The sequence below is a fragment of the Alphaproteobacteria bacterium genome, assembly GCA_030739735.1.
GTDB lineage: Bacteria > Pseudomonadota > Alphaproteobacteria > UBA7887 > UBA7887 > UBA7887.
In genome coordinates, this window is sequence record JASLYQ010000012.1 from 1 (window position 1) to 56,463 (window position 56,463).

The following is a 56,463-nucleotide window of genomic DNA, read 5'->3' on the forward strand; positions in this document are numbered from 1 at the left end:
TCTGGACTGGCGGCGGACGGTCGGTGAGGGTGAGAGCGACGACAATTTGATTCTCTCGTCGCCGGTCGTCGCCGACGGGCGCGTTTTTTTGCTTGATGCGGAATCGACGGTGGTTGCGGTGTCGCTGGCTGAGGGTTCGCCCGCCTGGCGGCGCGAGCTGATTCCCGAAGATGAGGAAGACGAAGCGAGCCTCGGTGGCGGTGTTGCCTATGCCAACGGCGTGGTCTATGCCACCACGGCGTACGGACAAGTGGTCGCGCTCAGTGCCAGCGAGGGCAGAGACGTCTGGTCATTCGAGATCGGCGTGCCGCTGCGTGCCGCGCCCGCGGTTGCCGATGGCCGCGTCTTCGTGACGACCTTCGACAATCGTCTCTTCGCGCTCGATGCTGGCAATGGCAGCTTGTTATGGACCCATGAAGGCATTAGCGAATCTGCTGGCTTGCTGGGCAGTGCTGTGCCTGCGGTAAGCGGCGATCTGGTAGTTGCCTCCTATTCCTCCGGCGAAGTTGTAGCGCTACGCGTTGAGAACGGCCGGCTGGCTTGGTCCGATTCGCTCGTCTTCCGGGGACGCTTAGGATCGCGTACCGATCTCAGCGATATCGATGCCGATCCGGTGATCGACCGTGGCCTAGTCATCGTAATCAGCCAAAGTGGCCGGCTGGTGGCGATCAACTTGCGGTCGGGTCTGCGCGATTGGGAGCGCGAGGTGCCGAGTGCGCAAACCCCCTGGGTGGCCGGTGACTTCATCTTTGTTGTCACCACGGATGCGCAGATCGCCTGTCTGCGGCGGAGAGACGGGGGAATTCGCTGGGTTACCGGGCTGCCACGCTACACTAATCCGGAGGAGCGCGAGGGCTCGATTGTCTGGAGCGGTCCGGTGCTGGCCGGCGACCGACTGGTCGTGGTCGGTAGTGAGGGTGATGCCGTGGCAATCTCGCCCTATACCGGCGAAGTGCTCGGGCGCCAGCTCCTGCCGGAGGGGGTGCGCGTGTCGCCTGTGGTGGCGGATCGCACGCTCTATCTGCTCACCACGGGGGCCGATCTGCTGGCGCTACGTTAGCGCGCATTATGACGGTTACCGTTGCCATTGTCGGTCGGCCAAATGTGGGCAAGTCCACCCTTTTCAATCGCCTCGTCGGACGCCATGCGGCCTTGGTTAATGACCGGTCGGGGGTGACACGTGACTGGCGCGAGGGTGAGGCGAGTCTGGGTCCGGCACGGTTTCGCGTCATTGATACGGCGGGCCTCGAAAACGCCGACGCAGAGAGCCTAGAGGGGCGCATGCTGGTCAGCACCGAGACCGTGCTGGGCGAGGTCGACCTGGTGCTGATGGTGACCGATGCCCGTGCCGGACTGACCTCGCATGATCGCCACTTCGCCGATTGGCTGCGCCGCCACGACAAGCCGGTACGGCTGCTGGTCAACAAGGTTGAAGGCAAGGCGGCCGAGGCGAGTGTCGCTGAGGCGTGGGCACTCGGGCTTGGCGAGCCGGTAGCGATCTCGGCCGAACACGGCGAGGGCCTAGGCGAGCTTTACGAGGCTCTAGTTGGGGCCTTGCCTGTGCTTGAGGTGGACGCGGCCGAGGCGGAAGACGATGGCGGGGAAGGACCCCTGCGCATCGCTGTGGTCGGCCGGCCGAATGTCGGTAAATCAACGCTGATCAATCGCTTGCTCGGTGGCGAGCGGCTGCTGGTCGGGCCGGAAGCTGGCATCACCCGTGATGCGATCGAGATACCCTGGCGTTGGCAGGACCGCGATGTGGTGCTGGTCGATACTGCGGGTATGCGTCGGCGTGCCCGTGTCGTCGAGGCCTTGGAGCGGCTCTCGGTCGCCGATTCCCTGCGCGCCGTTCGGGTCTGCCATGTCGCCATGCTTGTGGTCGATGTGATGCGCCAGCTTGAGCGGCAAGACCTATCGATTGCCTCGACCATCGCTAATGAAGGGCGGGCGCTACTTATTGCCGCCAACAAGTGGGATCTCGTTGAGCACCCCGATATTGTCCGCCGCCAGCTCGCTGAACAGGTCGAGGCCGCCCTGCCGCAATTGCGTGGTCTGCGCGCGGTGCCGATATCGGCTCGTACCGGTGATGGACTCGATAGCCTCGTCAAGACCGCGTTCGCGGCGCGCGAGGTTTGGGCCAGGCGGCTGCCTACCGCCAAGCTCAATCAATGGCTGGAGGAAGTGCTAGCCCATCACCCGCCGCCCATGGATAAGGGCAAGCGGGTAAAGATGCGATACCTGACCCAGGTTTCAGCCCGTCCGCCGACCTTCGCACTGTTCGTCAACCGCCCCAAAGGCGTGTCCGAGTCCTATCGCCGCTATCTCGTGAACGAGCTACGTGCCGCCTTCTATCTCACCGGGACGCCGATCCGCCTACATTTTCGCGCCGGCAAAAACCCTTACGTCACTGCGCCTTGACCACGTCACCGTTGTGCTCACAGTCGGGGCCGGCGAGGGCGAGGAAGGCATCGGTGACGGCGTCGGGTGTCAGTAACGTCTCCGGGTCCTCTCCAGGCATGGCTTTGGCACGCATGGCGGTGCGCACCTTGCCAGGATCCAGAGCGTTGACGCGGACCTTGCTCTTGGCGACTTCGGCGGCATAGATGCGCACCAGCGCTTCTAGTCCTGCCTTGGCAACAGCATAGGCCCCCCAATAGGCACGTGGCCGCGAAGCTACGCCCGAGGTTACGAAGATAGCGCGGCCGGCGTTGGCAGCACGCAATAGCGCGTCGGTGGCACGGATCAGGCGCCAGTTGGCGCTGAGATCGACCTCGAGCACCCGATCCCAGGCGCGTGGCTCGATATGGGAGAGGGGACTGAGATCGCCGAGCAAGGCGGCATTGCCCACCAGCACATCAAGGTGGCCATAGCGCTCGGCGATGGTGCCACCCAGTCGGTCGACGGCCTCGCCATTGGTGATGTCAAGAGGCACCAGGGTGGGGGCACAACCGCTGACTGCGCGGATGCGCTCGTCGAGGGTCGTCAGTCCTTTGTCGTCCCGCGCTACGGCGATAACATGGGCGCCTTCTACAGCGAAGCGCTCTGCCACCGCCGCGCCGATGCCGCGTGAGGCGCCGGTAATCAAGACGATGCGTCCGTCAAAGCCTGGCAATCAGGTGCCCTCGGCAAGTAGAGACAGTTGAGAGGACCCCTCGCCGCCGTCGCGATCGACCAGCGGAATCGGATATTCACCGGTGAAACAGGCATCGCAGAATTGTGGCTGCTGGTCATCGCGCGAGGCCTTGCCCATGGCGCGATAGAGCCCGTCGATGGTGATGTAGCGCACTGAATCGGCGCCGATGTGCGTCGCCATTGCGTCTATTCCCATTTGTGAGGCCAGCAAGTCCTCGCGCTTCGGCGTATCGACACCGTAGAAACAGGAAAACGTCGTTGGCGGGCTAGCAATGCGCATATGCACTTCTGCGGCGCCGGCCTCGCGCACCATCTGCACAATCTTGGTCGAGGTGGTGCCTCGCACAATCGAATCATCGACCAAGACCACCCGCTTGCCCGCCAACGTGGCGCGATTGGCATTGTGCTTGAGCTTAACCCCGAGATGGCGGATCGAATCCGTCGGCTCGATGAACGTGCGTCCGACATAGTGGTTGCGGATGATGCCGAGCTCGAAGGGCACACCCGCCTCCTCGGCGTAGCCGATGGCCGCAGGCACCCCGGAATCCGGCACCGGCACGACGAGATCGCAGGGCACGCCGCTCTCGCGTGCCAACTCTGCGCCGATGCGCTTACGTGCGCTATAGACGCTGCGGCCCTCGACGACGCTGTCGGGGCGCGAGAAATAGATGTATTCGAAGATACAGAACTGCGAGCGCGCAGAGCCGAACGGCTTGGTGCTGCGAATGCCGGCTTTGTCGATCACCACCACCTCGCCCGGCTCGACATCGCGCACGACCGTGGCGCCGATGATATCGAGGGCGCAGCTCTCGGAGGCGAGGACGGTGCCACCGTCGAGCGCGCCGATCGTGAGCGGCCGTACGCCGCAGTGATCGCGCACCCCGATCATCGCCTGGTCGGTGAGTATGATCAGGGAGTATGCGCCCTGGAGCTGGCGTAGCGCATCGACTAGGCGGGTCATAAAACCGCTGGCTAGGCTGGTGGCGATCAAGTGGACGATGACCTCGGAGTCCATGGTCGACTGGAAGATGCAGCCGCGTTGAACCAGTTGGCGCCGCACTTCGAGCGCGTTGGTCAGATTGCCGTTGTGGGCGATGGCGAGACCGCCACCGGCCAGGTCTGCGAAGATCGGCTGCACGTTGCGCAACACGGTATCGCCCTGTGTGGAATAGCGGTTGTGCCCGATAGCGCTGTCGCCTTGGAGCTGGGTTATCACGGCCGGATCGGAAAAAATGTCGCCGACATGCCCCATGCCGCGGTGGGCGTGGAAGACGCGGCCATCGTAGCTAACGATGCCGGAGGCTTCCTGGCCGCGGTGCTGCAGGGCATGTAGGCCCAATGCCGTGTGGGCACCGGCCTCAGGATGGCCGTAAACGCCGAATATTCCACACTTTTCTCTGAGCTTGTTGTCATCCCAGGGATGATGCGGGGCCACGGGTCGCCCTCTACTAGTTGGAGTCCGCGCCCGTCTCGGGCACGGTACCCGCGGGCGCTGGTGTTTCGGGCGTGGTCTCGTCGCTGGTGCCCTCGATGGCGCGCTCCATCTGTGTGCGCACCTCGTTGCTATAGCCCGGATCCTCGGCCGGGGTGTCTGCCGTTGCTATAGGCGGCCGTGCCAGCTCCTCTGGCGTAGCCGGCAAAATATCGTGGACTGGGAATTCCCACTCTTCAGGGATGAATGCGACGATCTGCCGCGCCGTATATTCGATCAAGGGTAGACTGCGGGCGCTTTCTAGCCAATCGGGGCGTGTATCCTCTTCTTCGTTCCAGATCAGCTTCTCGCCGCCGATGAAGGCCACGGCCACGACGATGACGCCGCGGGCGATGCCGAATAGGAAGCCGAGTGAGCGGTCGAGCGTGCTCAAGGCACTCGCCTTGACGTGGGCGACGACTAGGTGGATGGCGAGCCAAAAGATAACGAGGGAGCCAACGAACAGCCCAGCGCCGGTGGCAATATTGATGAGTAGCTCGTCTGGCAGATATTCGGCCACATGGGGGCGAGCGGCATCGAAAAAGTACACGGCAAACACTACCGAGCCCACCCAGCTGGCTATCGCCAGCACCTCGCGGACAAAACCGCGATGGAAGGCAAAGATCGCCGATACCAGAACGATGCCGGCAGCGAGCAAATCGATCCAGCCCAGCATTTCCATGATCCCCTGCCCGCTACGTTAAGTCTGACACGTCGGCAAGTTGCTGAACCATATCTGGCAGTCGCGCGATCTCGATGCAATCCATGCCGGCGGCAACGTTGCCGCGTGGCGGCCGCATGAGGGCCCGCGTGAAGCCCAGTTTCAACGCTTCTCTCAGCCTTGCTTCGGTATGCGTCACCGGTCTCACCTCTCCCGACAGGCCGACCTCGCCGAAGGCCACGGTCCGTTCCGGCAGCGGGCGGTCTCCCAGCGAGGAAATCAGCGCCGCCACTACGGCCAGGTCCGCGGCCGGTTCCGACACCCGTAGCCCACCGGCGACGTTGAGATACACATCGTTTGCGCCCACGGCAAGTCCGCAGCGTGTTTCGAGGACCGCGAGGATCATCGCCAGGCGGGCCGAATCCCAGCCGACGACCGTCCGGCGTGGCGTTCCCAGCGGCGACGGCGAGACCAGGGCCTCGATCTCGACCAGCAGGGGCCGGGTGCCTTCCATGCCCGCGAAGACGGCGGCGCCGCTGACCGGCGTCTCGCGCTCGGCCAGGAACAAGGCGGATGGATTGCTGACCTCGCCGAGGCCCGCATCGGTCATCTCGAAAACACCAATCTCGTCTGTGGCGCCGAAGCGATTCTTCACAGCGCGCAGAATGCGGAATTGGTGGCTGCGCTCGCCCTCGAAATAAAGTACCGTGTCGACAATATGTTCGAGCACCCGCGGCCCCGCGATCTGGCCTTCCTTGGTAACGTGGCCGACCAGTAGCAGCACGGTGCCGCGGCGCTTGGCGAGACGGATTAGCTCCTGGGCGCTGGCCCGCACCTGGGCCACCGTGCCGGGTGCGGATTCAAGCGAGTCCACATACATGGTCTGGATCGAATCAATGATCAGCACATCCGGCGCATCGGCATCCAGGGTGGCGAGTAAGTCGCGCACGCTGGTTGCCGCCACCATGGACACGGGCGATTTGCTCAAGCCTAGCCGGCTCGCCCGCAACCGCACCTGGTCAGCTGATTCCTCGCCCGAGACATAGACGGCACTGGTGCCGCCGTCGGCCAAAGCGCCAGCCGCTTGCAACAGCAGCGTCGACTTGCCGATACCCGGATCGCCGCCGACCAGGATGGCGGAGCCGGCGACCAAGCCGCCACCGAACACGCGGTCGAGTTCGCCAATGCCGATAGCGCGGCGGGGTGTTCCCCGACTCGGTGCCGATAACGCCTCGAGTGCGAGCCGGGTGCCGCCACCGCTGCGGAGGCCCTTGGGCAGGTTTTCCACTGGGGCCTCCTCGACAAGCGTGTTCCAGGCCCCACAAGAATCGCACTGCCCAGCCCATTTCGCATGCACAGCGCCACAGGCTTGGCAGGTAGGGATGGAAGCGGCGCGTGCCATGGACTTAGGGCGCCCACACTTCCATCTGAATGGGGCGGTCGGCGCTGCCATGTGCGAATTGATCAACGAGGAGATTACCACTGTCCTTGATATCGGCGATGGCACCGGTCCAGATGATCTCGTCCTTGTAGAGCATGGCGACGCGGTCGGCGATGCGGCGTGCGCTGATCATACCGGGTGTGATCGAGAGCGCCATAGCGCCCAGGTCGCGCACGTATTTGGCGATCAGCGCATCGATGACGTCGGCCATGATTGGGTTGCGCTCGGTGGTAGCTACAAAGGCCAGGAAGACGCGATCGATTAGTGCCAGCTGGTTCATGCGGCAACCTCGTTTAGATAGGCTCGCGGCACGCGCTGACCGAGCCCGATCAACAATTCGTAGCCGATGGTTCCGGCCTCCGTGGCAAGCGTATCCAGTGTGCGCGCCCCCCCGATCAGGATGATCGCTGTGCCGATCCTAACTTGCTCCGGCGGCAGAGCGCTGACGTCCAGCGTGACAAGGTCCATAGACACCTGCCCCACCACCGGCAAAGGCGGCGACGCCGCGTCGCCGTCGGCGAGCATCGCGCTCGCTTGGTTGCCAAGAGCCCGCGGGAAGCCGTCTGCGTAGCCGATCGGAACTGTTGCGATCCGAGTCTTACCTGAGGCACGATATGCGGCACCGTAGCCAACGCTCTGCGGAGCGTCAATCTCGCGCAGCGCCACGATTCTTGCTTCGAGGCGCAGTACTTGCGCCATGGGATTGAGCTGCCCGGGTATCGGGTTGATACCGTAGAGCGCGGCCCCGGGACGCACCAGATCGAAAGTATATTCCGCACCGAGAAAGACACCCGAGGACGCGGCCAGACTGGCCGGCATGGCCGGCAGTCTGCGGCGCAACACGTGGAAACGGGCGAGTTGATCGCCGTTCATGGGATGGCCCGCCTCGTTGGCGCAGGCCAGGTGGCTCATCAGCAGCGTAGGTGTTAGCCGGGCAAGGCGCTCGGGCTGCTCGGCGAGTTGTGCGGCCTCGTCTGGTGATAACCCGAGCCGGGCCATGCCCGTATCGAGATGAATGACGGCGGGCAAGGCAGTGTCCATGCGGCGTGCTTGTTCATGCCAACGCTCGATGGCACCGAGATCGTTGAGTGCGGGCTGCAGCTTGGCAATGGCGAGCTCTGCCTCTGCTCCTTCGGGTGCGCCGTTGAGTACGCTGATGCGGACGTCCGGCAACAGGCCGCGCAGTGCCAAGCCTTCGTCGACGGTAGCGACGAAGAAATCCTCACAGCCGGTTGACGCTAACAGCGGGGCGATCTGTGCCACTCCTAGCCCATATGCATCGGCTTTGACTACGGCTCCGGCGCGCGAGCTGCTAGGAATCTTACGGTCGATCTTAAGCCAGTTTCGGCGGATTACCGCCAGATCAATGATTAGTTTGGCATCGGCAGGCGCATTGCCGCCTGTTGTCACAAGCTCTGCTCCGGCAGCCGGGTGGACTGGGCGTAGTTGGTGAAGCTTGTAGTCTCGGCCTCGAAACGAAGCTTGACGTTACCGATGGGCCCGTGGCGCTGCTTGGTAACGATAACATCAGCTAGCCCTCTGGCTGATTCGAAGCGCTGTTGCCAGGAATCGTAACGCTGGTCGAAACGCTCGCTCGATTCTTCCTGGCGCTGCTGCGGCTCGGCGCGCTCCAGATAGTATTCGTCACGATAGATGAACATGACCACGTCCGCGTCCTGCTCGATGGTGCCAGATTCGCGCAGGTCTGAGAGCTGCGGCCGCTTGTCCTCGCGCTGTTCGACCGCGCGGCTGAGCTGCGACAGCGCGACCACCGGCAGGTCGAGCTCCTTGGCCAGGGCTTTCAGGCCCTGAGTGATCTCGGAGATTTCCTGTACGCGGTTATCGTGGCGCCGGTTGGGGCGCATGAGCTGCAGATAGTCGATGACCAGCAGCGATAACCCGTGGGTGCGCTTGAGGCGGCGCGCACGGGTGCGCAACGCGGCGACACTGAGCGCCGGCGTGTCGTCGATGAACATCGGCGCTGAGGAGAGCTCGCGGCTCGCCTTAACCAGCTGCATGAACTCGTCGTTAGACATCTTGCCGCGGCGGATATGGTCCGAGCGGATGCCTGAAGCTTCGGCGAGAATGCGCCCCGCCAACTGCTCGGCCGACATCTCTAGCGAGAAGAAGCCGACTACGGCGCCATGGACCACTTCCAGCTTGCTGCTGGTGCCGGGCTCGGCGCGGTAGCTCCTGGCGGCGTGAAAGGCGATATTGGTAGCGAGCGCCGTCTTGCCCATCGACGGCCGCCCGGCCAGGATCAGCAGGTCCGACGGGTGCAGGCCGCCAAGCAGATTGTCGAGGTCGATCAGGCCCGTGGCCACGCCCGAGAGCTGGCCGTCGCGCTTGTAGGCGGCCTCTGCGCTGGCCACCGCCTCGGTCAGGGCGCTGGAGAAGGGCTTGAAGCCGCCTTCGTCGTGGCCGGTCTCAGCGAGCTCGTAGAGACGCGATTCGGCGGTCTCAATCAGCGACCCGGCACTGTCCTCGACGCGCGGGTCGTAGGCCACGTTAACCACGTCCTCCCCGATATGGATGAGGCTGCGGCGGACGCTCAAGTCGCGTATTACCTGGCCGTAATCGCGTGCGTTGATAATGCTTGCCGCCGCCCCGGCCAGTCGCGCGAGGTACTGTGTACCGCCAATATCGGCGAGTGCCTCGTCCGCATCGAAATAGGACTTCAGCGTAACCGGGTTGGCGATTTGGCCGCGGACGATGAGGTCGCGCGCGGCCTCGTAGATGCGCGCATGCACCGGTACGTAGAAATGCTCAGGCTCGAGAAAAACCGAGACCGGATCGTAAGCAGCATTATCGATCAGCAGCGCTCCGAGCAGCGCCTGCTCAGCCTCTATGTTCTGCGGGAGGCTACGCGTGCCGAGCATGCCTGCAGCGCCTGCGGACTCGGTCTCGTCGGGTGCCAAGGGATGCGGATCCATGCCTAAAGTCTTACTCCAGTCTCCCGCCGTAACAAATGAAGAATCCTGTGGGTAAAAGAGAAACGCGGGGAAAACTCAAACCGGTCGAGTGCGAACGCCGCAACAGCGGGGTCTCCTTCCACCGATCAGGTTGGCGATCATGCGCGTGGTGAGGGCACTCCGGATAAGGCTGAGGTGGCCGCAGTCATAGAAAACCGTGTTGTGATGCGGCGAGCGGCTTACGGCGGGCCTAGAATCGCAGAGTACCGGCCGGTCTCAATCCATTCGTGCTCCAGCGTTTCACCGAGGCCGGGGAGAGATCGGTTGATATTGGCGGTCAGACGCCGGATGCGCCGGTAGTTGGGTGGCGCCCCTAGGCCGGCGAACGTGACCTCTGTGCTCAGGCGCAGGCCGTCGCCCATCGGCGCCAGCTGTATAGCGTGGTCTGCCGACAACGACCGGCCGACTCAGCGCTATGCCTTCACCAGGGCGCCATTTCAGTCGCCACCGTGTGCCCTCCGCTGATTGCGCCCTCCGCAAGATATTGCAACAGTCAGGGTGCTCGGCGCAGCCTTCCACAAGCTAGGCGTGGCGTAAGGCATAATCGAACCAGCCGAGATGATATTGGCATTGTCGAAGGAGATTGCCGTGCGAGGCTCACGCCAGCCGATCAGCCTCACCTCGTGGTTGTCGAGCTGAAGCTGGAGTGCGCGGTAGGTGCCGACGATATCGGCACCGAGTACCGTGACATATGGTCAAGCCCTACCTAGCTGCGATACCGTGGTCGTTGCTGCGACGCTGGCCGTTATGCAGATACGCGCGTGTCAACGGCACCGTATCCTGGCGCCGAGTCAGCTGGATCTGGTAGACCACCATTCCCAGGTGACGAAAGGAGGTCTCAGAGCCTCCTAAGTAGAACTCCCACATACGGCAAAACTTGTCATCATAAAGTTCCATAGCACGTTCACGGTTAGCCAGAAAATTTTTTCGCCACGCGCGCAGCGTATCCGCATAGTGGAGTCGCAGCACCTCTATGTCCGTGATGATCAAACCTGAACGCTCTATCGCTGTTACCACCTCTGACAGGGCTGGAATGTAACCACCGGGGAATATGTACTTGCGGATGAAGCTATCAGTGATGCTGGGACCGTCGGTACGGCCAATGGTGTGCAACAACGCCACGCCATCGGCTGAAAGGAGGTCTTTAAGTTTGGCAAAATATTCGTCGTAATAGTTGATTCCGACGTGCTCGAACATGCCAACGGAGACGATACGGTCGTAGAGGCCTTTGTCGTGGCGGTAATCCTCGAGCGCGAAGCTTAGCCGATCGTCAAGGCCCGCTTTGCGGGCCGCCACCTGGGCATAGCGATGCTGTTCGTTGGATAGAGTGAGGCCGCGCACCCGGACGTTTCCTTGGCGCGCGAGGTAAGCCGCTAGGCCGCCCCAGCCACAGCCTATATCAAGAACTTTCTGTCCAGGTGCCAGTAGTAACTTGTCGACAATCAATTGCATCTTGGCACGTTGCGCTTCCTCTAGGTCCAGGCCAGGTTCGGCGAAATAGGCACAGGAATATTGCCGCTGAGGATCAAGAAAGAGTTCATATAGCGCGTCCGACAAATCGTAGTGGTGGGCCACATTGCGGCGTGCGCGGAGCGGCGAATTATGCTGCATGAAGCGCCGCGTCCATAACCCGAGGTGCTTAAAACACGTGTACAGGCGGGGCAGATGGCCAAGCCCGATATTCAGGGCGGCGATATCAAGGAAATCGTAAAGCTCGCCGTTTTCGACGCTGAGTAGGCCGTCCATGTAGGATTCGGCGGCGCCGAGGCTGGGATTGCACGCGATACGCCGGCCTACCGCCGTGTTATGCAGGCGTATCGTTACGTTTGGTCCAGGCTCGCCGCCGTAAACTTCGCTGCGCCCATCCGCATAGTGCACCGTTAGCCGGCCGCACCGGATAAGCCTGGTGAAAAACGCTTCCACCAACATGGTTTCCCTCCGCCAAGGGTGCACCGGGCATCGAAACCGTTCGATCAACGCCCTCTGCAGCGCCTCGCATCAGTTCGATCGACATTATAATGAAGGCTGCGGCGTGCGCAAAATAGCCTTAGGTGCCAAGGTCTTCCTCGTCTTTGCCTTCGGCCGGTGAGTGGTCTTCCTCACCTTCGCCTTCGGTTTCGGCCGGCGAGCGGCCTGCCTCGTCGAAGACCTCCACCAGATCTCCGTCGCCCTCAGTCTCCGGCTCGTCGTCGTCCATAGCGGTGACGTCGATGCCTTTGGCTTGAAGCTTGGCTTCCTCTTCGGAGCGTGCGGCATTAACCATAACGCTGACGCTAACCTCGGGGTGCAGGGAGACCCGCGCCTCGTGCAGACCGAGTGTCTTGATCACCTTATCGAGGTGCACCTGGCGGCGCCCCACTGTGAACCCGGCCTCAGTAACCATGGCGGCGATGTCGCGGGCGTTGACCGAGCCATAGAGTTGGCCGGCCTCGCCGGCTTGGCGAACCATAACAACCGACAGGCCATCCATGCGCTTGGCAATGGATTCGGCCTCCTTGCGCGCCTCAAGATTATTGGCTTCCAGCTGGACACGTTGTATCTCGAAGCGTTCTCGGTTCTCGGTTGAAGCTCTCAAGGCCTTATTCTGTGGCAACAGATAGTTGCGCGCATAACCGTTCTTGACGGATACCAGATCGCCCATCTGGCCCAGCTTCTCGATATGTTCGAGCAGAATGAGTTCCATAGCGGTCGCCTCGCGCCTTGGATTACTTCACTAGATACGGTAGCAGTGCCAGGAAGCGCGCGCGCTTGATAGCCTGGGCTAGGCGGCGCTGCTTGGGTGCCGAGACCGCTGTGATGCGGCTGGGCATGATCTTGCCCCGCTCGGAGATGAAGCGCTGTAAGGTTTTGATATCGAGGTAGTCGATTTTCGGCGCATTGGGCCCCGAGAAGGGGCAGGTCTTACGGCGGCGGAAGAAGGGTCTGCGGGGCAGCGGTACGTGACGTGAGTCTGAGCGTTGCTGGGCCATCGCCTACGCCTTACTTTCGCTGGTTTTCGAAGAGTCGGCGTCGCTTGCCAACTTGTCCTTCTCCGACTTGGCCGGCTCATCGCTCGTGCTGCGTGAGCGGCGTTCCTCGCGCCGGCGCTCGTCGCGGGCTGAGCGCGTCTGCATCATCACCGATGGCTCCTCGTCCAAGGCGTCGACGCGCACGGTCAAATAGCGCAGGATGTCTTCACTAATGCGCATGATGCGCTCCATTTCTTGGACCGCTGCTGGTGGCGCATCCATTCGGAGCATGGTGTAGTGGCCCTTGCGGTTCTTCTTGATACGATAGGCCAGACCCTTGAGGCCCCAATATTCATGCTGGGCGATCTCGCCGCCGAACTCTGATATAATGCCCTGAAAGCGCTCGGTCAGCGCTTCGACTTCTTGCGCCGGAACATCTTGGCGCGCGATAAACACACTCTCGTAGAGCGGCATGAACGGCTCCTCAAAGTCGCACGGAGTGCGGGGTGGATCGCCTAGGGGATCCAGTAATTTTTGGCGCGCGCCAGGGTTCAGCGATTGCGCGCTAGAAAACGAGGCGCGCACTATAGCGATTTTGCTACCGGCTGCAAGCGTCTCAGGCTGGGTGCTTGACAGGGGCGTCAGCCCGGTTAGTTCTGGGCGCCGCAATTCACAGAGGGGACGGTCATGGCGCGAGCGTTCGTGTTTCCGGGTCAAGGCTCGCAGGCGGTGGGTATGGGGCGCGAGCTGCATGAGGCTTTCGCGGCGGCGCGCGAGGTCTATCAGGAAGTTGACGACGCCCTCGATCAGAACCTAACGCGGCTGATCTTTGAAGGGCCCGAGGACGAGCTGACGTTGACCGAGAACGCCCAACCGGCATTAATGGCAACCTCGCTCGCCGTGGTCCGTGTGATCGAGCGCGAAGGTGGCATTCCCCTATCTGACAAGGGCACCTTCGTGGCCGGGCATTCGCTGGGTGAATATTCTGCCCTCGCTGCTGCAGGGGCGATGGGCCTCGCCGATACGGCGCGGCTATTGCGCCGGCGCGGCCAGGCTATGCAGAGCGCGGTGCCGGTCGGCGAAGGCGCCATGGTGGCGGTGCTCGGCCTCGACCTCCAGGATGTGCGCGCCGTGGCCGAGAGTGCAGCTGCGGCGAGCGGCGGTGTCTGCGAGGTGGCCAATGACAATGCGCCGGGTCAAGTCGTCCTCAGCGGTGCTGCGGCTGCCGTAGCGCAGGCTGTGGCGCTGGCCTTCGAGCGCGGCGCGCGGCGTGCTATGGCGCTGCCGGTTGGCGCACCGTTTCACTGCTCCCTGCTGGCGCCTGCCGCTGAGGCTATGGCTGAGGCTCTCGCCGACGTCACCATTGCCGCCCCGGCGCCGACGCTGATCGCCAATGTCACAGCCGCCCCTGTGGCCGACCCCGAGGCCATACGTAAACTTCTGGTAGAGCAGGTGACCGGCCTGGTGCGCTGGCGTGAATGCGTGCTGAGGATGATGAAAAGCGATGTGGACACCTTGGTCGAGCTTGGCGCCGGCAAGGTGCTGGCCAATCTTACCCGGCGCATCGACAAGGCACTCAGCGGCATAGCCGTGCTGGCCCCGGCCGACGTCGAATCACTTATCGCTGCATAAGGAAGGGCCTATGTTTGACCTGACGGGAAAAGGCGCGTTGGTCACCGGCGCTTCGGGCGGAATTGGCGGTGCCATCGCTATGGCCTTACATGCCGCGGGGGCGCACGTGGCACTGTCTGGCACGCGGCGCCAGGCACTTGAGGTGCTGTCCGGCGCGCTCGGCGAGCGTGCGGAGGTGTTGCCCTGTGATCTCTCGGATGCCGAGGCAGTGGCGGTGTTGCCGGCTGCGGCCGACAGTGCGCTCGACGGCCTCGACATCGTGGTCAACAATGCTGGGCTGACCAGTGACATGCTGGTACTGCGCATGAAGGACGAGGACTGGAATCGCGTGCTCAGAATCAACCTCACCGCTAGCTTCCAGCTCTGCCGTGGCGCGCTCAGGGGCATGATGAAGCGGCGTTGGGGGCGCATCATCAACATCACTTCGATCGTCGGCGTCACCGGCAATCCGGGCCAGACCAACTATGCCGCCTCAAAGGCCGGTATGATCGGCTTCACGAAATCTCTTGCGGGAGAAGTCGCGGGACGTGGCATCACCGCGAACTGTGTTGCGCCTGGTTTCATCGATACCGCCATGACTCAGGTGCTCGACAAGGCCCAGCATGAACGGCTGCTGGCAGCGATCCCGGCAGCTCGCCTTGGCGCGCCCGACGATATCGCCGCTGCCGCGGTTTACCTAGCTTCACCCGAAGCCGCCTATGTCACGGGCCAGACCTTGCACGTGAACGGTGGCATGGCCATGATATAGAGCCAAAATCTGAAGCCACGCTCGTCTGGCAATGGCGAGTCAAGTATGCTACCACCCGGCGGCCGCGCGAGGCGCGGGGTTAGAGGAATTTTAGGAACGCTGAGGAGAGGTGTGCCATGAGTGACGGCAGCGACGTTGCCGATCGGGTCAAGAAGATTGTCGTTGAGCACCTCGGTATCGACGAGGCCAAGGTTACTGGGAGCGCCAGCCTGATGGACGACCTCGGGGCCGACAGCCTCGATGCGGTCGAACTCGTGATGGCTTTTGAGGAGGAGTTTGGCTGCGAGATTCCGGACGACGCCGCCGATAAGATTGTCACCATCCAGGACGCGATCGACTACATCAACCAGCAGGCCTGAGCCTGAGTGAGTGGCGGCCCGGGCAATGTTGAAACGGGCGGAAGGCGAGAACCCATGAGACGGGTTGTCGTTACCGGCATGGGCATGATCTCGCCGCTTGCGTGTGGCGTTGAGGCCACTTGGCGGCGCCTAGTCGCCGGCGAATCGGGTGTCTCAGCAATTCGCGGTTTCAAGACTGAGGACCTGAGCGCGCGCATTGCTGCTCAAGTGCCGCGCGAGGACGAGGCAGACGCCTTCAATCCGGACGATTTCATCGCGCCCAGAGAGCAGCGTAAGATGGACCCGTTCATCCACTACGCGATCGCCGCCGCTGCCCAAGCTGTGGAGCAGGCGCAGTGGACGCCAGAGAGCGAGGAAGAGCGCGAGCGCACAGGCGTGCTCATCGGCTCAGGCATCGGCGGCCTGCCGAGCATCGAGGCGGGGTCAGTGGTGCTACACGAGCGCGGCCCGCGGCGCCTCAGCCCCTTCTTCATCCCGAGTTGCCTGATCAATTTGGCGTCGGGCCACGTCTCCATCCGTTACGGCTTCAAGGGCCCAAACCATTCAGTGGTTACGGCCTGTTCGACAGGCGCCCATGCCATTGGCGACGCGGCACGCATGATCATGCTCGGCGACGCCGACGTCATGGTGGCGGGCGGTTCCGAGGCGGCAATCTCGCGTCTCGGCATCGCCGGCTTTGCAGCCGCGCGGGCACTATCAACCAATTTCAACGACGAGCCAGAGCGCGCCTCGCGCCCCTGGGATAAGGACCGCGATGGCTTTGTCATGGGCGAGGGAGCCGGCATCGTCGTGCTGGAAGAGTTCGAGCACGCCAAGGCGCGCGCCGCCACTATCTACGCTGAGTTCGCCGGCTACGGCATGTCGGGCGATGCCTACCATATCACGGCGCCGGCGCCCGATGGCAACGGCGGCTTCCGCTCCATGCGCGCGGCGCTGGCGAGTGCCGGTATGACTGTGGCCGATATCGACTACGTAAACGCCCACGGCACCTCGACCCCACTTGGTGACGAGATCGAACTCGGCGCCGTGAAGCGTCTGTTCGGCGAGGACGCCTATCGCATCTCCATGTCGTCGACCAAGTCGGCCGTCGGTCACTTACTAGGTGCCGCCGGCGCGGTGGAGGCAATCTACTCCATCCTTGCCATTGTCAACGATACCGTGCCGCCGACACTCAATCTCGACAATCCCTCCGAAGGCTGCGACATCGATCTGGTGCCGAAGGCGGCTAAGCAGCGCCCGGTGCGTGCGGCGCTGTCGAACTCCTTCGGCTTCGGGGGTACCAACGCCAGCCTGATCTTCCGCAAGGCGTCCTGAGCCCGGCGAGGCAGGCCAAGGCCATGCGCTTCTTCGGCGATCTTGTCTTCCTGATCCTGCTTCTCGCGGTGGTCGCGGTGGTGGGCGTTATTTGGCTGTCCGGCCACACCGAGCGCCCCGGGCCGCATGATGACGAGGCCCTGGTTGAGATTGCCCCGGGCAGCAGCATTGCCACCATCACCGACAGCTTGGAAACCGCCGGTGTTATCGACAATCCCAGTCTCTTTGCTATCGCCGCCCGTATTCTGGCCAGGGATGGCAGTCTCAAGGCTGGCGAATATGCCGTGCCGGCAGGCGAGAGCATGCGCGATGTCATCGCCCGTCTCTCGGAAGGCCGTGTGCTGACCCGCCGCGTTACTATTCCTGAGGGCTTGACCTCGGCCGAGATCGTGGCCCTGATGGCCGCAACGCCCACACTCCGGGGCGAGGTCACGGTAAGGCCACCTGAAGGCAGTCTGCTCCCCGAGACTTATCACTACAACAAGGGCGACACGCGCGATGCGGTGCTGGCGCGCATGACCGACGCCATGGCTATGATCCTCGCCGAGCTCTGGGAGACCCGCGCCGAAAACCTGCCCTTCACGACGCCAGAGGAGGCGGTGACTCTCGCCTCTATCGTGGAGAAGGAGGTGGGTGTGGCGGGTGAACATCGCCGCGTTGCCGGCGTTTTCGCCAATCGCCTGCGTCTCGGCATGCGCCTGCAGTCGGACCCGACCGTGATCTACGGCCTGACCAATGGTGCCGGCCCGCTCGGCCGTTCACTCACCCGCGCCGATCTTATCGCACCGCATCCCTACAACACCTACCTCATCGATGCCCTGCCGCCGTACCCCATCACCAACCCCGGCGCCACGGCAATTGCTGCTGTGCTCGACCCGCTGGAGACCGAAGATCTTTACTTCGTGGCCGACGGCAGCGGCAGTCACGCCTTTGCCCGTACCCTCGAAGAGCATAACCGCAATGCCGCCGCCTGGCGCCGTATCCGCGACGCCCAATAGGCGCCGGCTGATGGTCTCAAGCCCAGCAATATTTCTTCCACGCCATTCCGCTCCCCGGTGCCGGATATGCTCGATTGCACCCATCGACTCAATGTGCTCTCCGCCAGGTTTGCTTTTGCCCCAAGCGCCCGTAGTCTTCCGCTCCGCTTGACATTTCGTCCAGCAAGGGCCATCTCTCCGCCATTGATTGTCTCGCGATTGCGCGAAGCGCCGCTAGCGGCGCCACTTCCCGGGAACAATTTCACACAGTGATAACGTCGATTGGGCGCGCCCAGCTCGGCGCGTAAGGACACCCTCTTGACTGATAAGTACTTCTCAGCGCTCGGCTTGGCCGAGCCGCTGCAACGGGCGCTGAGCGCCAGAGATCACCACACTCCCACCCCTATTCAGGCCAAGGCTATTCCGGCTCTTCTCGACGGTAGGGACATATTGGGTATTGCCCAAACCGGTACCGGCAAGACCGCGGCCTTCGCCTTGCCCATTCTTGATACGCTGTCACGTAAGCGCTCAAGCGGCAGGCGACGGAATCCCCGCGCCCTGGTCCTTGCGCCGACGCGCGAGCTTGCCATCCAGATCGGCGAGGAGTTTCGTGCCTATGGGCAGCACCTGAAATTGCATCATGCCGTCGTCTTCGGCGGCGTCAGTCAGAAGCCGCAGGTCACGGCGCTTAAGCGCGGCGTCGATATCCTGGTCGCGACGCCGGGCCGCCTACTCGACCTTATGGGCCAGGGCCTGGTTTGTCTTGATCAGGTCGACCATTTTGTTCTCGACGAAGCTGACCGCATGCTCGACATGGGCTTCGTCCGCGACGTACGCCGCATTGTCGCGGTGCTGCCCGAGGCACGCCAGTCGCTGCTTTTCTCGGCCACCATGCCGCATGAAATTTCTCGATTGTCTGGCGACCTGCTCAACGAGCCGATGCGCATCGAAGTGGCGCCGCAGGCGACGCCCATCGAGCGCATCGCGCAACGCGTGTATCACGTCGATGCTGGGGCGAAGAAAGGTCTGCTTATAAAGATTCTCGGCGATCCTACCTTGACTCGCGTACTCGTTTTTGCGCGCACCAAGCACCGCGCTAACCGGGTTACCGAGCAGTTGACAAAAAGCGGCATCACGGCCGATGCTATTCATGGTAACAAGTCGCAAGGTGCCCGCCAGCGCGCCCTCAAGCGGTTCCGCGATGGTGAGGTGCGGGTGCTGGTGGCAACCGATATCGCGGCCCGCGGTATCGATGTCGACGAGGTCAGCCATGTCATCAACTACGAGCTGCCCAACGAGCCGGAAAGCTACGTGCATCGTATAGGACGGACGGCACGGGCTGGCGCCGACGGTATCGCCTTGTCGCTCTGTGACCGTGGCGAGCGGGCCTATCTCAAGGATATCGAGCGTTTGATTAACTGCCGGCTAGCGGTGGTCGGCGACAGCCCCGTCGAGAAAGTCGCGGAGGATCGGACCAAGGCGCGCTCGGCGCGGCAAAACCGGCGCCACGGCCCGGCCTCGGCACGCCACCGCAGGCGTAGCGGCAGTCGCCGGCGGGCGCCGGCAGCGGCGTAAGCCCAGCTCTGGTATTATCGCCGTCCACGATGCGAGAAGCATCTCTTAGACAGGCCTTTGTAGCGGCGGTAGCGTTTGCCACTGTGCCGTTCCTGGCCTTCGCGGCCGAGCCGGGCGAACGCTTCCGCCATTGCGCGGACTGCCCCGAGATGGTGGTGGTGCCGGCGGGCGAGTTCGTCATGGGCTCTCCCTCTGACGAGCCGGGGCACAGCGAGATCGAAGAGCCCAGGCACCGTGCCGCTATCCGCCGGCCGCTCGCCATCGGCCGCACCGAAGTCACCTATGCTGAATGGGATGCCTGCGCCGCCGACGGTGGTTGCAACGGTCTGTGCCTGGATGCTGCTGTCGGCGGTGCGCGTCCGGTGGTCCAGGTGAGCTGGAACGATGCCATCGCCTATACGGTCTGGCTCAGCAGCAAGGTGCGCGCGCGCTATCGTTTGATGAGCGAGACCGAGTGGGAATATGCGGCGAGAGCCGGCTCGACGGGCTCGTACCATTGGCAGGGGCGGCCTGTGCGCACGCCAATGTTGCGGCATGCCGCAACAATAGCACCCTCCCGGTTGTCTCTTATGCCGCCAATTCGTTCGGGCTGCACGACATGATTGGCAACGTGTCAGAATGGGTGCAGGACTGTTGGTTTACAGGCTATGAGGGTCTATCCGCCGACGGTTTACCACGTTCGCAATCACGCGGCGGCAATCCCATCGAGCCCACAGCGCACCTCTCGCGAGGCGGTTGCGGTAAGCGCGCCTATCGTGGCGGTGCCTGGGACAGTTCGCCAGCTGAGGCCCGCGCAGCGAGTCGCGCCGGCGCAGTGCGCGACTATCGCAGCGATGCGATCGGCTTTCGTGTAGCGACGACTGCGCTGGATTGATCAAAGAACTCGAAACCGGCGCAGCCCGCACCGTGCATGCTGTCACTCAAAATCAAGTCACGGCGCCTCGTGTATGGTCTCGCACTATCAAGTGAAATCACTGAGCGCTGGTATCAGTCGAGTGTTGCTAGGAACTCGAGCAAGGCGGCGTTAATCGCCTCGGGCGCTTCCTGCTGCACCCAGTGGCCGGCACCATCGATGATGCGGATGAGACGCATATCGTCGCATAGCTCGTCAACATTGGCATAGCCGTCGTGATTGTGCACGAAGCGGCGCACCACGTCTTCCGAGCCGGCGATAAAGGCACTTGGTTGGCGGATGCGCGCTGTACCTATCTCCGGCAAAGCGACGAAGTCCTTGTCCTGGTTGCGGTATCGGTTGATCGGACCGCGGAAGCCACCCGCCTCGAAATTTTCTACGAAATAGTCGAGGTCGTGCTCTGTCAGCCAGGCCGGGAGCGGATCCGGGTCGACCAGCGGACCGAGCATGGTGCTGTCCGGCTTGCGCTCGGTCCACGTGTGCGTTGGCGCTGCCTCGCCTGAGAGGGAGTAATAGATTTTGCGCAACGCCGTGCGCACATCGGCCTCGAATTCCGCCTCGGCTACGCCCTCTTCCTGAAAGTAGAGCTGGTAAAAGAATTTGTCCTTGTAAAGGCGCCGCCACAGCTCGATCAACGAAACCTCGCGGCGTCTGCGATACGGCACGCTCAGACAGGTCACGGCGGCAACCCTATCGGGGTGTAGGGCTGCAGTATTCCAGCAGATCGGTGCACCCCAATCGTGGCCCACCAGAATCGCCGTTTCTTCGCTTAAACGATCGATGAGGCCGACGATATCGGCCATCATATGCGCCATGTCGTACGACTCGACGCGGAGCGGCTTGGTGCTGCCGCCATAACCACGCATGTCGGGCACGGCGACGCGGTAGCCCGCTTCGGCGATAGGCCTGATCTGATGCCGCCAGGAGTACCAGAGCTCGGGCCAGCCATGCACCAGGATGACTAGCGGCCCTTCGCCGTCCTCAAGCGCCACGCGCAGGTGGATGCCGTTCGTGGCAAGGGTCTGGAAGAAGAATTCGTCCTGCATCAGTTGGCTCTATTCCATAAATCCCGGGCGATGACGACGTTCTGGATCTCGGTTGTGCCGTCAATGTATTGCGCCATCTTGGCACCGGCCAGGTGGCGCGGTAAGGGCGTGTCGTGGCAGAGACCGTTGGCACCAAGCGCTTGCATGCATTGGGCCAGACCGTCGAGCGCAACACGGGTGGCGAATTTCTTGGCGTGGGCGGCGGCGACAGTGACGTTCTCGCCGCGGTCGAGGGCGGCGGCGGCGTCATAGGCCATCAGGCGCGCGGCATGGGCGTTGGTGGCGACATCAGCGAGCTGCCATCGCAGGCCCTGAAAATCGGCTAACTTTTGCCCGAAGGCGGATTTGGCGGCCGTCGCGGCAACCGCAATATCGAGGCCGGCGCGCAGCATGCCCGCGCACATGGCGGCGACGTTGATGCGCGCGATATCGATGCCCGCCATGGCCGCCTTGAAGGCGCGTTCGGGCGGTAGCAATGCGGCGTCGTCGCCAACGCGGCAACCCTCGAAGCGAATGCCGCCCGTTCCCAGCGCGTGGCCGCCGAGCATGGCGTAGGCGTCCTCGCGTACCACGCCGGGGGTATAGGTGGGGACAAGGAAGCAGGCGATGCCACGCCAGTCGGCGCTCGTGCCGGTCTGGGCGTAGACGCTGAGCAAATCGGCACTCGCCGCGTTCGAGACCCAGCTCTTGGCACCGTCGAGCACCCAGTCGTCGCCGTCGCGCCGCGCGGCGCAAGCGATCGCTGCAGCGTCACTGCCGCCGCCCGGCTCGGTCAGTAGGAAGGCGCCGAGGGACTCGCCAGCCAGCACAGCCGGCAGCCAACGGGCACACTGTGCCTCTGAGCCGTTGCGGCTGATATTGCCGCCAAGATTGTTGTGCACGAGAAGCGACATGGCGAATGCGTAGTCCGCCGCCGCCAGGGTCTCCATGACCTCGGCCATGGCCACGACGCCAAGCCCGACGCCACCGTATTCCGGCGCGACCAGTAGGCCGCAGAGCCCTGCCTTGGCGGCGGCTGCGAATGCCTCGCGCGGATAGCGGCGCTCGTGCTCCCAGGCCGCAGCGTTGGGGACGATGACATTGGCGGCGAAGGCGCGGGCTGCGTCGAGCATGTGTCTTATGAACGGTTGCGCGCGCGGGGATGGGCAGCGCGGTAGGTGGCCTGCATCTGCTCACTCGCTACGGCGGTATAGCGCTGGGTGGTCGAGAGGCTGGCGTGGCCGAGTAGCTCCTGGATGGTGCGCAGATCGCCGCCAGCGCCGAGCAAGTGGGTAGCGAAGCTGTGGCGCAGCGCGTGGGGTGTTGCAGTCTCCGGTAGGCCGAGGAGCACCCTGGCGCGGCGCATCTGCCTTTGCGCGACACCGGGGTTAAGCCTGCCGCCGCGGGCGCCGACGAACAGCGGTGCCTCTGGCGTCACGGCGAAGGCTCGCGCGCCTAAATACGCGACGATGGCATCGCGCACGATGGGCAGCACCGGCACCAGACGCTGCTTGCCACCCTTGCCGTCGATGCGCAGCACTTCGGCCCCGGCCGTATCACCGCAGTTGAGCGCCAGCGCCTCGGCAATGCGCAAGCCGCAGCCGTATAGCAAAGTGAACAACGCCGCATCGCGGAGGCCCTGCCAATCGCCGCTGACTTCTGCGACAACGTCAGCGACCGCTTTGGCATCGCCCGGCGCCAGCGGCCGTGGCACGGCGCGAGGCTGCTTCGGCGTGCGCAATGTGCCAATCACCGAGTTGTGGACAAGGTCACGCTTGTCGAGATAGCGGAAAAAGCCACGAACGACGGACAGTGCCCGCGCGGTGGAGCTTTTCGCCCCGCCCGCCGAGGCTCGTCGTGCCAGCCAAGCGCGAAAGTCGGCGGCTTTGAGACTTGCTAGTTGATCGAGCCCCGGCGGTCCACCGAGATGCCTGACCAGGAAGGCGAGAAAGTTATCGAGATCGCGGTCGTAAGCGTCAAGCGTGTAGGCCGAGGAACGGCGCTCGTCCGCCAGCCAGCGCCGCCAACCGTCGCGCGCCGCGGCGAGTTCGGGGGCGAGGGGGGCGATGACGCGCGCCATCGCGGGCGATCTCTACTCTGCCGCCTCGGCGGATAGGATACTCTCGCCGGTCTTTTCCCAATCAGCGAGGAAGGCCGCTAGCCCCTTGTCGGTGAGCGGGTGTTGGGCAAGCTGGCGCAGCACTTTCGGTGGGATGGTGGCGACATCGGCGCCGAGCTTGGCTGCCTCCACCACATGCAGTGGGCTGCGGATCGAGGCCACTAGCACCTCGGTGGTCACCGTGTCGGGATAGGCCGCGTAGATGTCGCAGATATCGGCGATCAGTTGCATGCCGTCCTGGCCGAGATCGTCCAGCCGGCCGATGAAAGGCGAGATGAAGGTCGCACCGACCTTCGCTGCCAGCAAGGCCTGGGCCGGAGTGAAGCAGAGGGTGACGTTGACCATGGTGCCGTCGTCGCGCAGGCGCCGGCAGGCCTTCAGGCCGTTCCAGGTCAAGGGTACCTTGATGGCGATATTCGCCGCGACCTTGGCTAGGCGCCGGCCTTCGGCCACCATGCCATCGGCGTCCGTCGCCGTGACCTCGGCGCTCACCGGGCCGTCGACGAGCGAGCAAATCTCCTCGATTGCCGGGAAGAAGCTGCGTCCGGTCTTTGCTATAAGAGACGGATTGGTGGTGACGCCGTCGAGCAGGCCGGTCGCCGCCAGATCGCGAATCTCGTTAATGTCGGCGGTATCAATGAAGAACTTCATGGCGCCGTGTCCCCTCGCTGCTTCCCAGACCGAAGAGTCTAGCGAATGACAACGTCCGCTGCCAGCGTGGCGACGGTCCGGGTACTGCTACCGCTACCCCTGGTCGGAACCTACGACTATCGCCTTCCGGAAACCTTGGGCGTCGTGCCGGGAAGCTTCGTGAGCGTCCCTCTCGGCCCGCGCAGCGTTACCGGCGTGGTTTGGCGCGAGGGTGCGGGCGATGTCGTGGCAGAAAAGCTGCGCGATATCGAATCGGTTCTGTCGGCGCCGCCCATGGGAAAGCCCTTGCGCGATTTGGTAGATTGGGTAGCGGGCTATACTTTGGCGACGCGTGGGACCGTACTACGCATGGCGATGAGCGTGCCTGCGGCGCTTGAGCCGCCGCGCCTGGAGACTGTGCTGCGCCGCTCTGGCCGCGAGCCCGACCGCCTGACGCCCCAGCGCACGGCCGTCCTGCTGGTGCTCGGCGAGGGCGCGATGATAGCAAGCGCCTTGGCTCGTGCCGCGGGTGTCAGGGTCGGTGTGGTGCGCGGTCTGGTCAAGGCCGGCGCGCTACTGCCCGAGCAGCGGCGCAGTGAAAGCCGCTGGCAGCGGCCTGACCACACGCGCGCTGGGCCGGCGCTGTCGCCGCCGCAGGCTGCTGCCGCCGAAGCCTTGGTCGCCGACGTGGTGGAGCGGCGCTTCTCCACCTTCCTGCTCGATGGGGTCACCGGCTCGGGCAAGACGGAGGTCTATTTCGAGGCTATCGCTGCGGCGCTTGCCGCTGGCCGCCAGGCGCTGGTTCTGCTACCCGAGATAGGGCTAGGCGCACAATGGTTGGCGCGTTTTGCCGCGCGCTTCGGGGCACAGCCGGCACAGTGGCATTCCGATCTTGGCCAGACGACTCGGCGCGACACTTGGCGCGCCGTCGCCGAGGGCGAGGTAAAAGTGGTGGTCGGCGCACGCTCGGCCCTTTTCCTGCCCTTTCCCGACCTCGGCGTCATCGTCGTCGATGAGGAGCACGATGCGTCCTATAAGCAGGACGAGGGCGTGACCTACAATGCTCGCGACATGGCGGTAGTGCGAGCGCACTTCGAGAGCGTGCCGCTGGTCTTGGCCAGTGCCACCCCGGCGCTTGAGACGGTACACAACGTCGAGCGCGGTCGCTATCGGCGGCTGCTCCTGCCTGACCGGCACGGCGTCGCCGAACTACCCGACATTGCCGCAGTCGATCTCCGGCGGACACCGCCGTCGCGAGGGCATTGGCTGTCGCCGCCCTTGGTCGAAGGTTTGACGGAGACGCTGGCGCGCGGCGAGCAGGCGCTCTTGTTCCTCAATCGGCGTGGCTACGCGCCACTAACACTATGCCGCAGTTGCGGCCACCGTCTGGAGTGTCCCAACTGCTCAGCCTGGTTAGTCGAGCATCGCCTGACGCGCGAGTTGCGCTGTCACCATTGCGACCAGCGCATCGCCTTGCCGGAGGAATGCCCATCTTGCGGTACTAGTGATTCGCTGGCGGCCTGTGGGCCCGGCATCGAGCGCTTGGCGGAGGAGATGGCGACGCGCTTTCCTGATGCCCGCCTGGCGATCATGGCGAGTGATACGGTGCACGGGCCGGAAGCTGCAGCAACGCTCATCGACAGCGTTACGGCCGGCGAGGTCGACATTCTCGTGGGCACCCAGATGGTTACCAAAGGTCATCACTTTCCCGCGCTTACCCTGGTCGGTGTGGTTGATGCCGATCTCGGGTTGGCCGGCGGCGATCTGCGCGCGGCCGAGCGCACCTTTCAGCTTCTCTTCCAGGTTGCTGGTCGGGCTGGGCGTGCTGAGCGCGCCGGCCGCGTTTTGGTGCAGACCACAGCGCCGGAGCATCCCGTGATGCGGGCGCTGGTGGCTGCCGACAGGGACAGCTTTATCGCTAGCGAGATGGCCGAGCGCCGTGCCGCCGGCATGCCGCCGTTCGGCCGGCTAGCGGCGATAATCGTGTCGTCGACTGATGCCGAGGCCGCACGGGCCAGTGCCGCCGCCTTGCGCCGCGCAGCACCCGATACCAAAGGGATTAGTGTACTGGGCCCGGCGCCAGCGCCGCTCTCTCTGATCCGCGGCCGCTACCGCTTTCGGCTGTTGATAAGCGGTGGCGTATCGCCGCCCCTACAACCCTATCTGACGTGCTGGCTGGGCGCGGTAAAAGTGCCGTCGAGGGTAAGGGTCCAGGTCGATATCGACCCTTACGGCTTTTTATGACTCGCGGCGATGTTGCAAGCACAAAATAGGTGTGTTACCTAACGCCCGCCTCCGGGCGAAGCCACCGCCAGCCAATACGTTTACGGCTGGTTTTTCTTGTTTATCAAAGCCTTACTGCATCGTTGAGCAGTCTCTAGAGGGCATCCGTGGCGGAACAGGCATTCGGCGTCTCCGGTCTTGCCGGGCGTTATGCGACGGCGTTGTTCGAATTGGCGCGTGAGCGCGACGCGCTCGACGCCATCGCGGGCGATTTGGGCTCGCTTAAGGCCATGCTGGACGAAAGTGAGGCGCTGCGCCGGCTGGTGCTGAGCCCAGTCATCGCACGCGAGGATCAGGGCCGCGCCATGGTAGCTTTGGTCGAGCGCGCTGATCTCGGCGAGTTGACGGGCAACTTTGTCGGGCTACTGGCCAGCAATCGACGTCTTTTCGCGCTTGCCGACATGATTGCTGCCTACGAGATGCTGCTGGCCGCACATCGCGGCGAGGTCACCGCGGAAGTGCTTAGCGCCCGCCCGTTGAGCGAGGTTCAAACGGATGCCGTCGCCGCGGCGCTGAAGCGCGTCGTCGGCGGCGATGTAAGACTGACCACCAGCGTCGATGAATCGCTGCTTGGTGGACTTGTCGTGAAGCTCGGCTCGCAAATGGTCGACGCATCGCTCAAGGCCAAACTGCAATCCCTCGAGCTCGTCATGAAAGGAGCCGCATGATGGATATCCGCGTTGCAGAGATTTCGGAGATCCTGAAGCAGCAAATCGCAGACTTTGGGACCGAGGCCGAGGTTGCCGAGGTTGGTCAGGTATTGGCCGTCGGTGATGGCATCGCGCGCGTCTACGGTCTCGACAAGGTTCAAGCCGGTGAAATGGTCGAGTTTCCCGGCGGCATTCGCGGCATGGCACTCAACCTTGAAACAGATAATGTCGGCGTCGTCATCTTCGGCGACGACCGGACCATCCGCGAGGGCGACACAGTCAAGCGTACCGGCGCCATCGTCGACGTACCGGTGGGCAAGGGTCTGCTTGGGCGCGTGGTCGATGGTCTTGGCAATCCGATCGATGGCAAAGGCCCGATCGAAGGCGCCGAGCGCAGCCGCGTCGAAGTCAAGGCACCCGGCATCATCCCCCGTCAGTCGGTGCATGAGCCCATGCAATCTGGCCTCAAGGCCATCGATTCACTAGTGCCCATCGGCCGTGGCCAGCGCGAGCTGATCATCGGCGACCGCCAGACCGGTAAGACCGCTGTTGCCATCGACACCATCATTAATCAGAAATCGATCAATGCGGGCGACGACGAATCCGCCAAGCTCTACTGCATCTATGTTGCTGTGGGCCAGAAGCGCTCGACTGTGGCGCAGATCGTGAAGACCTTGGAAGATAACGGCGCCATGCCGTACTCCATCGTTGTTGCGGCCACAGCTTCCGATCCGGCGCCGCTGCAATTCCTGGCGCCCTATACCGGCTGCACCATGGGAGAGTACTTCCGCGACAATGGCATGCACTCGCTGATCATCTACGACGATCTGTCGAAGCAGGCCGTGGCTTATCGCCAGATGTCTCTGCTACTGCGCCGCCCGCCGGGACGCGAAGCCTATCCGGGCGACGTCTTCTACCTGCATTCGCGGCTGCTCGAGCGCGCGGCGAAGATGAACAAGGACGAGGGCGCCGGCTCGCTGACCGCGCTGCCCGTGATCGAGACCCAGGCCGGCGACGTCTCGGCTTATATTCCTACCAATGTGATCTCGATCACCGATGGCCAAATCTTCCTTGAGAGCGAACTCTTCTATCAGGGCATCCGCCCTGCCATTAACGTCGGTATCTCGGTCAGCCGTGTCGGCTCGGCGGCTCAGGTCAAGGCGATGAAGCAGGTCGCAGGGCGTATCAAGTTGGAGCTGGCGCAGTATCGCGAGATGGCGGCCTTCGCCCAGTTCGGCTCTGACCTCGATGCGGCGACCCAGCGCCTGCTCAATCGCGGCGCGCGGCTGACGGAGCTACTCAAGCAGAGTCAGTACTCGCCACTACCGGTGGAGGACCAGGTGGTATCGATCTTCGCCGGCGTGCGCGGCTATCTAGACAATATTGAGGTGAGCGACGTCACCCACTTTGCGGAGACGCTGCTGGCGCGCGTGCGGGCCGAGCATGGTGAGCTTCTGGCGACCATCCGGGACGAGGGCGAGCTGAGCGATGACAGCGACGCCAAGCTGACCTCGATCATGGACGATTTTGCCAAAACCTTCGCGTAAGAGCGGTCGCTGCGAGTAGAGAAACGATGGCCACGCTCAAAACCCTCCGCACCCGCATTAATAGCGTCTCGGCGACGCAGAAGATCACTAGCGCTATGAAGATGGTGGCGGCATCGAAGCTACGCCGTGCCCAGGAAGCGGCGGAGGCCGCGCGCCCCTACGCCGATCGCATGGAGCGCATGGCGCGCTCGCTAGCCGATTGCCTGGCCGATAACGAGACGGCGCTGTTGCGGGGCACCGGCAAGAGCGATACCCACCTGCTGGTGGTAGCGACCTCGGATCGCGGGCTTTGCGGCGGCTTTAACAGCTCTATCGTCCGCGCCGTGCGTGCGCGCATCGGCGAGTTGGAGAGCGAGGGCGCCGCGATCAAGCTGTTTCTCATCGGTCGCAAGGGTCGCGAGCAGTTGCAGCGGAACCACGGCTCGCAGATCGTCGAGACCCATGAGGACATGGGCATGCGTGGCGCCAGTTTCGGCGACGCGGCGGTTATCGCCGCCAACATCGCCAATCGCTTCGAGGTCGGCGAGTTCGATGTCTGTACCATCTACTACAATCACTTCAAGTCGGCGGTAAGCCAGGTGGTCACGCCGCTGCAACTGATTCCCTTCACCAGTGCGGATAGCGAGACTGACGGCGGCGTGCAAGCTCCCGACGCGGTCTACGAGTTCGAGCCTGGTGAGGAAGAGATTCTGGCTGACCTGTTGCCGCGCAACATTGCTGTACAAATCTTTCGTGCGCTGCTGGAGAACGCTGCCAGCGAGCAAGGCGCGCGGATGATGGCGATGGACAATGCGACGCGGAGTGCCGGCGAGATGATTGACAGCCTGACACTGACCTACAACCGTACTCGTCAGGCGGTCATCACCAAGGAACTTATCGAGATTATTTCCGGTGCCGAGGCGATCTAGCCTAAGCACCGTGACGTGGAGATCGGGAGCAAACCCATGAGTAACTCTGTCGGACGCATAACCCAGGTGATAGGCGCCGTGATTGATGTGCAGTTCGAAGGTGAACTGCCGTCAATCCTGAGTGCGTTAGAAACCGATAACCAGGGCAACCGCCTAGTGTTGGAAGTGGCCCAGCATCTGGGCGAGAATACGGTACGCACCGTGGCTATGGATTCCACCGAGGGCCTAGTCCGCGGTGCCGAGGTCCGCGACACGGGCCAACCCATACAGGTGCCCGTGGGCCGTGAGACGCTGGGCCGCATCATCAATGTCGTGGGCGAGCCGATCGACAACCGAGGCCCGATCAAGGTAAAGCAAACGGCGCCAATCCATGCCCCTGCGCCCGATTTCGTCGACCAGTCGACCGAGGCCGAGATTCTGACCACGGGCATCAAGGTCGTGGACCTGCTGGCGCCATATGCCAAGGGTGGCAAGATCGGCCTGTTCGGTGGTGCTGGCGTGGGCAAGACCGTGATCATCATGGAGCTGATCAACAACATCGCCAAGGCGCATGGCGGGTTCTCGGTGTTTGCCGGTGTGGGTGAGCGTACGCGTGAGGGTAACGATCTTTACCACGAAATGATTGAATCTGGCGTTATCGACCTCGATGGTGACGAATCCAAGGCGGCTCTGATTTACGGCCAGATGAACGAGCCGCCCGGCGCGCGTCAGCGCGTCGCACTGAGCGGCCTGACGGTGGCCGAGTATTTTCGTGACCAAGAAGGCCAGGACGTGCTCTTTTTCGTCGATAACATATTCCGTTTCACCCAGGCGGGCTCAGAAGTGTCGGCGCTGCTCGGCCGCATTCCGAGCGCGGTGGGTTATCAGCCGACACTGGCCACCGACATGGGCAACCTGCAGGAGCGCATCACCACCACCAACAAGGGCTCGATCACCTCGGTGCAGGCGATTTACGTTCCGGCAGACGATCTCACCGATCCAGCGCCGGCGACCTCGTTCAGCCATCTTGATGCGACCACGGTGTTGAGCCGCCAGATCGCCGAGCTCGGCATCTACCCCGCGGTCGACCCGCTCGATTCCACCTCGCGTATGCTCGATCCGCGCATCGTCGGCGAGGAGCATTACGCGGTGGCGCGCCGGGTGCAGGAGATTTTGCAGACCTATAAGTCGCTGCAGGACATCATCGCCATTCTGGGCATGGACGAGCTGTCGGAAGAGGATAAGCTCACCGTTGCCCGGGCACGCAAAATCCAGCGCTTCCTTTCGCAGCCCTTCTTCGTGGCTGAGGTCTTCACTGGTACCGCCGGTAAGCTAGTCTCGTTGGAAGACACCATCGCCGGCTTTAAGTCGATCTGTGACGGCGAATGCGACGACATGCCTGAGGCATCATTTTACATGGTCGGTGACCTTGACGAGGCGCGTGAAAAGACTAAGGAGATGGCGGCAGAGGCCGCCTGAGGCGCACAATATGGCGGATGCCGAAAATAAGGTAGCCTTCGAACTCGTTTCGCCCGAGAAGCTGCTGATCTCGCGCCAGGTAGACATGGTGGTGGTGCCGGGTGAAGAAGGTGACTTCGGCGTTCTTCCCGGCCACGCGTCAGTGATAGCAGGTCTGCGCGACTGGGTGCTCGAAATCCACGACGCCGGCGAGGTCAGCGACCGCTTGTTCCTCTCGCGCGGCTTCGCCGAAGTGACGCCTGAGCGTTGCACGGTGTTGGCTGAGGAGGCTTTGCTGCTCTCCGATATCGACAGCGCCGGCGCCGAAGCGTCCGTGACCCGCGCTGAGCGGGCGTTGGAAGACGCCGGCGATGATGAGGCGCGCGCGGAGGCTGAGACCAAACTGACCCGCGCCCAAGCACTCGTCGAGGCGTTGAGTTACTTTAAGACCGGCGTTTAATCTGTCCGCAAGCTTTCGATGATGGGTCGGAACTCCTCAATCACGGCCTCGTAGACGGCGCGCTTGAACGAGACTACCAGCTCGGGCAGGCGTTCGGGCTCGATCCAGCGCCAGTCCTCAAACTCGGGATGATGGGTTTCCAGATTCACGTCGGAATCCTGACCGAGAAAACGCATCGCGAACCATTTCTGCTTCTGACCGCGGTAGCGCCCACGCCAAGCTTTGCCCGAGATGGCTCGCGGCAGCTCGTAATGATGCCAGTCATCGCTCTCTCCGAGAATATCGACGGCTTGTACGCCGGTCTCCTCGGCCAGCTCGCGCAGCGCCGCGTTGTGTGGTGATTCCCCCTTGTTGATGCCGCCCTGGGGCATCTGCCAAGCTGACCGCCGCATGCCTTTGCGCCAGCCGACGAAGGTGCAACCCTGAGCATTCAGCAGCATCACGCCGACGCAGAGCCGGTAGGGGCGGTCGTCAGCGCTCATCCTGCGGCGGTCTGCGCTCGGCGCGCGAGCATGACCATCAGCGGTGCTAAGGCAACTTCGTAGGGCAGCAGGTTCGACAGAGGTGGTTGGCTAGGCAGCCCATAAGTGCGGCCGCAGCGGTAGCCCGCGACAGTGCCCACCTCATGCCTTCTTGTCGAAAAGCGCCACGCCCGTTAATAGGTCGAGCGCACGCTGCAACTGAAAGTCGATCAATCCGCTGTCCATGCCGGAGCGCGCCTCGGTCGGCGGTGCTTCGGCATCGGGCTCGGCTTCAACATCCACATCCCCCGACGTTCCCTCATCGGTCGGCTCGGCGTCGCCGTCCGCAGGAGCATCGAGAGCGCCGCGCAGGTCCGACTCGCGCCGCTGGTCACTGTCCTCCACCGCTTCGAGCAAGGTCCTCTCGACGGTGATATCGGGCTCAATGCCGGTCGCCTGGATCGAGCGCCCCGACGGCGTGTAATAGCGCGCTGTGGTTAAACGCATGGCGCCGTTGCCTGGCAGCGGAATGATCGTTTGCACCGAGCCCTTGCCGAAGGAGCGCGTGCCGAGCACCACCGCACGGCGATGGTCCTGCAGCGCACCCGCGACGATCTCAGAGGCCGATGCCGAACCGCTGTTGATCAGCACCACCATAGGCAGGCCGTCGGTCAGGTCGCCAAGCTCTGCATTATAGCGCTGGGCGCTGTCGCTGCGCCGCCCGCGCGTGGACACGATCTCGCCTTGGTCGAGGAAGCTGTCGGAAACCGAGATAGCCTGATCAAGCAGACCACCCGGATTGTTGCGCAGGTCGAGCACCAGGCCTTTCATCCGGTCGCCGATCTCGTGGCGCAGCTTGGCGATACCTTCCCTGAGCCCGTCCTGGGTTTGTTCGGTAAACGAGGTGATGCGCACATAGCCGACATCGTCTTCGCGGCGCCAGCGCACTGAGCGGATCTTGACCACGTTGCGGACCAGATGAACGTCGAATGGCGCCGGCTCGCTTTCGCGCAATACGGTAATGGTGATCTCGGAGTCAATTGGGCCGCGCATGCGCTCGACTGTTTCGGACAGGGTTAGACCGAGCACCTGTTCGCCATCGATATGGCTGATCATATCGCCTGAGAGAATACCCGCGCGTGAGGCTGGAGTGTCATCGATCGGCGAGACCACCTTGACCAGGCCGTTCTCCATCGTGACCTCGATGCCGAGCCCGCCGAACTCGCCGCGAGTTTGCACCTGCATGTCCTTGAAGTCACGTGGTGGCATGTAGCTCGAATGAGGATCGAGCGTCTGCAACATGCCCTCGACGGCGGCGCGGATCAACTCCTCGTCGGTCACTTCCTCGACAAATTCCGAGCGCACGCGCTCGAATACGTCGCCAAACAGGTTGAGCTGGCGATAGGTATCGGAATTGGCCGCCCAGGCGGCACTGGCGATACCCAGAAATGTAACAACGCCGGCACCGGCGATTAGCAACTTGCGGATCATCCACTGACCTTTCGTTCACCTGACGCGAGCCATGGGATCGGATCTATGGGTTCGCCGCCATGACGAATCTCGACATATAGAAGCGTAGGGCCATCGGAGGAAACCGCTACACTGCCGACAGGCTCTCCCGCTCCAAGCCATTGTCCGACCATGGCGTCAACACGGGAGAATCCAGCTAAGAGCGTATGATATCCGCCCGCATGCTGTACGATCAAGAGTTGCCCATAGTTGCGGAACGGGCCGGCGAAAACCACAGAGCCCGCGCGCGGGGCCACAACTTGGGCACCGGGGCGAACCTCAATGCGGATACCAAGACTAGCGCCACCCGCTGCGAGGGGCTCGCCGAAATGCTCGACCACTTGGCCATGGGTAGGATAGGGCAGGCTCGACCCAGGCGCTGCGGGTAGGGCGACCACCTTTGTTGGTGCCGCCGGGGCCAGGCTGGCGCCGGGCTCGGTAAGCGCGATGGTGGAAGGCTCATCCAGAGTTTCGCGCCTAGCCGCCTGTTCCACGGTGATGCGCTCGACCAGCGATTTTAGGTCCTCGGCTTTTGCCGCCAGCACCAGCATTTCCGCCGCCAGATCCCGGCGTTCGGCCACCATGGCCGCTTGCAGGCTTGACTTGCGCTCCAGCAAGTGGTGCAGCTGGGTCTGTTCGCTGTTGTAAAGGGCGTTGGCATCAGCGAGGTTTTGCTTAGCCTGGGCGCCTGCCAGCCGCAAGACCTCCAAGGCTCGCAGCTCCTCCGCTAGGGCGATGGAGCGGTGTTGGAGCTCCGGCACCACGCTATCGAGGAGGACGATGCTGCGCACTGTATTGGCCCACTCAGCAGGTCTTCCGAGCATTGCGCTCGGCGGGGTGCGAGCGACCCACGTCAGCGCTGCCAATGCCGATTCGAGGCCAGCGCGATGCCGGGTATAGGCGGCTTTGGCGGTCGTCTGTCGCGCTTCGATATCGGCCAGCGCGCGCTCGCTGTCACCGAGACGGGTCTCCTGCTCTTGGACGGCCGCGGCGGTGTTGATAAGCTGCCCGCGGATCGTCGCGATCTCGGCAGCGACCGCATGGGCCTCCCGGTCAAGCGCTGCCTCGCGCGCCCCTCCTTCTTCCAACGCGCGCTCGACGGCATCGAGGGTCCGGCCCGTGTTGCCGCTGCTCTCTTGTGTCAGGCCGTCTGTCGGCGCGGTGGAAACTGTCGCGGCTAGCGCCGCGGCGAGAAGCGGTCGACGCCGGCGCTCATCCTGCCGCACTGCGCTGGGGCTTAGGTGCGGCGAGGGCGAGCAGAGAATGCCCGGACATCTCGGCTGGCACTGCGAGGCCCATCATGGCAAGCACCGTCGGTGCGACATCCGCTAGGCTGCCGTCCTCAAGACCTTCCGCCGTGCCGCAGGCGAGCACCAGCGGTACTTTGTTAAGTGTATGCGCCGTATGAGGTTCACCGGTTTCCGGATCGCGCATTTGCTCGACATTGCCGTGGTCCGCTGTGACCAACAGCATGCCGCCGGCTTGCTGCACCGCCGTCTCGATACGGGCGAGGCATACGTCTACCGTTTCGACCGCGCGCTTGGCCGCGCTCATGTTGCCTGTGTGGCCGACCATGTCGGGGTTGGCGTAGTTGACCACCACCAGCTCGGCTTCGCCATTATCCAGTGTGGCCACCACAACGTCCGTCACCTCTGCCGCAGACATCTCCGGCTTGAGGTCGTAGGTCGGGACCTGCGGTGAGGGGATGAGAACGCGGCGTTCGCCTTCGTGCTCGTTCTCGCAACCGCCATCGAGAAAAAACGTCACATGGGCATATTTTTCGGTCTCGGCGACGCGCAGTTGTCGCAAGCCGGCGGCGGCGACGGTCTCGCCGAGGGTGCTGCTGAGGTCGAGCGGCGTGAATATGGTACCGAGTAGGGCATCGAGCGCCGCGGCATAACGGGTCATGCCGAGCGCTGCGGCGAAAGTGACGCGGTGACGCCGCACGAAGGCATCAAATTCCGGGTCGAGCAAGGCGGTCAGGATCTGGCGGACGCGGTCGGCACGAAAATTCGCCATCAGTATGCCGTCACCATCTGACATGGGCACCGCATCTGCGATCAGCGTTGGCAACACGAACTCGTCGCTCACACCCTTGGCGTAGTTGGCAGAAATTGCCGCTGCGGCAGTTTCCAAGCGGCGTCCCTCGGCCAGCACGTAGGCGTTGTAGGCAGTTTCAGTGCGTTGCCAACGCATGTCGCGATCCATGGCGTAATAGCGCCCGCACAGGCTGGTTAGCGAGACATCGGGCAGGTCTGCGATTTCGGCCTCGAATGCAGCGATAAAGCCGTCCGCGCTGCGTGGCGGTGTATCGCGGCCGTCGAGCAGCGCATGCGCACGCACCGGAATGCCGGCGGCAGACAGCGCCCGGGCAAGCACCACCATGTGGTCCTGATGGGAATGCACGCCGCCCGGCGAAAGCAGTCCGAACAGGTGACAAGCGCCGCCGCTTCGGTTGAGCTTGGTCATGAAATCCGTCAGCGCCGGCATGGTACAGAGAAATCCGTCTGCCACGGCCGCGTCAATGCGCGACAGATCCTGGAGGACTACACGCCCGGCGCCGATGTTCATGTGACCAACTTCGGAATTACCCATCTGGGCTGCGGGCAGACCGACGGCGATGGCCGAGGCGTCGAGCTGGCTGCAGGGGCGCGTCGCGCGCCAGCGGTCCCAGGTCGGCGTGGCACCCACGGCGATGGCATTGTCGCTGCTCGCGGTCCCATCACCCCAGCCGTCGAGAATACATAGAACGACAGGTGAGCTTGCCATGGCTACTGGGTGGCTATCTCGGGCAGCGGCATCGACCACATCTTTTCTAAATTGTAGAAGTCACGGACTTCTGGACGAAAGACATGAACGATGACATCGCCGGCGTCGATCAGCACCCAGTCACCTTGGGCCAGGCCCTCAGTGCCGACGGGTCTAAAACCGCTCTTCTTCAAGCACTCGACGAGATGTTCGGCGATCGCTACAACATGCCGATGGGAGCGGCCGCTGGCGATGATCATGGTATCGGTGATGGTTGTCTTGCCGACGAGGTCGATGACGGTCACGTCCTCAGCCTGGTCTTCCTCGAGCGAGCCGGTGGCAAGCAGGCGGACTGCTTCGGCACGCAAGGATTGGCTAGCTTCGCTTATGTTACGCTCCTCTTCTTAATTGCACCGTCGCTCCAGGTCCCGGCCTGCCGTATTGCCGTCGCCGAGAGAGGATCGAGGGCGCCGCCTACGAACGCCCATGCTGGCGCTGGCGCTCCGACCAGACTGGTAGCCTTTCTTGCAGGCTTGCGAAACCTCGCGAATCGCTTTGCTGCCGGTGACCTAAACGCTCTCAGAGAATAGGTCGGGCGGGCAAAAATCGCAACGGGGACAATGCGTAGCAACTCCGGCCAGCGGTGCCAGGCATGCAGTTGGGCCAGGTTGTCGGCGCCCATGATCCATACGAAACGGGCCTTCGGCAGGCGTCGGCGAAGGATGCGGACCGTATCATGTGAAAAGCGGGTTCCGAGGGCCGCTTCAATCGCCGTGACGCGGATCGGGCCATGGCCAGCGCAGCGTCGGGCCTGGGCCAGGCGTGCGGCCAACGGCGCCATCTCGCTGCTCCCTTTCAACGGGTTCTGCGGCGAGACCAGCCACCACACTTCATCGAGCCGCAACAGGCGCACGGCCCGCAGGCTGATGCGCCGATGCGCGGCATGGGCGGGATTGTACGAGCCTCCAAGCAGGCCCACGCGCCGGGCTCTGCCGAGCCGCGCCAACTCGCCGGCGATGGCACCTGGCGCGCTCAGGATCGGGTTTGTCCGCTGCCGTGGACGACGTATTTGTAGCTGGTCAGCTGCTCCAGCCCGACCGGCCCACGTGCATGCAGCTTGCCAGTGGAGATGCCGATCTCGGCTCCCATGCCGAACTCACCGCCGTCGGCGAACTGGGTCGAGGCGTTGTGCAGCACGATGCCGCTGTCGACGCGGTCGAGGAAGCGCTCAGCCGCTTCTTTATCCTCGGTGATGATGCTGTCGGTGTGATGCGAGCCATGCGCGTCTATATGGGCGATCGCCTCGTCCACGCCATCGACCGTCTTGATAGCGATGATGGCGTCGAGATATTCAGCATCCCAATCCTCGCTGTTAGCGACTATGACCCGGTCATCCACCGCTCGCGTCTCGGCATCGCCACGCACCTCGCAGCCCGCGTCCAGGAAGCTCTTGACCAACTGCGGTAAAATCTCCGCCGCCGCCGCTTTGTCGACTAGTACGGTCTCGGCCGCGCCGCAAATGCTGGTGCGCCGCAGCTTGGCGTTGAGGCAGATGGATTCCGCCATATCGGCCTCTGCCGCGCCATCGACATAGACGTGGCAGATGCCGTCGAGATGCTTGAGTACGGGCACCCGGCTCTCTTCGGCGACGCGCGCTACCAGCGACTTGCCGCCGCGCGGCACCAGCACGTCGATATAGTCCACCATGGTCAGCATTTCGCCCACCGCGGCGCGATCGCGCGTGGGCACGAGCTGGATACAGGCTTCGGGCAGGCTGGCAACCTTGAGCCCCTGCACCAGCGTCGCGTGGATGGCGCGCGAGGAATGGAAGCTTTCCGAGCCGCCGCGCAGAATAGCCGCATTGCCAGACTTGAGGCATAGACAGCCGGCGTCTGCCGTCACATTGGGTCGCGATTCGTAGATGATACCGATGACACCGAGCGGCACCCGCACGCGGCCGATCCTGAGGCCGTTTGGGCGCTTCCATTCGTCGATCTTGAGGCCGACCGGATCGGGTAGGTCAGCAACCGCCTCCAGCCCTGCGGCAATGCTCTCGCCGCGTGCTGGATCGAGCGCCAGACGGTCGAGCAGCGCATCCGTCATACCGCGTGCGCGGGCCGCTTCAATGTCCTGAGCGTTGGCTTCAATCAGGGTTTTTGTGTCGGCTCGCATGGCCTCGGCAGCGGCACGCAAGGCCACGTTCTTGGTCTCGGTCGAGGTCCGCGCGAGCGTCGCTGCAGCGTCTTTGGCGGCTTCGCCCAGGGTCCGCATCATGGCAGTGATGTTTTCGCTGCCGTCGCTCATCTGTTTTCTCCTGAGGTATCCAGAACAAGCACCAGATCGTCCCGGTGAATCATCTCCTCGCGGCCACGATAGCCAAGGATATACTCGATTTCACGGCTTTTGTGGCCGGCGATACGCGCCGCGTCCTCGCTGCCATAGGCGCAGAGGCCTCGGCCTAGTTCGCGGCCTTCGTGGTCGCGCACGAGAACCAGATCACCGCGCTCGAAGCGCCCCTCCGCCACGGCGACACCTGCCGGCAACAAGCTGCGGCCCCTGGCGAGGGCCCGTGCTGCGCCGTCGTCGATCACCAACGCGCCTTGTGGCTGCAGCGTGCCGGCGATCCAATGCTTGCGCGCCGTGCGTGGCTCTCCGGCCGCCACAAACCAAGTGCAGGCTGCACCCTGTTCCAGGTCACGCAGGCAATGGCTGGCAGCGCCTTTGGCGATCACCATGTGGCAGCCCGCGCCTGTGGTGATGCGTGCGGCGGCGAGCTTCGTGATCATGCCGCCCGAGCCCTCGTAGTTGCGGCTGCCGCCGGCCATGGCTTCGATCTCCGGCGTGATGGCGGTGATTTCCTCTAACCGCTCGGCGCCGGTGTCGTGCGCAGGGTCAGCGGTGTAGAGGCCGTCGATATCTGAGAGCAGTACTAGCACGTCGGCGCTTGCCATCTGTGCCACGCGCGCTGCAAGGCGGTCATTATCGCCGAAACGGATCTCGGCTGTCGCCACCGTGTCGTTCTCGTTGATCAGGGGTAGGGCGTTCATTCCGAGCAACTGGTCGATGGTGCTGCGGGCGTTGAGATAGCGCCGCCGGTGCTCGGAATCTTCTAGCGTAAGTAGCACCTGCGCCACGGTGATGCCGTGACGGTCGAGCGCTGCCTGATAGGCATGGGCGAGACGAATCTGGCCGACCGCGGCACAGGCCTGCTTCTCCTCAAGCTTGAGGGTTGCGCCGGTGATGCCGAGGGCACGGCGACCGACGGCGATGGCGCCGGATGAGACTACCACTACCTCGCGGTGGCGCGACCGCCACGCCGCGATGTCTTCGGCGAGCGCCGCCAGCCAATCTTCGCGCAGGGAACCGTCATCCACCTCGGTTAACAGGGAAGAGCCGATTTTGATCACCACCCGACGGGCGGCAGCGAGGCGGTTCTCGTTCATGGCGTCCACAGCACCGGCTCCTTATCGGCGCGGCTCTCGGCGACGGTCGCGGCGATGATGGCAAGCGCTTCTCTGACGCCTGCACCCGTGACCGACGACAGCGCCAGCACCTGGCTTGCTCCTGCCGCGATTAGCTCAGCGCGGATCGCGGCGATGATCTCATCGTCCGCCAGGTCGCACTTGCTCAAGCCGACGATTTCCGGCTTCTCGGTAAGGCCATGGCCGTATGCGTCGAGCTCTGCATGCACCGTATGCCAGTTAGCGACCGGATCCTGGGCGCTGATGTCGATCAGATGTAGTAAGGCGCTACACCGTTCGACATGGCCGAGAAAGCGATCGCCCAGGCCCGTGCCTTCGTGAGCGCCCGCGATCAGTCCCGGAATATCGGCGATGACGGTCTCGCCATCGCCAGCCTGCGCCACGCCCAACTGGGGGGTGAGCGTGGTGAACGGATAGTCGGCTATTTTAGGTTTGGCATGGCTGACCACGGAGAGGAAGGTCGACTTGCCAGCATTGGGCATCCCGACCAGACCCGCATCGGCGATCAGCTTCAGTCTTAGCCAAAGCCAGCGCTCTTCGCCGGGAAAGCCCCCTTCTGCCCGGCGTGGCGCTTGATTGGTTGAGGTCTTGAAGGCGGCGTTGCCGCGACCACCTTTGCCCCCTCGTGCCAACGTCGCTGTTGTGCCTTTTGCGGTCATATCGGCGACCACGGTTTCCTTGTCGTCCTCGAGGATAACCGTGCCGACGGGCACGCGGATCGTCAGCACGTTCGCAGAGGCGCCGGTGCGGTCGCGGCCCTCGCCAGGCTTGCCTCGGCGTGCCTTGAAATGTTGGCGATAACGGAAATCGATCAGCGTGTTGAGTGCCGTCACGGCTTCGGCCATCACGTCGCCGCCGCGCCCGCCATTGCCGCCGGCCGGACCGCCGAACTCGATATACTTCTCGCGGCGAAAGGCGACACAACCATTGCCACCGTCGCCGCTCTTCACAAAAATCTTAGCTTCGTCGAGAAACTTCATAGTGCGCCCGCCGCTTGCAACAAATAGCGCCGGCAGGGGACGAACTGCTGGCGTGCCTGGCGCCACTGCCAGTCGCTGCCAGTGTAACGGAAGCTGCACTTCTCCAAAACGCGCTGTGAGGCCGGATTGTCGAAATAATGCCGGACGCATACGCTTTTAGCGCTGAGCGCCGCAAAGGCATAGCCGCTAGCCTGCTGCGCCGCAGCCGTTGCGAAGCCCTGCCCCTCCGTGTCGCCGTTCGAATAGCCAAGCTCGTAGCGCCTGTGGCCCTGGTGCCGCAAGGTGACCGCGCCCGTCATCAGACCGCCGCTGTCGAGACAAAAGCTGATCTCGTGCCCGCTCTCCACCAAGGCCTCGCGCTTGGCGATCCAGCGTGCTGCGGCCCGGGTCGGGTAAGGGTGGGGGATGCGCGAGGTCATGCGGGCCACCCGCCAACTTGCGCAGATGGCTTGCAGGGCTGCTGTGTCGCCGGCGCGGAAAGGCCGCAGCCAAATGCCGTCGCAGGTATCATCGAGAATCTCTGGCGCGCCGCTAAGCATGATCGTGCTGTTAGCGAAGTGGGAATACAAAAAGGGAGATGGTGGCCCATCTCCCTGCTTCGCGTGATCCGTTTTGACATGGGCGCCACCGTCAGTGGGGGGCACCCACCGACCGTTATGAGGATTCGCCCGGTCGCACTGTGTCGACATCGACAGACACGAAGGTGCGGCCGAGCCGGCCGGAGCGGAACGTCACCTTGCCCTCGGTCAGGGCGAAAAGCGTATGGTCCTTGCCCATGCCGACGTTCTCGCCGGGATGGAACTTGGTGCCGCGCTGGCGCACAATGATATTGCCTGGAATGACGATCTCGCCGCCATACTTCTTGACGCCGAGTCGCCGGCCCGCCGAATCGCGGCCGTTGCGTGAGCTGCCGCCCGCCTTTTTATGGGCCATTCTTCTATCTCCCTAGGCGTCGGCCCTGATATCGGCGATGCGCAGCACGGTCTGTGCCTGGCGATGGCCGCGCTTGCGGCGATAGCCCTGGCGGCGTTTCTTCTTGAACACGATGACCTTGTCGTCCCGTGCCTGCTCAAGCACCGTGGCGGTTACTTTAGCGCCGGAGACGGTCGGCGTGCCGATGGTTGCCTCGGCGCCCTCGCCCACCATCAGTACATCGTTGAAGGCAATCTCGTCGCCGGCCTCGCCGGACAGGCGCTCGACGGAGATCACATCGTTCTTAGAGACACGGTACTGCTTGCCGCCGGTCTTTATGACTGCGTACATGATGCACCCCAACGTGCGGCGCCCAGAGCGTGCCGCCAAATTTCGTGAGGGCGCGACTATAGCGCCTGCCGTGGCCCTGTCAACGCCGTCCACCAAGGGCGCTTGCCGCAGCAGAATCCCTGGGTTAGGTTCCGCCGGCCTCACGATAAGGGAGCCCGTGGAGGGGTGCCGGAGTGGTCGAACGGGGCGGTCTCGAAAACCGTTGTGCGCTTTGCGTACCGTGGGTTCGAATCCCACCCCCTCCGCCACTACTTCTTGATCACCGCTTTGACGTTCGCGAGCGATGTCACAGAAAGATTCATCAGCACAGACGCGAGGCTATAATGATCAGGAAAGGCAAGACGCCGCCACAAGTCCGCTCCCTGCACCCGCATAAAAGCAGACGTATCGGAGAGTTCGCAGGTCGACAGCCGATTGTATAAGTATGCGGGTCACGGGCTATCCAGCGTAAACGAAATTTTGCACCCGGCCTGACGACTTGGCGACTGGCAATAGCGGGCAGTGTTACTCAACCAAACCAAGAAACTCGTCTACCGTGCGCACGGCATGTGCTATACGCGGGTAATCGAGCTCGATCGCCGCTTTTTGCTCGGCTGGGGTGAAAGTCGCAACCGCGTCTTTCAGAAACGTGGTGTGATAGCCCATCTCCACGGCATAGCGCCCAGTCGACTCGACACAGGTGTTGGTAGCCAAGCCGACCACGATAACATGATCGACGCCGCGTTTGCGGAGCTGGTAGTCAAGATCGGTGTTGGCAAAACCACTCGACAGCCAGTGCTCATCGGCAACGCCATCACCCGTATGCGGCTGCAGGTCAGGATGCCACTCGCCGCCCCAGGTGCCGTCCGCGAAGACTTGGTATTTGGCGACGGCCTGATGCACAGGGTGGGGAAACTTCCAGTCTGCGAAATCGCCCTCACGCCAGCGACGGTGGGGTGCATAGACGACATGCACGCCCCTAGCGCGCGCAGCCTCGACCAGCCGTTTCAGGTTGGGTACTAGGTTCACCGTTTCCGCGACCGGTTGCACCCGGGGCCAGATCTTGCCACCCTCGGAGATAAAATCGTTATAGGGGTCGACCATGATCACGGCCGTGGTGGCGGCCGGATAGCTATCGTCCGCCGCAAAAGTCGGTGTTGTTGCGACAAGGATGGCCAAGCTCAGGGCAAATCCCAAACGTACCAGCATATTGTCGACTCCCATGCTCATTAAGGCGAAAGTTGTCCAAATTAACCTACAGGTGTTTTTATTAGTTTTGTTGCCACTGACAAGTGCTTCTCGTGATAATTTTACTGTCCGGCAAATAGTCAACTATGTATTCACAGGTTCCGGTTATCCCTTTATATTTTCCCGTGCCACCCGCTATCTCTTGGCGCCCTGCACCACCACCCCCAACTGATTGGTCACCGGCACTCCTTCTAGCCACGGCATACCATTTGTCGCCTGATGAATCAGTGAATGTGCCGGGCGACTCTAGATCTATGCCAGCGTCTGATTTCTTTGCGTAGATAGCACCCAAAATTGTGCCACTGGAGCCTGCTTCGAATGGGCCGCCGCTACTCTTAATTATGGTTACCGTACCGTCCAACGTCCCCACTCGAACCACATGGTCCAACTGCTCCACCGTTGCGAAGTCGGTGACGGCACTTAGGATAAGCTCATAGGTACCACTCTTGACGTGATGGTCTGCAAAAGCCATTTGTGTAGCACACAAAGCGCTTATTGCAGAGACCAGTACCACACCCATTTGATTCCGAACTGACATTTATTCTCTCCCCTCCAAATTAGTGATAATTATTTTTTGTTAGTTTGATGGAAGTATTTGAAAGTTGTCAATGCTGCCGTCTGGTGGGCGCCGGAGAGCCATAGAAATTCAGGCTTCTTCTCTGAGGTCTAAGCCATTAAATGGAGCTAAAATGCCGACAGGGTATGGGACTGTGGCTCTTTGAGAGTTTTGCTGAGCGAACCGAATGTAACGCTCGCCAGTGGTCGACTCCCACTCGGCACGCTTACTATGTGCTTACTGAAGATAGACTGCGATAAAGGTGATCCCGAAGCCCTTTAAAAATATTGGAGCGGGCGATGAGATTTGAACTCACGACCCCAACCTTGGCAAGGTTGTGCTCTACCCCTGAGCTACGCCCGCGCTCCAGTAGGCCTGGCGCCCTTGGCGGCGCCCGGCGGGAGCGCGATAATAGGGGATGGATCGGGCGATGCAAGTGTGCTGTTGCGGCGGCCGGGCGGTGGCCTGGTGAGTGAGGCGCAGGCGCGACTTTTCACCCGTCTCGAAGCGCTCGGTATCGCCAGTGAGACGGTCGAGCATGCACCGGTCTTCACCGTCGAGGAGGCGCAGCGACTGCGGGGCGAGATCCCGGGCGGGCATTGCAAGTCTCTGTTCCTAAAGGACAAGAAGGGCGGGCTGTGGCTGGTGGTGGCGGATGAGGCACGGGCTGTCGACCTTAAAGCCCTGGCAAAGCAACTCGGGGCGCCGCGCTTTTCGTTCGGCAAGCCCGATCTGTTGCGTGAGGTGCTTGGCATCGAACCCGGCTCGGTGACGCCGTTCGCATTGATCAACGATCCAGGGCACAGGGTCACGGTGGTGCTGGATAAGGCCATGCTGAAACAGGAACGGCTCAACTATCATCCGCTCGCCAACACCGCCACCACGACCATCGCCAGCGCCGATCTGCGAGCGTTCATTGCGGCCTGTGGGCACGAGACGTATATAACGGAGCTGGACTAGACTCGGGCCAGCGTAGAAGGGGACGGCAGTATGGAAATGATGATTGGCGGCAATGAGGCGCCGGCCGACGCGATTAAGGATTCGGATACCGCCGGGTTCGCCGCCGACGTCATAGAAGCCTCACGCGAGGTGCCGGTGGTGGTCGATTTCTGGGCCGGCTGGTGCGAGCCCTGCAAGACCCTCGGCCCAGCCCTGGAGAAGGCGGTGCAGGCCGCCGGCGGCGCGGTCAAGTTGGTCAAGATCGACGTAGATGCCAACCAGCAGCTGGCGCAACAGCTGCGCGTGCAGTCGCTGCCTACGGTACTGGCGTTCAGCAATGGCCAGCCTGTCGACGGTTTCGTCGGTGCCGTGCCGCCGAGCCAGATCAAGAGCTTGATTCAACGACTCACCGGAGATACCGGTCCGTCCGAGGTCGAGCTCGCCCTGGAGCAGGCTGAGCAGTTGCTGGCGGCGGGCGATGCCGAGGGTGCTGGCAACCTCTATTCCCAAGCCCTCGCTGCGGAGAGTGACAATCCCAAGGCTGCGGCGGGCCTCGCCCGCGCTTTACTGGCGACCGGTGACGCGGCAGCGGCGCGCGAAGTTCTCGACGGCCTCGAGCCCGAGCTTGCGCGTAGCTCAGAGGTTGAGGGTGCGCGCGCGGCGATCGAGCTTGCCGAGCAAAGCGAGAACGCGATCGATGACAGCGAGACCGAGGCCTTGCGGGCGAAAGTGGCGGCCAACGAGAATGACCACCAGGCGCGCTTCGACCTGGCGGCGGCGCTCTTCGTGGCCGGCGACCGCGAAGGCGCGATCGATATCCTGCTCGAGATTGTAAGCCGCGACCGGGCCTGGAACGATGAGGCCGCGCGCAAGCAGCTAGTCAAGTATTTCGATGCCTTCGGCCAGACTGATCCGCTGACAATCGACGGCCGCCGCCGGCTGTCCTCGATCCTTTTCTCCTAAGTTGCAGGCGGCCATGCGCCCGGGCTCCTTCGCCATGCTGCCCGATACCTTGGCGGTGTTCCCGCTGGTGGGCGTGTTGCTGCTGCCACACGGGCGCCTGCCGCTCAATATCTTTGAGCCGCGTTATCTGGCGATGACCCAGGATACGCTCGGGGCCGAGAGTCTGATCGGCATGATCCAGCCAAGCGATCCGGCGGACGCCAGCGAGAACCCGCCGCTCTACAACGTCGGCTGTGCCGGGCGCATCAGCGGCTTTGCGGAGACCAAGGATAATTGCTTTCTGATCACGTTGACCGGGCTTTGCCGCTTCGCCGTGCGCGAGGAGCTGGATCTGGTTCAGGGTTACCGCCGGGTGCGGCCGGACTGGTCGGCCCACGCCGGGGACATGCGCATGCCCGATCCGGCGGTAGTGCCCCGCGACCGTCTTCTGCCGTTGTTGAAGGCCTATTTAGCCGCACACGACATCGAGGTTGACTGGCACGCCATTGAGAAGGTGTCGAGCGATCAGCTCGTCACCTCTCTAGCCATGGCCTGCCCTTTCGCGCCGAACGAGAAGCAGGCGCTGCTGGAAGCGCCACATCTGGCCGACCGGGCCGAGTTGATGATATCGCTGCTTGCTATGGCAGCGCTCGACGGCGGCGATACGAGTGACATGGTCAACTGACAAGGAGAGAGCCTATGGCCGAGAAGCGTGACGAGCGGGGTCCGATGGTGGATCCCAAGTTGCTCGAAATTCTTGTATGCCCGCTGAGCCATGGGCCGTTGTCCTACGATCGCGAGCGCCAGGAGTTGGTCAGCGAACAGGCGGGGCTGGCTTATCCGGTGCGCGAAGGTATCCCCATCTTGTTGGTTGACGAGGCACGGCGTCTGGATGACGAGGGCGCCGCCGCGTGAGCGAGGCCGCGCCCTGGCCCGAGGAGATCCGGCTCGTCGACGGCGGCCGCCGTCTCGAGCTGCGCTTCGACGACGGCGCCAGTTTCCCGTTGACGGCCGAGCTATTGCGCGTGGAGAGTCCCTCGGCCGAGGTCCAGGGCCACGGGCCGGGACAGAAGACACTGGTTGCCGGGCGCCGACATGTCGCCATCATGGCCGTCGAGCCGGTCGGCAACTACGCCGTCCGCCTACGCTTCGACGATTTGCACGATAGCGGCATCTACGCCTGGGATACCCTCTACCGCATGGGCCAGGACCAGGACGAACTCTGGCAAGCCTACCTCACCGGCCTGGAGACCCAGGGCCTCAGCCGCGATCCCTAATACCGTCACACCGCGATCAGATTGGCAGCAGGCCCATGGCATGACGCATGAAGACGCGCTTCAGCGGCGGCAGCTTGTCGACCGCGGCCAATCCGAGGTCGCGGGCCAGGCGCAACGGCGCGATGTCGTTTGAGAACAGCCGGTTGATGCCGTCGGTGGCGAGACCCATGCTGAGCACGTCGAAGCGGCGGCGGCGGGCGTATTCGGCGAGGCCCGCCGCGGCTCCGGGATCGAGGCCGAGGGCTGCGGCGTAGCCTAGCACCTCGGCCAGAGTGGTGATGTCACGCAAACCTAGATTGAGGCCTTGGCCGGCGATCGGATGGATGGCGCGTGCGGCATCGCCGACCAGCGCCAGGCGGCGATCGGTCATGCGTGAGGCCCAGGAGAGCGACAAGGGATAGCTCCAGCGCTGCCCCACCGGTTTGACCTCACCGAGATAGTCGGTGAAGCGCCAGGCGATCTCGGCAGCAAAGTCGTCATCGTCGAGCGCCATCATGACCGGCGCCAGGTCCGCGCGCTCGGTCCAGACCAGCGAGGCGCGATTGCGGCACAACGGTAGGATGGCGAATGGCCCGGCGGCGAGAAACCGCTCCTGGGCGATGCCGCGATGGGGGCGCTCATGCGCGACTGTGCAGACGATGGCGGTCTGATGATACGGCAGCCGGTTGACGCCGATGCACGCGCTATTGCGTGTTGTAGAAGTGCGGCCATCAGCGGCAATGGCAAGGCATGTCCGCACGTCGCGTCCGTCGGTGAGCCGCGCGGCAACGCCGGACGTGCTGCGTTCAAGCGAGGCGACTTCGGCGGGGGCCAGGTGAGTTACCTTAGGCGTCCCGGTGATGGCGTCGTGCAGCGCCGCGCGTGTCACCCGGTTCTCGACCACATAGCCTAAAGGTTCCTCGCCGATGTCTTTATGGTCGTAATGCAGGAAGAAGGGTGCATCGCCGTCCGAGACCCGGATCTCGAGAATTGGTTGCGCTTCGTCGACCATACTCTGCCAGACGCCGATATTGCGCATCAGGCGCACCGAGCCAGCGGCAAGCGCTGAAGCACGCCCGTCAGCTGCGGCGGCAAGCGCCTCGGCCGGTGCCTCGCGATCGATAACAACGGAAGTCAGCCCGACGTCCGCCATGGCGCGTGCGGTCGTCAGGCCGATCATGCCACCGCCGACGATCAGCAAGTCCGCGTCCAGGGTCTCGGAATTTCGTGCCGCCATAGGGTGAGCTTCGATCCTTCGGGCGGTATTGTCCAGTGCGAACCCCGGCTTTGACGCGGCTCTCGCAGGCCCTATAACCGGGCGGTGACGACGGGGGCAACATGATGACGGCGCTGGCCTGGGCGGGCACTCTAGGTGGCACCATGTGGTTGGCGCTGCTGCTGTTGCCGTGGCGGCCGTGGGGCACGCGCGAACGCCTGGCCCCGGCTACAGTTGTAGCGGTGCTCGGCGATGTTACGGTGCTGATTCCGGCACGCGATGAAGCTAAGACCTTGTCGCGCACCCTGAGAGCGCTGGCCGAACAGGGTGACGGGCTCGAAGTCGTTGTCATAGACGATCAGTCGGGTGACGGCACGGCCGCGGTAGCGCTGGCGGCCGGCGCACAGGTCATCGACGGTGCGCCGCGGCCAGCGGGCTGGAGCGGCAAGCTGTGGGCGCTGGAGCAGGGACGGCAACAGACGGCGCGGCCGCTCGTGCTGCTGCTCGATGCCGACATCGCATTGGCCCCAGGCATGCTTGGCGCCCTACTGGCCAAGCGCGCCGAAAGCGGTGCCGCGCTGGTCTCGATCATGGCCACGCTGTCGACGGCGACGCCATGGGAGCGACTTTTGATCCCAGCCTTCGTCTATTTCTTCAAGCTGCTGTATCCCTTCGCCCTATCCAATGTGCAGCGGGCCCCGGTGGCGGCGGCGGCGGGCGGCTGCATTCTCATTTCGCGGGAGGCACTCGACGCGATCGGTGGCTTCGCAGTGCTGTCGAGCACCCTGATTGACGATTGTGCGCTTGCTGGAGCGGTTAAGTGCAGCGACCGGCGCACCTGGATCGGGCTAAGCCATGGCGTGGTCAGCCATCGCGTTTATGCCGGGCTGGCACCGATCTGGACCATGGTGGCGCGCACCGCCTACACTCAGTTACACCATTCTCGGGCTTTGTTGGCATTGTGCACGGGGCTGATGGTGCTCGCCTTCTGGGCGCCGCTGCTAGTGTTGCCCGCCCTGCCAGCCTGGCCAGCGGTCGTCGCGGCGCTCGGCCTGGCGGCGATGCTGCTGAGCTATCAGCCCATGTTGCGCTTCTATCGGCGCTCGCCGGCATGGGCGCTACTGCTGCCGTTCATTGGCACGCTTTACCTTGCCATGACCTGGAGTTCGGCCATCGCGTCGTGGCGCGGTCGCGGGGTCAACTGGAAAGGCCGGCGTTACACGTAAAAAAGGGAGAGCCGCAGCCCTCCCTTTCCGGATGTCGTACTGATCAGCCCAGCATGTCGCTCCAGATCGAGTGCGCCCAGTCTTCGGCATTCTGCTTGATCAAGGGGGTGCGCGCGGGCGACAGGCCGCTGGCGCCCTTGATGGGGAGAATACGGTTTTCCTCGTCATTGTAGTCGTAGACAGCGCTGACAGAGATTCCTTCCTCGCCGCTGACTAGGCTGTAACAAGTGTTGGCCATGCTCGGGCGTGGCGTGTCGCGGCCGTTCATCAAGGCCACTACGGCAGCGGCACAGACCTTGCCCATAGAGTTGGCGATGTAACCCGATTTCGGCACCTTGCCGACCGTTGTGCCGTCGGTGGAATCGCCCACGATATGCACATTTTCGGCCACGGTTGAGGAAAAATCCCAGGGGTTGACCGGTGCCCAGCGGCGATCGCCAGGCACCAGACCGGCCTGGAAGGCGAGGCTGTTGGCCTGCTGCGCCGGGATGACGTTGGCAACATCGGCCTTGACCTCATCGAAGTCGCTATAGAGCGTTCGTGTCGCGGGATCGACCCGGACCACGTTGTTGTCGGGCCGGTAGTCGATGATGCCGCCATAGAAGTCATCCCAGGCCGCCTTGAACAGTTTGCCCTTGGAGACGATCTTACTGTTTGCGTCGAGTACAATGATCTTCGAGCCTGGTTTGTTGTTCTTGAGGAAGTCGGCGATCAGCGAGATGCGCTCATACGGTCCTGGCGGGCAGCGGTAGGGCCCAAAGGGCACTGACAGCGCAACTGTGCCACCGGCCGGCATGGCGGCCAGCTGATCACGCAGCATGACCGTCTCCTCGCCGGCTTTCCAGGCGGCGGGAAAGGTGCCTGGCGCCGCGTCGTCCAGCCCCTCTATCTCGCTAGTGCGCAGCGTGATGCCCGGTGATAGAATGAGGCGATCGTATGCGATGGTGCCTTCGCTCACAGTCACCGTTTGGGCCGCAGTATCGATGCCGGTCACCGTACCACGCACCAGCTTGACGCCGTGTTTGTTGACTAAGCCCTCATAGCTGACGGTGATATCGCCCATGCTCTTGAGGCCGCCGATCACCCAGTTGCTGATGGGGCAAGAGCGGAAGGCGGCTTCGCGCTCGATTAGTACGACTTCGATGCCGGGGTCCTGCAAGCGGATGTACTTGGCGGCGGTGTTGCCGCCCCAGCCACCACCGATAACGATGACGCGCTTGCCCGTTTTGGGCATGATCTCGCCCTGGGCGAGCGCCGGCAGGGGCAGGGTGGATGCGACGATGGCACCGGCGCCAGCGGCGCTGGTATGCAGAAAGCGTCTGCGGGTAATGGTCATGAATCTCCCCCTTATCGCTGGCTGGCGTAGTAATGCGCCGCGGCCACGATGTCAGTGTCGTCGATGTCGCCGAGCGCGGCGGAGGCAACCGGATGGTTGCGCGTGCCGGTCTTGTAGGCCAGACTCGAGTTGATCAGATAGGTTGCTGGCTGCCCCGCCATGCGCGGGGCCGCTTCGGCGCCGACGCCGCCGGCGCCGTGGCAGGCATCGCAGAACTCTTCGGCTACCGTGGCACCGGCCGCAGCGAGGTTTGCATCGAAGGCGGTGCTACTCGGCACCCAGGTCTGCTTCGACAGCCATTCGGCAATGCTGTCGATTTGATCGTCGTCATAGCCGGACGCGATGATCTTCATCACGTAATAACCGCGGTCGCCGCTCTGGTAATCGCGCAAGGCCTCAGCGAGAAATTCGGCACTTTGTCCGCCGATGATCGGGATCGTCTCCCCGACCGATGCGCCGTCGGTGCCGTGGCAGCCGGCACAGGTCTGTGTCAGGCGAAAGCCATCGTCGGCGCTTGCTGGCACGGCCAGTAAGGCGAGCGTAAGGACTGCTACTGTGGCAGCCTGTTGCCCGAGGTATCGGAGTCCACCCATTATCTCCCCCTAAATGCAATCGAATCGCAACTGTGTCAAACATAGCACAGTTGCCCGCAATCGCGATCCGGTCATCGGTATGAGCCGCTGGTTCGAGAGCGCTGTACACGCGCGCTTGATGGGCGGCTTGCTACTGGGCTTGTTTGCTAGCCTTGCGGCAGGGTTATTTGGCAAGCATCGGCGCTGCTCGGCGGTGCTCTAGTGTTGGCGGTTAACCTGCCGCCGCTCGGGCCCGGCCGCGAAGCCCTGATCCTGGCAAGCCAGGGTGGCCGTTTGCGCGCCACCTCGTTATTGAATCCCTCAGCTGCGAGCTGATGGATGATAAGGTCACCTGCGTCTCGGGCGAGGGGCTGTTCCTGCTGCGTGGGACGCTAGCCCCGCCGAATAGCCGCACCTCGCAAGGTTTTGCTTGCCAGCGCTGCCCCCTCCCGGCTTGAATTGGGGCAACAGATTGACAGGCGGATGACACGCCTGCAACGGCGACCGGCGCGATCTGCGCCACTTACATCCACGGGAGGGGTCGGTTTATACCGACCGCACAGCAACCAGATGGCAACAAAGGCACCTTCGGGCCCGCGCAGCATTGCGCTTGTCGGCCCGTTTTCTAGTGGCAAGACCACGCTTCTCGAAAACCTTCTCTTCGTCGCCGGCGCGATCCCGCGCAAGGGTAGCGTCAAGGAAGGCAACATGGTTGGTGACGCCTCGGCCGAGGCGCGGGCGCGCCAGATGAGCGTCGAGATATCGGCTGTCACCTTCGAACATATGGACGAAACCTTCACGGTGCTCGATTGCCCGGGCTCCCTCGAATTCATCCAGGAGGCGATGGTTGCCTTGGTCGGTGTCGATGCCGCAGTGGTCGTTGTCGAACCCGAAATTGACCGCGTGATCGCACTGGCACCAATCTTCAAGTTCCTCGAGCGGCACGGTGTGCCGATGATGCTGTTCATAAACAAGATGGACCGCGCCGAGGTTGGCGTGCCGGAGTTGTTGGGGGCCTTGCAGGAACAATCCGAGCGGCCGCTGGTGCTGCGACAGGTACCGATTCGCGAGGGCGAATCGATCTCCGGTTATATCGATCTGGTGCACGAGCGCGCCTATCAGTACAAGTCGGGCGAAGCCTCCGCTCTGATTCAGATTCCGGAAGCCATGGCCGAGGGCGAGGTCCAGGCGCGTACCGAGCTGCTGGAAGCACTGGCGGATTTTGATGACGATCTGCTGGAGCAGTTGCTGGAAGACGTGATTCCCCCCAACGAGGAGGTCTACGCCGCCCTGCACAAGGACTTCAGTGAAGGCCTGTTAGTGCCGGTGCTGCTCGGCACAGCGGAACAAGAGAACGGCGTCCGCCGCCTGCTCAAGGCGCTGCGCCACGATGTGCCAGAGGCGGCAGAGACTGCTGCCCGCGTTGGTCTTGGCGATGACGGTGATGCGGTCGTGCAAATTCTCAAGACCTATAATCTGCCTTCGTCGGGCAAGGTCTCGCTGGCCCGCGTCTGGCGCGGTAGCCTTGCCGATGGCGTCAGCCTTGCCGGCCAGCGTATAGGCAGCATCAACAGCATGAGTGGCCAGACTTTGACTAAGATTCCCAAGGCTGAGGCCGGCCAGATCGTCGCTCTCGGCCGCATGGAAGGCGTCAAGACCGGCCAGCTGCTCTCGACCGCCGGGGAGATGGAGGCGCCGGAGGCGCTAGTCGTGCCAGTGCTCGAGCCCGTCTACGCCTTCGCGATCACGGCTGAAAATCGCGCCGACGAGGTCAAGCTGTCGGACGCCCTGCACAAGCTGCTGGAGGAGGACAGCTCGCTAAGCACGGTACAGGACCAGGAGTCGCATCAGCATCTCCTGCGTGGCCAGGGCGAGATGCATTTGAGGGTGGCACTCGACCGCCTGCGCAACCGTTTCTCCCTGCCACTGGTTACCGAGCGGCCAAAGATTCCCTACAAGGAAACCGTGCGGCGCCCGGTCGAGCGGGTGCAGGGGCGGCATAAGAAGCAAAGCGGTGGCCACGGCCAGTTCGGCGATGTCTATATCGACGTCAAGCCCCTACCGCGCGGCAGCGGCTTCGAGTTCAAAGATTCCATTGCCGGTGGTGTCGTGCCGAAGCAATACATCCCCGCGGTCGAAGCCGGCGCGCGCGGCTATTGCAAGAAAGGGCCGCTCGGCTTCCCCGTGGTCGATGTGTCGGTCAATTTGGTGTTCGGCTCGTTCCATGCCGTGGACAGCTCGGAGATGGCCTTCCAGACGGCGGGGCGAATCGCCATGTCGGAAGCTCTGCCGAAGTGCCACCCCATCCTGCTCGAACCAATCAGTAACGTCACGGTGTATGTGCCGAACACCTTCACGCCGCAGGTGCAGCGGCTGCTGAGCGGCCGGCGGGCCCAGATTCTCGGCCTTGAGGCACGCGAGGGCTGGAACGGTTGGGATCAGGTAACGGCGCTTCTGCCCCAGTCAGAGCTGGCCGATATGATTATTGAGCTGCGCTCGCTGAGTCGCGGTGTCGGCACCTACGACTACCGTTTCGAGCACTTGCAAGAGCTCTCCGGTAAGCTTGCGGACGACGTGGTGGCGGCCGCCGCCGAGTAGCCCAATTCGCGGCGGGTGGCTTTTGGTGGTATCATGGCCGCGAAAAGTTGCCGCGTGAACGCTAGAATCCAGCGTAGGAGTGGGGCCGGAGAAGCTGTAGCACACGTGGTGGATAACGCTAACAACCGGGGGAGCGTGTCCATGTACGTAAAGGATATCCTTGGCGGCAAAGGCGACGAGGTCTTTACGGTTCGTCGTGAGGCGACCGTCGTCGAGCTTGCCAAGGTCTTGGTTGAGCGGCGCATCGGCGCTGCCGTTGTGGCCGATGGCGATACGGTCGTCGGCGTGGTGTCCGAGCGCGACATCGTTCATTGTATTGCCGAGTTGGGCGCGGGCGCAGGCAATCGCGCCGTAGCCGATGTCATGACGACAGACGTAAAGACCGTCTCGCCGGATACTACGATCGACGAGGTCATGGGATTGATGACGCAACGCCACATTCGACATCTGCCGGTGCTGGAAGACGGCAAGCTGGCGGGCATCGTCAGCATCGGTGACGTGGTCAAGGACCGCATCGCGAGTGTCGAGCGCGAAGCGAGCCAGTTGCGCGACTACATCACCGCCTGACACCATGAGCCGGCCCGAACTGCTCATCCTTGGCGGCGGCGTCGCCGCCTGCGCCTTCGCTGCTGAGGGCAGGGCGGTCACGCTCCTCACACAGGAGCGGCGCCACCCCACCTATGAAGGGCTGTCGCCGCGGGCCGCGGAAGGCCTGCGCACGGCGGGATGCGAGCGGGCGCTTGAGGCGGCTGGGCCCTGGGTCGAGCGCATCAGTCATTGGAACGGCGAGACCCGTACCGTCAACGGCGAGACCGTGGCGGGCGCGCTGGGTACCGCGCGCTACCGCGACCGCCAGCCGCAGCCGCCCCAGGGGCTCGGACCCGTGCGCCTGATGTGCGAGATCATCGACTACCGCTATGCTCGCACGCTATCCGGCGCTAGCCAGATGATCGACCCCTATATTCACCGCGGCCTTTGGCGTGATGTGCAAATCTGGCTACCGGCGGTTGAATACCGCCGCGAGGAAGGCAACCTCGAGAACTTGCGTGCGCCGACGACGCTGCCGCTGGTGGTTAAGATATTCCCCATGATGACCTGGCTTTGGCTCGGTTTGCTGCTGGCACTCGCCGGCGCCATCGCCGCTATGCGCCACGAGTTCAAACGCGTCTGAAGACCGCCACTAGCTCCAACTCGGCGGACCAAGGGAACTGGTCAATCGGGGTGATCGTTTCGATGGCGTAACCGCCGTCAACTAGGCTGCGGGCGTCGCGGGCGAAAGTGCCGGGATCGCAGCTCACAGCGATCACGCACGGCACGGTGCTGGTGGCCAAGGTGTGTGCCTGTGCGTGGGCGCCGGCGCGTGGTGGGTCGATGATCACGGCGTCGAAACGGGCCAACTCATCGCCGGTCAGGGGGCGAGCGAAGAGATCACGGGTCTCGTCCGGTTCGGCCGCGGCGTTGTTGTCGACCGTGTGCACTTTGCGGTGCCGAGCCAGAGGAATGGCGAGTGTGCCGCAGCCGCTGAATAGGTCTGCTATGACCTTTGCCTCGCCCAGGCCGGCGGTAACGGTGGCGCGGATGGCCGCTTCGCCTTCACAACTCGGCTGTAGGAAGGCGCCTGGTGGCGTCGAGACCGATATGCCATTGAAGCTCACCCGCACCTCACGCCGGCGTGCGATCAGCCCCTCGTCGTTCCAGGTCAGACTGGCGATATCGGCCTTCTCCGCGAAAGCGGCAAGGCGCTCGCGCTCGGCAAGATCGAGTGGGCGCTGCCGCGCGATCACCAGGTCGAGACCCGTCTCTGAGTCAAGTACCTGCAGTGTCAGCCGCTCGCTGTTGCGCAATAATTCTGCACAAAGTTTGCGCAAGGGCACCATGGCGGCAACGAGAGCTGGGGTCAGAAGTGCACAGGAGGCGATATCGACCACACGTCGCCCTCGGCGTTTGTGAAAGCCGAGGGCGACGGCTCCACGCCGGCTCTCGGCCGAGAAGCGCGCACGGCGTCGGGTCCCGGGCGGTATCACGATAAGATCGGTGACAGACGCATCGCCCAGACCGCGCCGCATCAGTGCCTCGACGACCAGCGCCCGTTTCCAGGAATTATAGGCATCCTGTGCCAGGTGTTGTACGGCGCAGCTGCCGCAATGACCAAAATGGGGGCAAGGCGGCGTGACCCGCTCCGGCGCTTCGGTGAGCCGTTCCACCGCCTCGCCGCCGATGCCGCGGCCGCGTTTGCGGCCGAGCCGTACCCGCACCGTTTCTCCGGGCAATGTAAAAGGCACATAAACCGGGCTGCCGTCCGTAAGTTGGCCGACGCCGTCACCGGCGCTGCCGATGCGCTCAATAATGACGGTTGCGGTTTGCGTGTCGTCCGTCTGTCTCGTCATCGCGATAACTGCTCCGTATAGTTCGTTCCCATGATTTACCTGTTCAGCGATTTCGGGGCCAATGGTCCCTATGTTGGTCAGCTCTCGGCTGTGCTGGCGGATATGGTACCGGCAGAGACCGTGGTCGACCTGATGCATGACGCGCCGATGTTTGACCACCGAGCCGCAGCCTACCTGCTAGCCGCTCTGGTGCAGCATCTGCCGGCCGGGGGCGTCGTACTGGGTGTGGTCGATCCGGGGGTTGGGTGCGCCGACAGGCGGCCGATAGTTATGCGCGTAGGCGGTCGCTGGTATGTAGGCCCCGACAACGGCCTCTTCGCGATCATTGCAAAGCATGCGGGCGGCGGTGAATGGTGGCAGATTACCTGGCGACCAGAACACTTGTCGAAGACCTTTCACGGCCGCGATCTCTTCGCACCGGTCGCGGGCATGTTAGCGCGTGGCGATAATGTGCCCGGCGAGCTGTTCGATGGCAACAACGCGGTCGGTATGGATTGGCCCAACGACCTTAGGGAGGTCGTCTATATTGACCATTATGGTAACGCGATGACGGGAATTCGAGC

General features: G+C 63.2%; 57 protein-coding genes, 2 tRNA genes and 1 pseudogene (1 of these 60 only partly in view). 27 read left to right on the forward strand and 33 right to left on the reverse strand.

Annotated features, from left to right (window positions below):
• The coding region (locus tag QF629_07425; GenBank protein MDP6013358.1) for a PQQ-binding-like beta-propeller repeat protein at positions 1-1,060 on the forward strand (1,060 nt) is incomplete at its 5' end.
• Between the two features lie 8 nt (positions 1,061-1,068).
• Positions 1,069-2,418 (forward strand): ribosome biogenesis GTPase Der, encoded by a 1,350-nt coding sequence (gene der / locus QF629_07430; protein MDP6013359.1) that lies wholly within the window; start codon positions 1,069-1,071, stop codon positions 2,416-2,418.
• Here the strand turns inward: der and QF629_07435 are convergent.
• From QF629_07435 to rpsF, 11 genes and pseudogenes are all read right to left on the reverse strand, one after another.
• Positions 2,405-3,112, reverse strand: a complete 708-nt coding sequence (locus QF629_07435; GenBank protein MDP6013360.1) for an SDR family NAD(P)-dependent oxidoreductase — start codon at positions 3,110-3,112, stop codon at positions 2,405-2,407. The genes der and QF629_07435 overlap by 14 nt on opposite strands.
• Entirely contained in the window at positions 3,113-4,567 is a 1,455-nt protein-coding gene (gene purF, locus QF629_07440) for an amidophosphoribosyltransferase (protein MDP6013361.1), read from the reverse strand. It lies immediately after the preceding gene.
• Between the two features lie 13 nt (positions 4,568-4,580).
• Entirely contained in the window at positions 4,581-5,285 is a 705-nt protein-coding gene (locus QF629_07445) for a CvpA family protein (protein ID MDP6013362.1), read from the reverse strand.
• Between the two features lie 13 nt (positions 5,286-5,298).
• Entirely contained in the window at positions 5,299-6,666 is a 1,368-nt protein-coding gene (gene radA, locus QF629_07450; GenBank protein ID MDP6013363.1) for a DNA repair protein RadA, read from the reverse strand.
• A gap of 4 nt (positions 6,667-6,670) precedes the next feature.
• Positions 6,671-6,937, reverse strand: a pseudogene (locus tag QF629_07455) (ABC transporter ATP-binding protein).
• A 44-nt stretch (positions 6,938-6,981) separates the two neighbouring features.
• Entirely contained in the window at positions 6,982-8,115 is a 1,134-nt protein-coding gene (alr, locus tag QF629_07460; protein MDP6013364.1) for an alanine racemase, read from the reverse strand.
• Entirely contained in the window at positions 8,112-9,584 is a 1,473-nt protein-coding gene (locus QF629_07465; GenBank protein MDP6013365.1) for a replicative DNA helicase, read from the reverse strand. The genes alr and QF629_07465 overlap by 4 nt, the downstream gene beginning before the upstream one ends.
• A 795-nt stretch (positions 9,585-10,379) precedes the next feature.
• The gene (locus tag QF629_07470; protein ID MDP6013366.1) at positions 10,380-11,606 is read right to left on the reverse strand and encodes a cyclopropane-fatty-acyl-phospholipid synthase family protein; all 1,227 of its coding nucleotides are present in this window, start codon (positions 11,604-11,606) and stop codon (positions 10,380-10,382) included.
• Between the two features lie 118 nt (positions 11,607-11,724).
• On the reverse strand, positions 11,725-12,360 hold the full coding sequence (gene rplI / locus QF629_07475) for a 50S ribosomal protein L9 (GenBank protein ID MDP6013367.1): 636 nt from the start codon (positions 12,358-12,360) through the stop codon (positions 11,725-11,727).
• A gap of 22 nt (positions 12,361-12,382) precedes the next feature.
• Positions 12,383-12,646, reverse strand: a complete 264-nt coding sequence (gene rpsR / locus QF629_07480) for a 30S ribosomal protein S18 (protein MDP6013368.1) — start codon at positions 12,644-12,646, stop codon at positions 12,383-12,385.
• A 3-nt stretch (positions 12,647-12,649) separates the two neighbouring features.
• Positions 12,650-13,099 carry a 30S ribosomal protein S6 gene (gene rpsF / locus QF629_07485; GenBank protein MDP6013369.1) on the reverse strand — a complete coding sequence of 150 codons (450 nt, stop codon included), beginning with the start codon at positions 13,097-13,099 and terminating at the stop codon, positions 12,650-12,652.
• Positions 13,100-13,312: 213 nt separating this feature from the next.
• Between rpsF and fabD the strand changes: the two genes are divergently transcribed.
• From fabD to QF629_07525, 8 genes are all read left to right on the forward strand, one after another.
• Complete coding sequence (gene fabD / locus QF629_07490) at positions 13,313-14,257, forward strand: ACP S-malonyltransferase (protein MDP6013370.1); 945 nt, start codon at positions 13,313-13,315, stop codon at positions 14,255-14,257.
• A gap of 10 nt (positions 14,258-14,267) precedes the next feature.
• Complete coding sequence (fabG, locus tag QF629_07495) at positions 14,268-15,005, forward strand: 3-oxoacyl-[acyl-carrier-protein] reductase (GenBank protein ID MDP6013371.1); 738 nt, start codon at positions 14,268-14,270, stop codon at positions 15,003-15,005.
• A 116-nt stretch (positions 15,006-15,121) separates the two neighbouring features.
• Positions 15,122-15,364, forward strand: a complete 243-nt coding sequence (locus QF629_07500) for an acyl carrier protein (GenBank protein MDP6013372.1) — start codon at positions 15,122-15,124, stop codon at positions 15,362-15,364.
• Positions 15,365-15,418: 54 nt separating this feature from the next.
• On the forward strand, positions 15,419-16,678 hold the full coding sequence (fabF, locus tag QF629_07505) for a beta-ketoacyl-ACP synthase II (GenBank protein ID MDP6013373.1): 1,260 nt from the start codon (positions 15,419-15,421) through the stop codon (positions 16,676-16,678).
• A gap of 23 nt (positions 16,679-16,701) precedes the next feature.
• Positions 16,702-17,676 carry an endolytic transglycosylase MltG gene (mltG, locus tag QF629_07510; protein MDP6013374.1) on the forward strand — a complete coding sequence of 325 codons (975 nt, stop codon included), beginning with the start codon at positions 16,702-16,704 and terminating at the stop codon, positions 17,674-17,676.
• Positions 17,677-17,973: 297 nt separating this feature from the next.
• Positions 17,974-19,230, forward strand: a complete 1,257-nt coding sequence (locus tag QF629_07515; GenBank protein MDP6013375.1) for a DEAD/DEAH box helicase — start codon at positions 17,974-17,976, stop codon at positions 19,228-19,230.
• A 29-nt stretch (positions 19,231-19,259) separates the two neighbouring features.
• A complete protein-coding gene (locus QF629_07520) occupies positions 19,260-19,832 on the forward strand; it encodes a formylglycine-generating enzyme family protein (protein MDP6013376.1) in 573 nt (190 codons plus the stop codon).
• On the forward strand, positions 19,727-20,104 hold the full coding sequence (locus tag QF629_07525) for an SUMF1/EgtB/PvdO family nonheme iron enzyme (protein MDP6013377.1): 378 nt from the start codon (positions 19,727-19,729) through the stop codon (positions 20,102-20,104). The genes QF629_07520 and QF629_07525 overlap by 106 nt, the downstream gene beginning before the upstream one ends.
• A 113-nt stretch (positions 20,105-20,217) precedes the next feature.
• Here QF629_07525 and QF629_07530 read toward each other — a convergent pair whose 3' ends face one another.
• The 4 genes from QF629_07530 to fsa are packed head-to-tail and all read right to left on the reverse strand — an operon-like array spanning position 20,218 to position 23,938.
• Positions 20,218-21,189: an alpha/beta hydrolase gene (locus QF629_07530; GenBank protein MDP6013378.1), complete on the reverse strand. Its 972-nt coding sequence runs from the start codon at positions 21,187-21,189 to the stop codon at positions 20,218-20,220.
• Entirely contained in the window at positions 21,189-22,301 is a 1,113-nt protein-coding gene (locus QF629_07535) for an acyl-CoA dehydrogenase family protein (protein MDP6013379.1), read from the reverse strand. Before QF629_07535 ends, QF629_07530 begins: the two co-directional genes overlap by 1 nt.
• A 5-nt stretch (positions 22,302-22,306) precedes the next feature.
• Positions 22,307-23,248 (reverse strand): tyrosine recombinase XerC, encoded by a 942-nt coding sequence (locus tag QF629_07540; GenBank protein ID MDP6013380.1) that lies wholly within the window; start codon positions 23,246-23,248, stop codon positions 22,307-22,309.
• 12 nt (positions 23,249-23,260) lie between these two features.
• Entirely contained in the window at positions 23,261-23,938 is a 678-nt protein-coding gene (fsa, locus tag QF629_07545; protein MDP6013381.1) for a fructose-6-phosphate aldolase, read from the reverse strand.
• A gap of 45 nt (positions 23,939-23,983) precedes the next feature.
• Here fsa and QF629_07550 point away from each other — a divergent pair, with 45 nt between their 5' ends.
• The 6 genes from QF629_07550 (at position 23,984) to atpC (ending at position 31,202) form a co-directional block, all read left to right on the forward strand.
• Entirely contained in the window at positions 23,984-26,161 is a 2,178-nt protein-coding gene (locus QF629_07550; GenBank protein ID MDP6013382.1) for a primosomal protein N', read from the forward strand.
• Positions 26,162-26,307: 146 nt separating this feature from the next.
• Positions 26,308-26,868 carry a F0F1 ATP synthase subunit delta gene (locus QF629_07555; protein ID MDP6013383.1) on the forward strand — a complete coding sequence of 187 codons (561 nt, stop codon included), beginning with the start codon at positions 26,308-26,310 and terminating at the stop codon, positions 26,866-26,868.
• Positions 26,868-28,397 carry a F0F1 ATP synthase subunit alpha gene (atpA, locus tag QF629_07560; GenBank protein ID MDP6013384.1) on the forward strand — a complete coding sequence of 510 codons (1,530 nt, stop codon included), beginning with the start codon at positions 26,868-26,870 and terminating at the stop codon, positions 28,395-28,397. Before QF629_07555 ends, atpA begins: the two co-directional genes overlap by 1 nt.
• A gap of 26 nt (positions 28,398-28,423) precedes the next feature.
• Positions 28,424-29,305, forward strand: coding sequence for a F0F1 ATP synthase subunit gamma (locus QF629_07565; GenBank protein MDP6013385.1), 882 nt, complete (start codon positions 28,424-28,426; stop codon positions 29,303-29,305).
• A 36-nt stretch (positions 29,306-29,341) separates the two neighbouring features.
• Complete coding sequence (gene atpD, locus QF629_07570; protein MDP6013386.1) at positions 29,342-30,763, forward strand: F0F1 ATP synthase subunit beta; 1,422 nt, start codon at positions 29,342-29,344, stop codon at positions 30,761-30,763.
• 10 nt (positions 30,764-30,773) lie between these two features.
• Positions 30,774-31,202, forward strand: coding sequence for an ATP synthase F1 subunit epsilon (gene atpC / locus QF629_07575; protein MDP6013387.1), 429 nt, complete (start codon positions 30,774-30,776; stop codon positions 31,200-31,202).
• Here the strand turns inward: atpC and QF629_07580 are convergent.
• The 12 genes from QF629_07580 to rplU all read right to left on the reverse strand — a co-directional run bounded on the left by QF629_07580 (position 31,199) and on the right by rplU (position 41,645).
• Positions 31,199-31,684: an RNA pyrophosphohydrolase gene (locus QF629_07580; protein MDP6013388.1), complete on the reverse strand. Its 486-nt coding sequence runs from the start codon at positions 31,682-31,684 to the stop codon at positions 31,199-31,201. The two genes, atpC and QF629_07580, sit on opposite strands and share 4 nt — an antisense overlap.
• A gap of 141 nt (positions 31,685-31,825) precedes the next feature.
• The gene (locus QF629_07585) at positions 31,826-33,154 is read right to left on the reverse strand and encodes a S41 family peptidase (protein MDP6013389.1); all 1,329 of its coding nucleotides are present in this window, start codon (positions 33,152-33,154) and stop codon (positions 31,826-31,828) included.
• A complete protein-coding gene (locus tag QF629_07590; protein ID MDP6013390.1) occupies positions 33,151-34,398 on the reverse strand; it encodes a peptidoglycan DD-metalloendopeptidase family protein in 1,248 nt (415 codons plus the stop codon). The genes QF629_07585 and QF629_07590 overlap by 4 nt, the downstream gene beginning before the upstream one ends.
• The gene (gene gpmI / locus QF629_07595; GenBank protein MDP6013391.1) at positions 34,385-35,941 is read right to left on the reverse strand and encodes a 2,3-bisphosphoglycerate-independent phosphoglycerate mutase; all 1,557 of its coding nucleotides are present in this window, start codon (positions 35,939-35,941) and stop codon (positions 34,385-34,387) included. The genes QF629_07590 and gpmI overlap by 14 nt, the downstream gene beginning before the upstream one ends.
• 2 nt (positions 35,942-35,943) lie before the next feature.
• Complete coding sequence (rsfS, locus tag QF629_07600) at positions 35,944-36,288, reverse strand: ribosome silencing factor (GenBank protein ID MDP6013392.1); 345 nt, start codon at positions 36,286-36,288, stop codon at positions 35,944-35,946.
• A 17-nt stretch (positions 36,289-36,305) separates the two neighbouring features.
• On the reverse strand, positions 36,306-36,938 hold the full coding sequence (locus QF629_07605; GenBank protein MDP6013393.1) for a nicotinate-nucleotide adenylyltransferase: 633 nt from the start codon (positions 36,936-36,938) through the stop codon (positions 36,306-36,308).
• Positions 36,939-36,952: 14 nt separating this feature from the next.
• The gene (locus QF629_07610) at positions 36,953-38,224 is read right to left on the reverse strand and encodes a glutamate-5-semialdehyde dehydrogenase (protein ID MDP6013394.1); all 1,272 of its coding nucleotides are present in this window, start codon (positions 38,222-38,224) and stop codon (positions 36,953-36,955) included.
• Positions 38,221-39,363: a glutamate 5-kinase gene (gene proB / locus QF629_07615; protein ID MDP6013395.1), complete on the reverse strand. Its 1,143-nt coding sequence runs from the start codon at positions 39,361-39,363 to the stop codon at positions 38,221-38,223. Before proB ends, QF629_07610 begins: the two co-directional genes overlap by 4 nt.
• Positions 39,360-40,382 (reverse strand): GTPase ObgE, encoded by a 1,023-nt coding sequence (gene obgE, locus QF629_07620; protein MDP6013396.1) that lies wholly within the window; start codon positions 40,380-40,382, stop codon positions 39,360-39,362. The genes proB and obgE overlap by 4 nt, the downstream gene beginning before the upstream one ends.
• Positions 40,379-40,921, reverse strand: a complete 543-nt coding sequence (locus tag QF629_07625) for a GNAT family N-acetyltransferase (protein MDP6013397.1) — start codon at positions 40,919-40,921, stop codon at positions 40,379-40,381. Before QF629_07625 ends, obgE begins: the two co-directional genes overlap by 4 nt.
• 115 nt (positions 40,922-41,036) lie before the next feature.
• Positions 41,037-41,315 (reverse strand): 50S ribosomal protein L27, encoded by a 279-nt coding sequence (gene rpmA / locus QF629_07630; protein ID MDP6013398.1) that lies wholly within the window; start codon positions 41,313-41,315, stop codon positions 41,037-41,039.
• A 12-nt stretch (positions 41,316-41,327) separates the two neighbouring features.
• Positions 41,328-41,645, reverse strand: a complete 318-nt coding sequence (gene rplU, locus QF629_07635) for a 50S ribosomal protein L21 (protein MDP6013399.1) — start codon at positions 41,643-41,645, stop codon at positions 41,328-41,330.
• 159 nt (positions 41,646-41,804) lie between these two features.
• Between rplU and QF629_07640 the strand changes: the two genes are divergently transcribed.
• Positions 41,805-41,893 (forward strand) — tRNA-Ser (locus tag QF629_07640).
• A 256-nt stretch (positions 41,894-42,149) separates the two neighbouring features.
• Here the strand turns inward: QF629_07640 and QF629_07645 are convergent.
• Both QF629_07645 and QF629_07650 read right to left on the reverse strand, forming a co-directional pair.
• Positions 42,150-42,728 carry an isochorismatase family cysteine hydrolase gene (locus QF629_07645; protein ID MDP6013400.1) on the reverse strand — a complete coding sequence of 193 codons (579 nt, stop codon included), beginning with the start codon at positions 42,726-42,728 and terminating at the stop codon, positions 42,150-42,152.
• Between the two features lie 988 nt (positions 42,729-43,716).
• Positions 43,717-43,791: transfer RNA gene (locus tag QF629_07650), tRNA-Gly, on the reverse strand.
• A 78-nt stretch (positions 43,792-43,869) separates the two neighbouring features.
• Here QF629_07650 and QF629_07655 point away from each other — a divergent pair.
• Genes QF629_07655 through QF629_07675 form a run of 5 tightly spaced genes read left to right on the forward strand, consistent with a single transcriptional unit; the run spans position 43,870 to position 46,586 of the window.
• Positions 43,870-44,388, forward strand: a complete 519-nt coding sequence (locus QF629_07655; protein ID MDP6013401.1) for a prolyl-tRNA synthetase associated domain-containing protein — start codon at positions 43,870-43,872, stop codon at positions 44,386-44,388.
• A 30-nt stretch (positions 44,389-44,418) separates the two neighbouring features.
• A complete protein-coding gene (gene trxA, locus QF629_07660) occupies positions 44,419-45,330 on the forward strand; it encodes a thioredoxin (GenBank protein ID MDP6013402.1) in 912 nt (303 codons plus the stop codon).
• Between the two features lie 13 nt (positions 45,331-45,343).
• Positions 45,344-45,994 (forward strand): LON peptidase substrate-binding domain-containing protein, encoded by a 651-nt coding sequence (locus QF629_07665; protein ID MDP6013403.1) that lies wholly within the window; start codon positions 45,344-45,346, stop codon positions 45,992-45,994.
• A 14-nt stretch (positions 45,995-46,008) separates the two neighbouring features.
• Complete coding sequence (locus QF629_07670) at positions 46,009-46,224, forward strand: Trm112 family protein (protein ID MDP6013404.1); 216 nt, start codon at positions 46,009-46,011, stop codon at positions 46,222-46,224.
• Entirely contained in the window at positions 46,221-46,586 is a 366-nt protein-coding gene (locus tag QF629_07675) for a DUF971 domain-containing protein (GenBank protein MDP6013405.1), read from the forward strand. Before QF629_07670 ends, QF629_07675 begins: the two co-directional genes overlap by 4 nt.
• 16 nt (positions 46,587-46,602) lie before the next feature.
• Here the strand turns inward: QF629_07675 and QF629_07680 are convergent, their stop codons facing one another.
• A complete protein-coding gene (locus QF629_07680; GenBank protein MDP6013406.1) occupies positions 46,603-47,802 on the reverse strand; it encodes a UbiH/UbiF/VisC/COQ6 family ubiquinone biosynthesis hydroxylase in 1,200 nt (399 codons plus the stop codon).
• 101 nt (positions 47,803-47,903) lie between these two features.
• Between QF629_07680 and QF629_07685 the strand changes: the two genes are divergently transcribed.
• Entirely contained in the window at positions 47,904-49,007 is a 1,104-nt protein-coding gene (locus QF629_07685) for a glycosyltransferase (protein ID MDP6013407.1), read from the forward strand.
• A gap of 43 nt (positions 49,008-49,050) precedes the next feature.
• Here the strand turns inward: QF629_07685 and QF629_07690 are convergent, their stop codons facing one another.
• Positions 49,051-50,343, reverse strand: a complete 1,293-nt coding sequence (locus QF629_07690) for an FAD/NAD(P)-binding oxidoreductase (GenBank protein MDP6013408.1) — start codon at positions 50,341-50,343, stop codon at positions 49,051-49,053.
• An 11-nt stretch (positions 50,344-50,354) separates the two neighbouring features.
• Positions 50,355-50,936: a c-type cytochrome gene (locus QF629_07695; GenBank protein MDP6013409.1), complete on the reverse strand. Its 582-nt coding sequence runs from the start codon at positions 50,934-50,936 to the stop codon at positions 50,355-50,357.
• Between the two features lie 549 nt (positions 50,937-51,485).
• On the opposite strand from QF629_07695, the gene QF629_07700 reads away from it, so the two are divergent.
• The 3 genes from QF629_07700 to QF629_07710 all read left to right on the forward strand — a co-directional run bounded on the left by QF629_07700 (position 51,486) and on the right by QF629_07710 (position 54,684).
• Entirely contained in the window at positions 51,486-53,513 is a 2,028-nt protein-coding gene (locus tag QF629_07700; GenBank protein ID MDP6013410.1) for an elongation factor G, read from the forward strand.
• Between the two features lie 141 nt (positions 53,514-53,654).
• On the forward strand, positions 53,655-54,080 hold the full coding sequence (locus tag QF629_07705) for a CBS domain-containing protein (protein ID MDP6013411.1): 426 nt from the start codon (positions 53,655-53,657) through the stop codon (positions 54,078-54,080).
• Positions 54,081-54,084: 4 nt separating this feature from the next.
• Positions 54,085-54,684, forward strand: a complete 600-nt coding sequence (locus QF629_07710) for a hypothetical protein (protein MDP6013412.1) — start codon at positions 54,085-54,087, stop codon at positions 54,682-54,684.
• On the opposite strand, the gene QF629_07715 is transcribed toward QF629_07710, so the two are convergent.
• Complete coding sequence (locus QF629_07715) at positions 54,671-55,900, reverse strand: TRAM domain-containing protein (GenBank protein ID MDP6013413.1); 1,230 nt, start codon at positions 55,898-55,900, stop codon at positions 54,671-54,673. The two genes, QF629_07710 and QF629_07715, sit on opposite strands and share 14 nt — an antisense overlap.
• Positions 55,901-55,930: 30 nt before the next feature.
• Here QF629_07715 and QF629_07720 point away from each other — a divergent pair, with 30 nt between their 5' ends.
• Positions 55,931-56,463, forward strand: partial view of an SAM-dependent chlorinase/fluorinase gene (locus tag QF629_07720; protein MDP6013414.1) — the 5' portion only. The gene runs 205 nt beyond the window's last position; 533 of the gene's 738 nt are visible here — the first part of the coding sequence; it begins with the start codon at positions 55,931-55,933; its stop codon lies off the right edge, out of view.

What these genes read in the sequence shown, in the direction of transcription:
- QF629_07625 (MDP6013397.1), bottom strand. Translation starts at nt 40,921, where the DNA reads ATGCTTAGCGGCGCGCCAGAGATTCTCGATGATACCTGCGACGGCATT.
- rpsF (MDP6013369.1), bottom strand. Translation starts at nt 13,099, where the DNA reads ATGCCGCTCTACGAGAGTGTGTTTATCGCGCGCCAAGATGTTCCGGCG.
- QF629_07465 (MDP6013365.1), bottom strand. Translation starts at nt 9,584, where the DNA reads ATGCTCGGCACGCGTAGCCTCCCGCAGAACATAGAGGCTGAGCAGGCG.
- atpA (MDP6013384.1), top strand. Translation starts at nt 26,868, where the DNA reads ATGGATATCCGCGTTGCAGAGATTTCGGAGATCCTGAAGCAGCAAATC.
- QF629_07535 (MDP6013379.1), bottom strand. Translation starts at nt 22,301, where the DNA reads ATGCTCGACGCAGCCCGCGCCTTCGCCGCCAATGTCATCGTCCCCAAC.
- rpsR (MDP6013368.1), bottom strand. Translation starts at nt 12,646, where the DNA reads ATGGCCCAGCAACGCTCAGACTCACGTCACGTACCGCTGCCCCGCAGA.
- proB (MDP6013395.1), bottom strand. Translation starts at nt 39,363, where the DNA reads ATGAACGAGAACCGCCTCGCTGCCGCCCGTCGGGTGGTGATCAAAATC.
- QF629_07645 (MDP6013400.1), bottom strand. Translation starts at nt 42,728, where the DNA reads ATGGTCGACCCCTATAACGATTTTATCTCCGAGGGTGGCAAGATCTGG.
- QF629_07540 (MDP6013380.1), bottom strand. Translation starts at nt 23,248, where the DNA reads ATGGCGCGCGTCATCGCCCCCCTCGCCCCCGAACTCGCCGCGGCGCGC.
- QF629_07705 (MDP6013411.1), top strand. Translation starts at nt 53,655, where the DNA reads ATGTACGTAAAGGATATCCTTGGCGGCAAAGGCGACGAGGTCTTTACG.
- fabG (MDP6013371.1), top strand. Translation starts at nt 14,268, where the DNA reads ATGTTTGACCTGACGGGAAAAGGCGCGTTGGTCACCGGCGCTTCGGGC.
- gpmI (MDP6013391.1), bottom strand. Translation starts at nt 35,941, where the DNA reads ATGGCAAGCTCACCTGTCGTTCTATGTATTCTCGACGGCTGGGGTGAT.
- QF629_07715 (MDP6013413.1), bottom strand. Translation starts at nt 55,900, where the DNA reads ATGACGAGACAGACGGACGACACGCAAACCGCAACCGTCATTATTGAG.
- fabD (MDP6013370.1), top strand. Translation starts at nt 13,313, where the DNA reads ATGGCGCGAGCGTTCGTGTTTCCGGGTCAAGGCTCGCAGGCGGTGGGT.
- fabF (MDP6013373.1), top strand. Translation starts at nt 15,419, where the DNA reads ATGAGACGGGTTGTCGTTACCGGCATGGGCATGATCTCGCCGCTTGCG.
- QF629_07610 (MDP6013394.1), bottom strand. Translation starts at nt 38,224, where the DNA reads ATGAGCGACGGCAGCGAAAACATCACTGCCATGATGCGGACCCTGGGC.
- QF629_07710 (MDP6013412.1), top strand. Translation starts at nt 54,085, where the DNA reads ATGAGCCGGCCCGAACTGCTCATCCTTGGCGGCGGCGTCGCCGCCTGC.
- QF629_07585 (MDP6013389.1), bottom strand. Translation starts at nt 33,154, where the DNA reads ATGATCCGCAAGTTGCTAATCGCCGGTGCCGGCGTTGTTACATTTCTG.
- radA (MDP6013363.1), bottom strand. Translation starts at nt 6,666, where the DNA reads ATGGCACGCGCCGCTTCCATCCCTACCTGCCAAGCCTGTGGCGCTGTG.
- atpC (MDP6013387.1), top strand. Translation starts at nt 30,774, where the DNA reads ATGGCGGATGCCGAAAATAAGGTAGCCTTCGAACTCGTTTCGCCCGAG.
- rplU (MDP6013399.1), bottom strand. Translation starts at nt 41,645, where the DNA reads ATGTACGCAGTCATAAAGACCGGCGGCAAGCAGTACCGTGTCTCTAAG.
- rpmA (MDP6013398.1), bottom strand. Translation starts at nt 41,315, where the DNA reads ATGGCCCATAAAAAGGCGGGCGGCAGCTCACGCAACGGCCGCGATTCG.
- QF629_07680 (MDP6013406.1), bottom strand. Translation starts at nt 47,802, where the DNA reads ATGGCGGCACGAAATTCCGAGACCCTGGACGCGGACTTGCTGATCGTC.
- QF629_07445 (MDP6013362.1), bottom strand. Translation starts at nt 5,285, where the DNA reads ATGGAAATGCTGGGCTGGATCGATTTGCTCGCTGCCGGCATCGTTCTG.
- obgE (MDP6013396.1), bottom strand. Translation starts at nt 40,382, where the DNA reads ATGAAGTTTCTCGACGAAGCTAAGATTTTTGTGAAGAGCGGCGACGGT.
- der (MDP6013359.1), top strand. Translation starts at nt 1,069, where the DNA reads ATGACGGTTACCGTTGCCATTGTCGGTCGGCCAAATGTGGGCAAGTCC.
- QF629_07530 (MDP6013378.1), bottom strand. Translation starts at nt 21,189, where the DNA reads ATGCAGGACGAATTCTTCTTCCAGACCCTTGCCACGAACGGCATCCAC.
- fsa (MDP6013381.1), bottom strand. Translation starts at nt 23,938, where the DNA reads ATGAAGTTCTTCATTGATACCGCCGACATTAACGAGATTCGCGATCTG.
- rplI (MDP6013367.1), bottom strand. Translation starts at nt 12,360, where the DNA reads ATGGAACTCATTCTGCTCGAACATATCGAGAAGCTGGGCCAGATGGGC.
- mltG (MDP6013374.1), top strand. Translation starts at nt 16,702, where the DNA reads ATGCGCTTCTTCGGCGATCTTGTCTTCCTGATCCTGCTTCTCGCGGTG.
- QF629_07665 (MDP6013403.1), top strand. Translation starts at nt 45,344, where the DNA reads ATGCGCCCGGGCTCCTTCGCCATGCTGCCCGATACCTTGGCGGTGTTC.
- QF629_07565 (MDP6013385.1), top strand. Translation starts at nt 28,424, where the DNA reads ATGGCCACGCTCAAAACCCTCCGCACCCGCATTAATAGCGTCTCGGCG.
- trxA (MDP6013402.1), top strand. Translation starts at nt 44,419, where the DNA reads ATGGAAATGATGATTGGCGGCAATGAGGCGCCGGCCGACGCGATTAAG.
- QF629_07580 (MDP6013388.1), bottom strand. Translation starts at nt 31,684, where the DNA reads ATGAGCGCTGACGACCGCCCCTACCGGCTCTGCGTCGGCGTGATGCTG.
- QF629_07695 (MDP6013409.1), bottom strand. Translation starts at nt 50,936, where the DNA reads ATGGGTGGACTCCGATACCTCGGGCAACAGGCTGCCACAGTAGCAGTC.
- QF629_07520 (MDP6013376.1), top strand. Translation starts at nt 19,260, where the DNA reads ATGCGAGAAGCATCTCTTAGACAGGCCTTTGTAGCGGCGGTAGCGTTT.
- QF629_07700 (MDP6013410.1), top strand. Translation starts at nt 51,486, where the DNA reads ATGGCAACAAAGGCACCTTCGGGCCCGCGCAGCATTGCGCTTGTCGGC.
- atpD (MDP6013386.1), top strand. Translation starts at nt 29,342, where the DNA reads ATGAGTAACTCTGTCGGACGCATAACCCAGGTGATAGGCGCCGTGATT.
- QF629_07690 (MDP6013408.1), bottom strand. Translation starts at nt 50,343, where the DNA reads ATGACCATTACCCGCAGACGCTTTCTGCATACCAGCGCCGCTGGCGCC.
- QF629_07550 (MDP6013382.1), top strand. Translation starts at nt 23,984, where the DNA reads ATGACAACGTCCGCTGCCAGCGTGGCGACGGTCCGGGTACTGCTACCG.
- QF629_07685 (MDP6013407.1), top strand. Translation starts at nt 47,904, where the DNA reads ATGATGACGGCGCTGGCCTGGGCGGGCACTCTAGGTGGCACCATGTGG.
- QF629_07500 (MDP6013372.1), top strand. Translation starts at nt 15,122, where the DNA reads ATGAGTGACGGCAGCGACGTTGCCGATCGGGTCAAGAAGATTGTCGTT.
- QF629_07670 (MDP6013404.1), top strand. Translation starts at nt 46,009, where the DNA reads ATGGCCGAGAAGCGTGACGAGCGGGGTCCGATGGTGGATCCCAAGTTG.
- QF629_07470 (MDP6013366.1), bottom strand. Translation starts at nt 11,606, where the DNA reads ATGTTGGTGGAAGCGTTTTTCACCAGGCTTATCCGGTGCGGCCGGCTA.